Source organism: Aquitalea sp. FG25 (genome assembly GCF_057809375.1).
Genome location: NZ_JBMDJV010000006.1, coordinates 57,321 through 114,991, shown reverse-complemented (window position 1 = coordinate 114,991; position 57,671 = coordinate 57,321). Strand labels below are relative to the sequence as shown.

The 57,671-nt window shown below is 58.5% G+C and carries 50 protein-coding genes (2 of these 50 cut by a window edge); 22 read left to right on the top strand and 28 right to left on the bottom strand.

Features of this window, described 5'->3' with window-relative positions; translation table 11 throughout:
* The 5 genes from ACODR9_RS07535 to ACODR9_RS07515 all read left to right on the top strand — a co-directional run.
* Nucleotides 1-4: the end of a deoxynucleoside kinase gene (locus ACODR9_RS07535; RefSeq protein ID WP_488808554.1), read on the top strand. It extends 638 nt beyond the left edge of the window; 4 of the gene's 642 nt are visible here — the last part of the coding sequence; the start codon falls outside the window, past its left edge; its stop codon occupies nucleotides 2-4.
* A gap of 48 nt (nucleotides 5-52) precedes the next feature.
* Complete coding sequence (gene panB, locus ACODR9_RS07530; RefSeq protein ID WP_488808553.1) at nucleotides 53-844, top strand: 3-methyl-2-oxobutanoate hydroxymethyltransferase; 792 nt, start codon at nucleotides 53-55, stop codon at nucleotides 842-844.
* A gap of 17 nt (nucleotides 845-861) precedes the next feature.
* Complete coding sequence (panC, locus tag ACODR9_RS07525) at nucleotides 862-1,695, top strand: pantoate--beta-alanine ligase (protein ID WP_488808552.1); 834 nt, start codon at nucleotides 862-864, stop codon at nucleotides 1,693-1,695.
* Between the two features lie 24 nt (nucleotides 1,696-1,719).
* Nucleotides 1,720-2,100, top strand: a complete 381-nt coding sequence (panD, locus tag ACODR9_RS07520; protein ID WP_488808550.1) for an aspartate 1-decarboxylase — start codon at nucleotides 1,720-1,722, stop codon at nucleotides 2,098-2,100.
* 160 nt (nucleotides 2,101-2,260) lie between these two features.
* The gene (locus ACODR9_RS07515) at nucleotides 2,261-2,674 is read left to right on the top strand and encodes a GFA family protein (protein WP_488808549.1); all 414 of its coding nucleotides are present in this window, start codon (nucleotides 2,261-2,263) and stop codon (nucleotides 2,672-2,674) included.
* A gap of 8 nt (nucleotides 2,675-2,682) precedes the next feature.
* Here the strand turns inward: ACODR9_RS07515 and rraA are convergent, their stop codons facing one another.
* The 8 genes from rraA to ACODR9_RS07475 all read right to left on the bottom strand — a co-directional run bounded on the left by rraA (nucleotide 2,683) and on the right by ACODR9_RS07475 (nucleotide 11,396).
* On the bottom strand, nucleotides 2,683-3,162 hold the full coding sequence (gene rraA / locus ACODR9_RS07510) for a ribonuclease E activity regulator RraA (RefSeq protein WP_488808548.1): 480 nt from the start codon (nucleotides 3,160-3,162) through the stop codon (nucleotides 2,683-2,685).
* Nucleotides 3,163-3,253: 91 nt separating this feature from the next.
* On the bottom strand, nucleotides 3,254-4,732 hold the full coding sequence (locus tag ACODR9_RS07505; protein WP_488808547.1) for a DegQ family serine endoprotease: 1,479 nt from the start codon (nucleotides 4,730-4,732) through the stop codon (nucleotides 3,254-3,256).
* A gap of 99 nt (nucleotides 4,733-4,831) precedes the next feature.
* A complete protein-coding gene (gene nth / locus ACODR9_RS07500) occupies nucleotides 4,832-5,464 on the bottom strand; it encodes an endonuclease III (protein WP_488808546.1) in 633 nt (210 codons plus the stop codon).
* A 110-nt stretch (nucleotides 5,465-5,574) separates the two neighbouring features.
* Nucleotides 5,575-6,342, bottom strand: a complete 768-nt coding sequence (locus ACODR9_RS07495) for an RnfABCDGE type electron transport complex subunit D (RefSeq protein ID WP_488808545.1) — start codon at nucleotides 6,340-6,342, stop codon at nucleotides 5,575-5,577.
* Nucleotides 6,339-8,333: a 4Fe-4S dicluster domain-containing protein gene (locus tag ACODR9_RS07490; protein ID WP_488808543.1), complete on the bottom strand. Its 1,995-nt coding sequence runs from the start codon at nucleotides 8,331-8,333 to the stop codon at nucleotides 6,339-6,341. Before ACODR9_RS07490 ends, ACODR9_RS07495 begins: the two co-directional genes overlap by 4 nt.
* The gene (gene rsxB, locus ACODR9_RS07485) at nucleotides 8,330-8,908 is read right to left on the bottom strand and encodes an electron transport complex subunit RsxB (protein WP_488808542.1); all 579 of its coding nucleotides are present in this window, start codon (nucleotides 8,906-8,908) and stop codon (nucleotides 8,330-8,332) included. Before rsxB ends, ACODR9_RS07490 begins: the two co-directional genes overlap by 4 nt.
* Nucleotides 8,905-9,456 (bottom strand): hypothetical protein, encoded by a 552-nt coding sequence (locus ACODR9_RS07480; protein ID WP_488808541.1) that lies wholly within the window; start codon nucleotides 9,454-9,456, stop codon nucleotides 8,905-8,907. Before ACODR9_RS07480 ends, rsxB begins: the two co-directional genes overlap by 4 nt.
* A gap of 95 nt (nucleotides 9,457-9,551) precedes the next feature.
* Entirely contained in the window at nucleotides 9,552-11,396 is a 1,845-nt protein-coding gene (locus ACODR9_RS07475; RefSeq protein WP_488808539.1) for a DUF294 nucleotidyltransferase-like domain-containing protein, read from the bottom strand.
* A gap of 424 nt (nucleotides 11,397-11,820) precedes the next feature.
* On the opposite strand from ACODR9_RS07475, the gene ACODR9_RS07470 reads away from it, so the two are divergent.
* Complete coding sequence (locus tag ACODR9_RS07470) at nucleotides 11,821-12,738, top strand: bestrophin family protein (RefSeq protein ID WP_488808538.1); 918 nt, start codon at nucleotides 11,821-11,823, stop codon at nucleotides 12,736-12,738.
* Between the two features lie 110 nt (nucleotides 12,739-12,848).
* On the opposite strand, the gene acs is transcribed toward ACODR9_RS07470, so the two are convergent.
* The 3 genes from acs to ACODR9_RS07455 form a co-directional block, all read right to left on the bottom strand.
* Nucleotides 12,849-14,813, bottom strand: coding sequence for an acetate--CoA ligase (gene acs, locus ACODR9_RS07465; RefSeq protein ID WP_488808536.1), 1,965 nt, complete (start codon nucleotides 14,811-14,813; stop codon nucleotides 12,849-12,851).
* 68 nt (nucleotides 14,814-14,881) lie between these two features.
* Complete coding sequence (locus ACODR9_RS07460; RefSeq protein ID WP_488808534.1) at nucleotides 14,882-16,561, bottom strand: cation acetate symporter; 1,680 nt, start codon at nucleotides 16,559-16,561, stop codon at nucleotides 14,882-14,884.
* A complete protein-coding gene (locus ACODR9_RS07455; protein WP_159878567.1) occupies nucleotides 16,558-16,869 on the bottom strand; it encodes a DUF485 domain-containing protein in 312 nt (103 codons plus the stop codon). The genes ACODR9_RS07460 and ACODR9_RS07455 overlap by 4 nt, the downstream gene beginning before the upstream one ends.
* 315 nt (nucleotides 16,870-17,184) lie before the next feature.
* On the opposite strand from ACODR9_RS07455, the gene ACODR9_RS07450 reads away from it, so the two are divergent.
* From ACODR9_RS07450 to ACODR9_RS07415, 8 genes are all read left to right on the top strand, one after another.
* Nucleotides 17,185-18,081, top strand: coding sequence for a LysR family transcriptional regulator (locus ACODR9_RS07450; RefSeq protein ID WP_488808532.1), 897 nt, complete (start codon nucleotides 17,185-17,187; stop codon nucleotides 18,079-18,081).
* A 27-nt stretch (nucleotides 18,082-18,108) separates the two neighbouring features.
* Nucleotides 18,109-18,573 carry a hypothetical protein gene (locus ACODR9_RS07445; RefSeq protein ID WP_488808531.1) on the top strand — a complete coding sequence of 155 codons (465 nt, stop codon included), beginning with the start codon at nucleotides 18,109-18,111 and terminating at the stop codon, nucleotides 18,571-18,573.
* 46 nt (nucleotides 18,574-18,619) lie between these two features.
* Nucleotides 18,620-20,080, top strand: coding sequence for a protein adenylyltransferase SelO (locus ACODR9_RS07440; protein ID WP_488808529.1), 1,461 nt, complete (start codon nucleotides 18,620-18,622; stop codon nucleotides 20,078-20,080).
* Between the two features lie 438 nt (nucleotides 20,081-20,518).
* The gene (gene manD, locus ACODR9_RS07435) at nucleotides 20,519-21,733 is read left to right on the top strand and encodes a D-mannonate dehydratase ManD (protein WP_488808528.1); all 1,215 of its coding nucleotides are present in this window, start codon (nucleotides 20,519-20,521) and stop codon (nucleotides 21,731-21,733) included.
* A 16-nt stretch (nucleotides 21,734-21,749) separates the two neighbouring features.
* Nucleotides 21,750-22,769 (top strand): Zn-dependent oxidoreductase, encoded by a 1,020-nt coding sequence (locus ACODR9_RS07430; protein WP_488808527.1) that lies wholly within the window; start codon nucleotides 21,750-21,752, stop codon nucleotides 22,767-22,769.
* Between the two features lie 47 nt (nucleotides 22,770-22,816).
* Entirely contained in the window at nucleotides 22,817-24,193 is a 1,377-nt protein-coding gene (locus ACODR9_RS07425) for an MFS transporter (protein WP_488808526.1), read from the top strand.
* Nucleotides 24,194-24,259: 66 nt separating this feature from the next.
* Nucleotides 24,260-25,747 carry a mannitol dehydrogenase family protein gene (locus ACODR9_RS07420; RefSeq protein WP_488808525.1) on the top strand — a complete coding sequence of 496 codons (1,488 nt, stop codon included), beginning with the start codon at nucleotides 24,260-24,262 and terminating at the stop codon, nucleotides 25,745-25,747.
* 120 nt (nucleotides 25,748-25,867) lie between these two features.
* Nucleotides 25,868-26,551 (top strand): GntR family transcriptional regulator, encoded by a 684-nt coding sequence (locus ACODR9_RS07415; RefSeq protein ID WP_488808524.1) that lies wholly within the window; start codon nucleotides 25,868-25,870, stop codon nucleotides 26,549-26,551.
* A gap of 91 nt (nucleotides 26,552-26,642) precedes the next feature.
* On the opposite strand, the gene ACODR9_RS07410 is transcribed toward ACODR9_RS07415, so the two are convergent.
* From ACODR9_RS07410 to ppk2, 6 genes are all read right to left on the bottom strand, one after another.
* On the bottom strand, nucleotides 26,643-28,307 hold the full coding sequence (locus tag ACODR9_RS07410) for an L-lactate permease (protein ID WP_488808523.1): 1,665 nt from the start codon (nucleotides 28,305-28,307) through the stop codon (nucleotides 26,643-26,645).
* Nucleotides 28,308-28,499: 192 nt separating this feature from the next.
* Nucleotides 28,500-30,086: a methyl-accepting chemotaxis protein gene (locus ACODR9_RS07405; RefSeq protein ID WP_488808522.1), complete on the bottom strand. Its 1,587-nt coding sequence runs from the start codon at nucleotides 30,084-30,086 to the stop codon at nucleotides 28,500-28,502.
* Nucleotides 30,087-30,349: 263 nt separating this feature from the next.
* The gene (locus ACODR9_RS07400; RefSeq protein WP_488808520.1) at nucleotides 30,350-31,087 is read right to left on the bottom strand and encodes a UDP-2,3-diacylglucosamine diphosphatase; all 738 of its coding nucleotides are present in this window, start codon (nucleotides 31,085-31,087) and stop codon (nucleotides 30,350-30,352) included.
* Nucleotides 31,088-31,192: 105 nt separating this feature from the next.
* Nucleotides 31,193-31,684, bottom strand: a complete 492-nt coding sequence (locus ACODR9_RS07395) for a peptidylprolyl isomerase (protein ID WP_488808518.1) — start codon at nucleotides 31,682-31,684, stop codon at nucleotides 31,193-31,195.
* Between the two features lie 85 nt (nucleotides 31,685-31,769).
* A complete protein-coding gene (locus tag ACODR9_RS07390; RefSeq protein ID WP_488808517.1) occupies nucleotides 31,770-32,327 on the bottom strand; it encodes a peptidylprolyl isomerase in 558 nt (185 codons plus the stop codon).
* Nucleotides 32,328-32,430: 103 nt separating this feature from the next.
* Nucleotides 32,431-33,288 (bottom strand): polyphosphate kinase 2, encoded by an 858-nt coding sequence (gene ppk2, locus ACODR9_RS07385; RefSeq protein WP_488808627.1) that lies wholly within the window; start codon nucleotides 33,286-33,288, stop codon nucleotides 32,431-32,433.
* A gap of 409 nt (nucleotides 33,289-33,697) precedes the next feature.
* Between ppk2 and ACODR9_RS07380 the strand changes: the two genes are divergently transcribed.
* Nucleotides 33,698-35,365 (top strand): SulP family inorganic anion transporter, encoded by a 1,668-nt coding sequence (locus tag ACODR9_RS07380; protein ID WP_488808515.1) that lies wholly within the window; start codon nucleotides 33,698-33,700, stop codon nucleotides 35,363-35,365.
* On the opposite strand, the gene ACODR9_RS07375 is transcribed toward ACODR9_RS07380, so the two are convergent.
* On the bottom strand, nucleotides 35,362-36,705 hold the full coding sequence (locus ACODR9_RS07375) for an HD-GYP domain-containing protein (RefSeq protein ID WP_488808513.1): 1,344 nt from the start codon (nucleotides 36,703-36,705) through the stop codon (nucleotides 35,362-35,364). The two genes, ACODR9_RS07380 and ACODR9_RS07375, sit on opposite strands and share 4 nt — an antisense overlap.
* Nucleotides 36,706-36,815: 110 nt before the next feature.
* Complete coding sequence (locus ACODR9_RS07370; protein WP_488808511.1) at nucleotides 36,816-39,110, bottom strand: YgiQ family radical SAM protein; 2,295 nt, start codon at nucleotides 39,108-39,110, stop codon at nucleotides 36,816-36,818.
* Between the two features lie 298 nt (nucleotides 39,111-39,408).
* On the opposite strand from ACODR9_RS07370, the gene kdoO reads away from it, so the two are divergent.
* The 6 genes from kdoO to ACODR9_RS07340 all read left to right on the top strand — a co-directional run bounded on the left by kdoO (nucleotide 39,409) and on the right by ACODR9_RS07340 (nucleotide 47,326).
* A complete protein-coding gene (kdoO, locus tag ACODR9_RS07365; protein ID WP_488808509.1) occupies nucleotides 39,409-40,263 on the top strand; it encodes a Kdo hydroxylase KdoO in 855 nt (284 codons plus the stop codon).
* Nucleotides 40,264-40,404: 141 nt separating this feature from the next.
* Nucleotides 40,405-42,090 (top strand): glutamine--tRNA ligase/YqeY domain fusion protein, encoded by a 1,686-nt coding sequence (locus tag ACODR9_RS07360; protein WP_488808508.1) that lies wholly within the window; start codon nucleotides 40,405-40,407, stop codon nucleotides 42,088-42,090.
* Between the two features lie 236 nt (nucleotides 42,091-42,326).
* Entirely contained in the window at nucleotides 42,327-43,544 is a 1,218-nt protein-coding gene (locus ACODR9_RS07355) for a 6-phosphofructokinase (protein WP_488808507.1), read from the top strand.
* Nucleotides 43,545-43,698: 154 nt separating this feature from the next.
* Nucleotides 43,699-45,072, top strand: a complete 1,374-nt coding sequence (cysS, locus tag ACODR9_RS07350; protein ID WP_488808506.1) for a cysteine--tRNA ligase — start codon at nucleotides 43,699-43,701, stop codon at nucleotides 45,070-45,072.
* A 277-nt stretch (nucleotides 45,073-45,349) separates the two neighbouring features.
* Nucleotides 45,350-45,565, top strand: a complete 216-nt coding sequence (gene rpmE, locus ACODR9_RS07345; RefSeq protein ID WP_045847109.1) for a 50S ribosomal protein L31 — start codon at nucleotides 45,350-45,352, stop codon at nucleotides 45,563-45,565.
* 105 nt (nucleotides 45,566-45,670) lie between these two features.
* A complete protein-coding gene (locus ACODR9_RS07340) occupies nucleotides 45,671-47,326 on the top strand; it encodes an ArnT family glycosyltransferase (protein WP_488808505.1) in 1,656 nt (551 codons plus the stop codon).
* A gap of 88 nt (nucleotides 47,327-47,414) precedes the next feature.
* On the opposite strand, the gene ACODR9_RS07335 is transcribed toward ACODR9_RS07340, so the two are convergent.
* From ACODR9_RS07335 to ACODR9_RS07295, 9 genes are all read right to left on the bottom strand, one after another.
* Complete coding sequence (locus ACODR9_RS07335) at nucleotides 47,415-47,819, bottom strand: hemerythrin domain-containing protein (protein WP_488808504.1); 405 nt, start codon at nucleotides 47,817-47,819, stop codon at nucleotides 47,415-47,417.
* A 171-nt stretch (nucleotides 47,820-47,990) separates the two neighbouring features.
* Nucleotides 47,991-49,952 (bottom strand): acetoacetate--CoA ligase, encoded by a 1,962-nt coding sequence (locus ACODR9_RS07330; protein ID WP_488808503.1) that lies wholly within the window; start codon nucleotides 49,950-49,952, stop codon nucleotides 47,991-47,993.
* A gap of 51 nt (nucleotides 49,953-50,003) precedes the next feature.
* Complete coding sequence (locus ACODR9_RS07325) at nucleotides 50,004-50,897, bottom strand: hydroxymethylglutaryl-CoA lyase (RefSeq protein WP_488808502.1); 894 nt, start codon at nucleotides 50,895-50,897, stop codon at nucleotides 50,004-50,006.
* Between the two features lie 18 nt (nucleotides 50,898-50,915).
* The gene (locus ACODR9_RS07320; RefSeq protein WP_488808501.1) at nucleotides 50,916-52,883 is read right to left on the bottom strand and encodes an acetyl/propionyl/methylcrotonyl-CoA carboxylase subunit alpha; all 1,968 of its coding nucleotides are present in this window, start codon (nucleotides 52,881-52,883) and stop codon (nucleotides 50,916-50,918) included.
* Entirely contained in the window at nucleotides 52,876-53,004 is a 129-nt protein-coding gene (locus ACODR9_RS07315; protein WP_488808500.1) for a hypothetical protein, read from the bottom strand. Before ACODR9_RS07315 ends, ACODR9_RS07320 begins: the two co-directional genes overlap by 8 nt.
* A gap of 22 nt (nucleotides 53,005-53,026) precedes the next feature.
* A complete protein-coding gene (locus tag ACODR9_RS07310; RefSeq protein WP_488808499.1) occupies nucleotides 53,027-53,812 on the bottom strand; it encodes an enoyl-CoA hydratase/isomerase family protein in 786 nt (261 codons plus the stop codon).
* A gap of 9 nt (nucleotides 53,813-53,821) precedes the next feature.
* On the bottom strand, nucleotides 53,822-55,420 hold the full coding sequence (locus ACODR9_RS07305) for a carboxyl transferase domain-containing protein (protein WP_488808498.1): 1,599 nt from the start codon (nucleotides 55,418-55,420) through the stop codon (nucleotides 53,822-53,824).
* A 151-nt stretch (nucleotides 55,421-55,571) separates the two neighbouring features.
* Nucleotides 55,572-56,741 (bottom strand): isovaleryl-CoA dehydrogenase, encoded by a 1,170-nt coding sequence (locus ACODR9_RS07300; protein ID WP_488808497.1) that lies wholly within the window; start codon nucleotides 56,739-56,741, stop codon nucleotides 55,572-55,574.
* A gap of 138 nt (nucleotides 56,742-56,879) precedes the next feature.
* Nucleotides 56,880-57,284 (bottom strand): MerR family transcriptional regulator, encoded by a 405-nt coding sequence (locus ACODR9_RS07295; protein ID WP_488808496.1) that lies wholly within the window; start codon nucleotides 57,282-57,284, stop codon nucleotides 56,880-56,882.
* A 195-nt stretch (nucleotides 57,285-57,479) separates the two neighbouring features.
* Between ACODR9_RS07295 and ACODR9_RS07290 the strand changes: the two genes are divergently transcribed.
* Nucleotides 57,480-57,671, top strand: the start of a protein-coding gene (locus ACODR9_RS07290) for an AMP-binding protein (protein ID WP_488808495.1). The gene runs 1,497 nt beyond the window's last position; only the first 192 of its 1,689 coding nucleotides appear in the window; its start codon is at nucleotides 57,480-57,482; the stop codon falls past the right edge of the window.

Sequence of the window (57,671 nt, the reverse complement as noted above, 5' to 3'; positions counted from 1 at the left end):
CTGAATACAAGTGACGCCTTGCATTTCCCGACCACACCGAGGAAGTACAGGTATGAAAATTACCGTCAACACCCTGCAGAAGATGGCCGCCGAAGGCCAGAAGATCGTCATGCTCACCAGCTATGACGCAAGCTTTTCCACCCTCCTTGATCAGGCCGGGGTAGAGATTCTGCTGGTGGGCGATTCTCTGGGCATGGTGATCCAGAATCGTGATTCCACCCTGCCGGTGACCATGGAAGAAATGGTCTACCACACCCGTTGCGTTGCTGCGGGTGCCGGCGATGCCATGGTTCTGAGCGACCTGCCGTTTGGCAGCTATCAGGAAAGTCCGCAACAGGCGTTTGCCAGTGCCGCCCGCCTGATGCAGGCTGGTGCCCACATGGTGAAGCTTGAAGGTGGCGGCTTTATGGCCGAAACCACGCGCTTCCTGGTGGAGCGCGGCATTCCGGTCTGCTCGCACATTGGCCTCACCCCACAGTTCGTCAACACCTTTGGCGGCTACCGCGTGCAAGGTAAAACCCAGAGCGATGCCGAGCGTCTGCTGGATGATGCCCGCAAACTGGCCGATGCCGGTGCCAGCCTGGTGCTGATGGAATGTGTACCCGCCGAACTGGCCGCCCGCGTGACCGAAGCGGTTGCCGTGCCCACCATTGGCATTGGTGCCGGTGCCGATGTCAGCGGCCAAGTGCTGGTTCTGCACGACATCCTCGGCGTGTATCCGGGCAAGAAAGCCCGTTTCGTCAAGAATTTCATGAATGAGGCCGGCAGCATCCAGGGTGCGGTCGAAGCCTACGTCAAGGCAGTCAAGGCAGGAACGTTCCCGTCTGCCGAACATACCTTCTAAGCCAAAAGGGTAAGGAAATGGAAATCATCCGCAGCGTGGCAGCCATGCGTGCATGGCGTCGCCAGGCCGGTAAGCTGGCCTTTATTCCCACCATGGGTAATCTGCACGAGGGTCACCTTGCGCTGGTTACCGCCGCGCATGAACATGCCGACAAGGTGGTGGTCAGCATTTTTGTCAACCGCTTGCAGTTTGGTCAGGGCGAGGATTTTGACGCCTATCCGCGTACTTTCGACTCCGACTGCGCCAAGCTGGAAGCCGCCGGTGTGGATGCACTGTTCTTCCCCACCGAGCAGGAGCTGTACCCGCGTGTGAAGCAGGATTTCAACGTGGAGCCGCCGCACATCCAGAACGAACTGTGCGGAGCCTTCCGCCCCGGCCACTTCCGTGGTGTAGCGACGGTGGTGAGCAAACTGTTCAATATTGTGCAGCCGGATGTGGCCTGTTTTGGCAAGAAGGACTTCCAGCAACTGCATGTGATCAAGGCCATGGTGGACGATCTGAACATTCCGGTTGCCATCGTTCCGGTGGATACCGGTCGTGCCGAAGACGGCCTGGCACTGTCTTCGCGCAATGGCTACCTGACGGCAGAAGAACGTGCCGAGGCACCGCGCCTGTACCGCAATCTGTCCGCCATGCGTGATGCGCTGCAGGCCGGGGATAGCGACTATGCGGCGTTGGAAGCCAAAACCAGTGCTGATCTGCAACAGGCGGGCTGGACGGTGGATTATGTCGAGGTACGCCAGGCTGACACGCTGGAAATTGCCCATGCCGGCGAAAAGCGCCTGGTGGTGCTGGCGGCGGCCCGTCTGGGGCGTACCCGTCTGATCGATAATGTGGAAGTGTCCCGCTAAGCCGGGTAAGGAAAGACCAGAACCATGCAACGTATCATGCTCAAGTCCAAGCTGCACCGCGTTACCACCACGCATGCTGAGCTGCACTACATCGGCTCTTGTGCCATCGACGAAAACCTGCTGGAAGCTGCCGATATCCGTGAATACGAGGAAGTGCAGATCTGGAACGTCAACAATGGCGAGCGCTTTGCCACCTATGCCATCAAGGCTGAGCGCGGTTCCGGTGTCATCTCGGTGAATGGTTCGGCTGCGCGCCGCGCCGCGCCGGGCGACTTGCTGATCATCGCCTCCTTTGCCCAGTATGAAGATGCCGAACTGGTCAATCACCAGCCCAAGCTGGTGTTTGTGGATGAGAACAACCAGATGACGGCGCTGGATAACAAGACACCAACCCAGCCGGCCTGAGTGCGGGTAGTCTCCTCAAAAAACGATGCTGCGGCATCGTTTTTTGATGGCTGGGATGAATTTGGTAATATTGCTTATCACTGTCTATAGTTCTTAAAAAATCATTCGCACCAGTCTGACCGGCTGGGCTGCATGCCGCCCCCACATTCAGGAGATCGACATGAACAGCATACTGCTTGGCGGTTGCCTGTGTGGCGCGGTACGCTACCGCGTGCATGGCCAGCCTTTTCATGTCACACACTGCCATTGCGTCAGTTGTCGCAAAGCCAGCGGTGCTGCATTTCTTACCTGGTTTACCGTACGCCTGATCGAGCTGGAATGGCTGAGTGAAAAGCCGGTGTACTATCACTCATCAACGGCGGTGCAGCGCGGCTTTTGCCCGCATTGCGGTGCCACCTTAAGCTACCAGCATGAGTCGGACCCGGACGATATCGACATCACGGCAGCCACGCTGGATGTACCGGAACAACTGGTGCCGGAATTCCATACCTGGTGGCAGGAGCATCTGGGCTGGGGGGAGCCGGCCGAGCAAGCCGCGTTGCCGGTGCATCCCCGCAGCCATGATGGCGTCTGACTGCCTGCTTACAGCAGGGCTTTGGATGACACAATCACACCGTCTTCATCGGCATACAGCCATTCACCCGGTGTAAAGGTGACACCGCCAAAGCTTACCGGCAGGTCGCGCTGGCCTTCGCCGCGCTTTACCGATTTCAACGGATGGGTATTGAGTGCGCGGATGCCCAGTGGCAGCGCGTTCAGTGCCACCGAATCCCGGATGCAGCCGTAAATCACCACTCCTTCCCAGTGATTGGCCACCGCCAGGTCGCCAATCTGGTCACCCAGCAGGGCGCAACGCAGCGAACCGCCACCATCCACCACCAGCACCTTGCCATGGCCGTCCTGAGCCAGGGTTTCGCGTACCAGGGTGTTGTCTTCAAACAGCTTAAGGGTGGCGATCTGGCCGGCAAAGCGGGCATGGTTGCCATAGCGCTGGAACATGGGGTCGACCACACGCACCTGGCCTTCGTTGGCATCACACAAATCGGTTGTCAGAAAACTCATTTTCTCTCCTTTGCTTTTGCTGGTTTATTGGAAGTCGGCAGCGCTGTCGGCAGCCATGAAAAAGCCGCCTTGCGGCGGCTTGTCGGCATGATCAATCGAGGCGGAGCGGGACAAACAGCGTGTTGTCCTGACGCCGAACCAGCAAGGCTATCTTGCCATGTGCGCTGGACAGTGCGCTCTCGAAACTCTTCACCGTGGTGATCTCGTTCTGGTTCAGGCCCATGATCACATCACCATGTTGCAGGCCGGAACGCGCCGCTGCACCTTGCGCCTTCTGCACCAGCAGGCCGCCATTCAGGCCCAGTTCGGTACGCTGGCGCGCGGTCAGTTCGGTGACGGTCAGCCCCAGTTTGCCGAACTGGTAGTTCTGCGGCGCGGCCTCATCCTGCTGTTTGGCCTGGGGGCTGACTTCCGGTGCCAGTTCGCCCAGTGTGGCCTGAATGGTTTTCTCTTCGCCCTTGCGCCATACCGACAGCTTTACTTTGGCACCTGGTTGCAGTGAGCCAACCATCATCGGCAGGTCTTTGGAGCTTTCGATATTGCGGTCATCCATTTTCAGGATGATGTCCCCGGTCTGCAGACCGGCCTTGCCGGCCGGACCTTGCGGATCTACCCGCACGACCAGCGCACCACTCGGGCGGGGCAGGCCGAAGGACTGTGCCAGCTCCTGCGAAACCTCCTGAATATTGATGCCTAGCTGACCACGGCTGACCTTGCCCTTGGCCTTGATCTGCTCGGCTACACTCATGGCCAGATCAATCGGGATGGCAAAGGAAATACCCATGAAGCCACCGGAGCGGCTGTATATCTGCGAATTGATGCCAACGACTTCGCCACGCAGGTTGAACAGCGGTCCGCCAGAATTGCCGGGGTTGATGGCCACGTCGGTCTGGATGAAGGGAACGTAGTTTTCATCAGGCAGACTGCGACCCTTGGCCGACACAATGCCTGCGGTCACGGTGTTTTCAAAGCCGAAGGGTGCGCCAATAGCGGCTACCCATTCGCCCACCTTCAACTGGGACGGGCTGCCCACCTTGACCACCGGCAGGCTGGAGGCATCCACCTTCAGCAGGGCCACGTCGGTACGTTTGTCCAGGCCGACCAGTCGTGCTTTCAGCTCGCGCTTGTCGGTCAGCATCACCTTTATCTGGCTGCCGCCGCTCACCACGTGGGCATTGGTCATGATGTAGCCGTCATCGCTGATGATGAAGCCGGAACCATAGGACACGCTTTCTTCCGGTGTCTGGTCTTGCTGGTTGGGCTGGTTGGGAATGAAGCGCTTGAAAAAGTCGAATAGCGGGTCGTCTTCCGGTACCGGGAAGGGCAATTCACTTTGCTGTGGTGCTGCCTCTGTGCGGTTGGCCTGAATGTTTACCACTGCCGGGCCGTCACGTTCGACCAGTTGGGTAAAGTCAGGCAGCAACATGGCGACACGCCCGTCCGACTGCGCAGGCACGGCCACCGGGGCCGGCTGGCTCTGCTTGTGGAACAGGCTTTCGATCTTGTCGCAACCCGAGAGCAACGACGCAGCCAGAAGGGCGCCGACAATGGGGCGAAGATACGGAGTCACAGAATTATCCTTTCGGGGAAGCTTTCAGACCGATATCGGGGCGATTCGCTGTATTTCCAGGGAACTAAGGCCAGACTGCAGCAGGCCACAATGATTCAATCATACCGGTTTTGCCGGATATTCACATAGGTCGGCAATGACGCAACGATGGCATTCCGGCTTGCGTGCCTTGCATACATAGCGGCCAAGCAGGATCAGCCAGTGGTGGGCGTCTACCTTGAATTCAGCCGGTACGTAACGCACCAGTTTGTCTTCAACCTCTCGCACGTCCTTGCCAGGTGCCAGCCGGGTGCGGTTGGATACGCGGAAAATATGGGTATCCACGGCAATGGTAGGGTGGCCGAAGGCCGTGTTGAGCACCACATTGGCGGTTTTGCGGCCAACGCCGGGCAGGGCTTCCAGTGCTGCGCGGTCATCGGGTACTTCGCCACCATGCTTTTCCAGCAATAAACGACAGGTGGCGATGACATTCTTGGCTTTGGTACGGTACAGGCCGATGGTCTTGATGTAATCGGCCAGGGTTTCCTCGCCCAGCGCCAGCATGGCCGCCGGGGTATTGGCCACCGCATATAGCGGGCGGGTGGCTTTGTTGACACTGACATCGGTTGCCTGGGCCGACAGCAAGACGGCAATCAGCAGCTCGAACGGCGTGCGGTATTCCAGTTCCGTCGTGGGCTTGGGCGTGTGCTCGCGCAGGCGGCGGAAGATTTCGTAGCGCTTGGTGGCATTCATGTTGGTCGGCCTGGGGCGGGTTTGGTACTTGGGCTGCCGGTGCACAGAGAGTGGCGGGCAGGCCTGCTATTGTAGCGCAGTCCTGGCCAAGCCCGCGCAGTCTGCGGTTTCTACGTGCGGGATGGAGGAGACAGCAGCAGCCAGTCCAGCAACGGTGCACACGCACTAAGCAAGATCAGGCTGGCTGCCAGCACGCCGCCGATGTCTATCCAGCCGCCTTGCAGGCTCAGACCACCGCAGAGCAGCCCCGCAGCCACACCATGCAGCAGTCTGCCACGCGGGGTAATGGGGCTACTGTTGCCATCCGTCATCACCCAGCCGCTCAGCAGCCACAATGCAGGCTGCAGCAACATCCAGCCGGTTCCCAGCGGCAGGCTGAGCAGCAGGATCAGCACCAGGCCTGTCGCTGCCTGCCAGGCCAGCAGATGTCGCCAAGCCAGCCATAGGCAGCCCAACAGCAAGGCTAGTGACAGCGGCAGATTGGTAACCGGCAGCGCGGTCGGCAACCACGGTGCCAGCAGAAGCAGGCTGACCGTGACCGGATGGAAGGGGCCGTTGCTTAACTGGCGCAGCAGAACGGCTGCCAGGCAGGCCGCGATCAACACCACCGGAGAGCTGGTCGCTGGCAATAGCAGGCTGAGCAGTACTGCGCTTAGCAGGCTGCTTGCTTGCTGCCAGGCTTGGGCGACGGTCTGTTTGCGCAGGTAGAGACAGGCCATTTCCCCTAGCAGGCTGCAGGACAGGGCTAGCAGCAGGCTGAACAGTGCCGGTCCGCCATGCTGGGCCAGCCAAACCAGTAGGCCCGGCAGCAAGGCCAGCAGCGCCTGACGCTGGCGGCTGGCCTGGATCGGTGCAAGACGTATCGTGGTGGACATCATGTGTTCTCCGGGCCGTTTGGCTTGTCGGTCGGGGCGGTGTTGTCTTGTCGCCCCGCCTGCTGCGCTGCTTTCTGCGCGGCAGCACACTGCATGGCGGCGGCGATCAGGGCTTGCTTGTCCGCATCCATGCTGGTGGGTGCGCTGGCAGTCTGTGCTGACTTCTGCGCGGCGGCCCGCTGCATGGCGGCGGCGATCAGGGCTTGCTTGTCCGTATCCATGCTGGTGGGGGCGCTGGCGGCCTGCGCTGACTTCTGCGCGGCAGCACGTTGCATGGCGGCGGCAATCAGGGCTTGTTTGTCGTTAATGGCGTTGGCTGTCGCAGGCGGTTGCTGGGTATCCGCACTGGCCGCCTTGGCGGCATCCTGCGCTGCCTTGCGGGCGGCGGCACGTGCCATGGCCGCATCAATGGCGGCCTGACGGCTGGCCGCCATGGCAGCGGCGCGTGCATCCGCCATGTTGTCGTCACTATGGCTGGTGGCTTGCTTTTCCTGATGCTGGCTGTTGCGCTGCGCGGCCCGTGCCATGGCGGCGGCGATGGCTGCCTGTTTATCTGCGGTAGCGGTGGTGGCCTTGGCGGCTCCTTGTGGCGTACTGGCTGCCTGCTCGCGCTTTGCTGCCTGTTCTGCCGCCCGTTCTGCCAGTCGCTGGGCTTTTTCTTGTTTGTCCCGTTGCAGACGGAGCTGACGAAAACGATGCCGCAGCCTGGCTTGGTCTGCCACCTGTTGCTGCTGCTGTGCGCTGCGATATTGCTGGGCGCTGCGGCGGAATTGCGCCAGTAACGGCAGTTGACTGGGGCAGACTGCGCTGCATAAACCACACAGGCTGCAATCTGTCAGTCCCCATGTCAGTGCTTGTGCCGTGTCCTGCTGGCTGCAGTGCCAGTAGAGTTCCTGCGGCTGCAGTTGATTGGGGCAGATGCGTGCGCAATCGCCACAACGGACGCAGTCTTGAACTGAGGCTGCCGTTGCCGGTGCGATGGCTTGCAGGCAGTTGCTATGCCAGTGCAGGCCAAGCGCATTGGCCTGGTCGGCAGGCAGGGTGTAAGCACGCAAGCTGCCGCCGTGGCCGATGTCCTGGCCGATAGCTGCGCCGGCATTGTCCATGACATGGCTGAGCGGGGTACCCAGCAATGCCTGTACATTGCCTGGCCGCGCCAGCTTGCCGCTTATGCTGACAATGCGGCTGATACAGGGCTGTCCTTGCAGAATGGCGGCACCGGCGGCGGCAACGGCATCTACTGGCAGGCACAGGCTCAGACGGGCTTCTTCCGGTTGGGCCAGCAGGGTGCGCAGGGTTGCTTCATCTGCTGCCGGGTAGGGGGCAGTTATGGTGGCGATCTGCCAGTGGCGCCCGGCCACGGCGGTGTGCATGGCTTTGAGGGCAGCATGCTGTTGTTGCTGGATGGCAATGACCGTGCGTGCGGGCTGCAATACCTGTTCCAGCATGGCAATGGCCGCCACCACAGCGTCTGCCTGTTCGCTCAGCAGTGCGCTGATGGCAGCCAGTCCGGGTTCGTCTTCGACGGCATTGATAATCAGCAAGGGTAGAGCTTGCTGTTGCGTGGCCCATTCCAGTGGCAGCAGTGGACCGTGGCTGCCGGTAACCCCCATTTCCTGCAGTTGCAGGGCAAGGTCGAGCCGGGTCAGCGGTGCCGGGGAGGCCGGGTGCAGTGGCAACGCGGTGTCGAGGCCGTCTGCTTCCAGTATCAGGCTGTTGGCCAGCGGTGTGCCGGGCAGGGCCTGCACTTGCTGGCGGATGGCAACAATACGGCCAGATGTTGGCGCATGCAGGGCGATGCCGTATTCACTATCGGCATCGGCCAGCCGCTGGTATTTCAGTACTTGCTGGCCAATGCTTACGCAGGGCTGGCTGTCTTGCAGCGCCAGCACCAGCTGCGAAGGAAGCGGCAGGGTGCGCAGCGGAGCAGGGGGATGATCTGCTGTCGGCAGGGGCAGTCTGAAGCCGCCTGACCAGGAGACAAAGCGCCTCATCGTGTGGCCTCGCTCTTTACTGCCTTGATGGCAATCACCGGGTAGCCCCAGCGCCAGTCTGTCGGCGGCGTGGCAGGGCGCATGCTGATGCAGTCCACCGGACAGGGAGCCAGGCAGAGTTCACAGCCGGTGCACTCATCCGCCAGTACGGTATGCATCTGTTTGGCCGACCCCAGAATGGCATCAACCGGACAGGCCTGGATGCACAGGGTACAGCCGATACAGGTGCTTTCATCAATCAGGGCGATGGCCTTGGGTTTGCCGGCCGGGGTATCGGCGGCAAATGGCAGATAGTCCACCTGCAGCAGTGCGGCCAGTTTGTGGATGCCTTCCTCGCCGCCCGGTGGGCAACGGTTGATGCGGTCTTCCCCCTTGGCCAGGGCATCGGCATAGGGTTGGCAGCCGGCATGGCCGCATTGGCCGCACTGGGTTTGCGGCAGGATGGCATCGATGCGTTCAGCCAGCGGGCGTCGATCGTCAACGGCGGGTTGTTGATGGGCGGCAAGATGACGCAACAGGCGCAGCAGCAGGATGCCGGCCAGTAACAGCAGGATGAACTGGATGGCAATACTCATGACAGTTGGGCTCCAAGGCGGTGCAGGGCCAGTGCCAGCAGCAACGCACATGCCAGCAAGGCAGGCTGGCCACGCAGCGCTGCTGGCAGATGGCAGCGCGCCAAGCGTTGCGGCAGGGTGGCAAACTGTGCCAGCAACAGGCTGAACAGTAGCACCGGCAATAGGGGAAGCAGGCCGGCCGCCAGCGTAGCGGAAGGGGTGGCAGAGCAGAACATGGGCAGGCCCAGCAGCAGATTATCCAGCCACAACCAGTACCAGCGCAGGCCGAGCCAGCGTGTCTGTGCCGCCGCAACGTGCAGCAGGAGTGCATTTAGCAGTAGCGGGCAGACTGTGCCGACCAGCAGTGCGGGCCACAGAGCGTGACTGCTGCCGTTTAGCTGGCCAGCCATGGCTAGCAGGATGGTAGTCAGCAGCAGGCTGATCAGACAGGCCAGTCCGGTGGCGGCTGCTCTGAGCAGCAGACGGCCAGCATCATTGGCCTGCCGCTGGCTGAGATGCTGGCAAAAGGCCAGTGCGACCAGTAGTGGCAGATAAAGCCCAAAATTCATGGCTGGAAAACCCGGAAAGCAAAACCGCAAAATTATCCGGGTTTCGTGGCCGCTTCACAACCTTGCCCGCCACGTGGTGGTGCGCAATCTGTTGCTCAGGGCAGATGCTGACCCAGCCAAGCCTGCAGTTTACGGGCTTGGCGTAGTGTTTCCTTCAGGATGCGGGCGTCCAGTGTTCCCAGTTGCTGCGGGTCAATCAGATTGTCCAGACGTGCGCCGTTTTCCTGACATGCCAGTTGGTGGCGCAGGCGCAGATCTTGCAGGAAACGGGCGCTGTCGGCAAAGCTCTGGCAATCGCTGCTGCGCAGTCCTGGTAGATCTGCGGCTGCGGTAAAGCGCTCGCAGGTGCGGCTGGCCGCCGAGCCGGCCTGTAATGCCAGAATGCGGGCTGCGTCGACAAACAGGTCCAGCGCTGGCTTGAGATCAAGCTTGTCATCCTGATTGGTTTGCAGGCGGCCACTCCAGCCCAGCGGTGGCTGATAACTGCGGGCACTGCGGCTGAGTGCCCGCAGTACGGTGGGATCGGTGGCGCGCTGACGCAGCGCGCTGGCCAGTTCCAGCCCCAAGCCATGCTGCCCCCAGGCCGGGCGCATATCCAGATACAGACCGACATGACCGGCACTATCCGGTGACTGCATCAGCTGACTGATAAAGGTATCGCTCCAGTCCTCAAACGACAGGCAATGGCTGGGGTTGCCAGCCATGACGCCATGGCTGCACAAGGGAATGCCGCAGGCGCTCAGTGCCGAGCAGATACGCTGGGCAATGGCGGGTAGCTGCTGGGAAAGTTGCTGCCGGCGTAGCGGGCTGCTGCTGCGAAATACCAGCCCGCTGTCCTGATCGGAGGTCAGTGTGTTCTCCTGGCGGCCACTGCTGCCAAATTGCAGCCAGCAGATTTCCACATCCTCCAGCCCGGCTTCACCCAGATGCAGCTGACACAATCGTGCCAGCAACTGGTCGTTGAACAGGCTGAGCAGGCGGGTGCAGGCATCCGCATCCATCCCCTGCTTGAACAGGGCGACGACCTGACGGCGGAAGGTGGCTGCCACGCCGGCCAGCGCCGCAGTGCTGTCGCAGCGGCCCAGGCGTTGCAGCATCTCTTTCATGTCCAGCCGCGACAGGCGATACAGATCGTGTTCGGAAACAATACCCACCAGCGTGCTGCCTTCGCACACCATGACGTGGCGCTCACCACTTTGCACCAGCGCCAGCATGGCTTCGCTGGCCAGTGCGCTGGGGGGGAGGATGCAGCCAGGCTGGCGCATCATGTCCTTCACCGGGGTATCGTCGCCCCGGCCTGCCAGATGTGCGCTCAGTAAATCACGCAGGGTAAACAGCCCAAGCAGGCGTTGTTCCGGGCTGGTGATCACGACCGAGCCCACGCCCTCCGTCTGCATCTGCTCCAGAAGCGGGCGCAGGGCGGTTTCTGGTCGGCAGGTGACCGGTGGCCGCTGGATGACGGCAGACAGCGGTGTATGCAGGCTGAGTCCCTGGCCACCCAGTGCCGAGGGGTGCAGCTGTCTGGCACGAGACAGCAGGTTGGCCAGACGCTGGGTACAAAACAGCTGAAAAGCAGGTGCTTGGGCACACAGCGCGACAAAGGCTGCGCGTGGCAGCTGCAACACCATGCAGTCGCTGTCGGCGCGGTAATGGTTGCTGACCGGGCGTTGTGCCAGCAGGGCGCCTAGCGGAAACATATCGCCCTGTCCCAGCATGGCAAAAGGCTGGCCGCTATAGATGTCTTCTGCCAGTACCTGGCCGTCCACCACGATGAACAGCTGGCTGGCTGGTCCGGCCTGCGGGCTGGTCAGGCTGCTACCGCGCGAAAAATGTTGTCGGCGTGCATGACTGGCCAGTAAGGCCAGCTGTTCTGCTGTCATGGCGGCAAAGGGTTCGTGCAGGAGCAGTGCCTGCCAGTCGGCCGGAAAGGGGGTGGGCATGGTTGGGCTCCGCAGTTGGCCAAAACGGCGTTCAATATAAAGATGGCATACCGGGCCGGATATTGGGGAAATCCGCTTTCTTCTGGCATTGACCTTGGCCGTACGGGGTATCGGCGGGCGCTATGCTGCCGTAGCGCCCTGGCTGGGGGCAATGACTTTATCCATGTGGTTGGAGATTTCTCGGAATAAAACCCGCATGGGCAGTAGGTTTGACGGCCCGTGCATTCAGGCAGAAAGATTAAGCTGCTTGTCTTGTGTTAGATGGCTAGGTGCCTTGGCGCAATGCCGGTATGGCCATATTGCCTAGCGTATTGGCAGATCATATTAGCCGACATTGAACGCCGGGGCGGCTAATGTTTTGCACTGCAGCAAAAACGGCAATGCCTTATCATGGCGGCTTCACCATCTTTTACTGATATTGCCCATGATCGTTCGTTCCTCCCTCAGCTGGTTCCGTCTGCTATTTGTCTGGCATGGCTCGGTTTTGCCGCGCATCCTGCCACGGCTGTTGCTGGTCTTGCTGATTGCGGTGCTGGCAGCATCGGTGCGCCATTGGTGGCTTAGCAGTTTTGGAGACTCTGCACTCAGCATTCCCACCTTTACACTGCTGGGGGTGTCGCTGGCGATCTTCCTTGGTTTTCGCAATTCGGTTAGTTATGACCGCTTCTGGGAGGCGCGCAAGCTGTGGGGCGGCTTGCTGATTGTCAATCGCTCGATCTCCCGGCAACTGCTGGCGGCGCTGCCACGCCATCCGCTCACTGCCGAGGCTGCAGATTTGCAGTGTGCCTTTGCCTATGCGCTGAAAGCACAGCTGCGCCAGGAACACGATTGCCAACACCTGCTGCGCTTACTGCCTGCTTGTCTGCAGGATGAAGTGTTGGCTGCCCGGTTTGCGCCCGCCATCATTCTGCGACGCCTGGGGGAGCTGATCCTGCAATTGCAGCGTGAAGGCTGCATCAGTGAGTTGCAGTGGCATGCGCTGGACCAAAAGCTGAACACCATGTCGGAAATCCTGGGCGGTTGCGAACGCATCGACACCACACCGATTCCTTATACATACCGTGTGCTGTTGAACCGTACGGTCACCATTTACAGCTTGCTGCTACCCATGGGGCTGGTCAGCAGCATAGGCTGGCTGACGCCGCCCATTGCGGTATTCATTGCCTACACCTATCTGGCACTGGAAGTGATAGGGGAAGAGCTGGAAGAACCGTTTGGCCGTGAAGGCAATGATCTGCCACTGGCCGCGCTGTGTCATACCATCGAATCCGCAGTGCGGGAGATGCAGGGGCTGCCGGTTGGGGTGGAAGCGCCACAGCCAGAAGGGGTGTATCTGCATTGAGTCATCCTCAATGACTGTTGTGAGATGCCTGTGCGATGCGGCCAGTTTGGCACCATAAAAAAAGCCCGGCTAAATCGCCGGGCTCAAGGTCAGTGTGCTCCTGAAACTGTTTACAGCGGATTCTGCAGCTGGCCCAGAATCTGCGGGTTTTCCAGTGTGGAAACGTCCTGGGTGATTTCCTCGCCCTTGGCAATCGAGCGCAACAGGCGGCGCATGATCTTGCCGGAGCGGGTCTTGGGCAGGTTTTCGCCAAAGCGGATGTCGTCCGGCTGGGCAATCTTGCCAATTTCGTGGGCCACCCAGTTTTTCAACTCGGCAGCAATCTTCTTGGCGTCGTCGCCTTCCGGACGCGCGCCCTTCAGCACCACAAAGGCCACCACGGCTTCACCCTTCACTTCGTGCGGCTTGCCCACCACGGCAGCTTCTGCCACCAGCGGATTGGCCACCAGCGCCGATTCGATTTCCATGGTGCCCAGACGATGGCCGGATACGTTCAGCACATCGTCGATACGGCCCATGATCCAGAAGTAGCCGTTTTCGTCACGGTTGGCCGAGTCGCCCGCCAGGTAGTACTGGCCGTTGAATTCGTCCGGGAAGTAGGTTTTCTTGAAGCGGTCCGGGTCGTTCCAGATCGTGCGCACCAGGGACGGGAAGGGCTTCTTGATCACCAGGAAACCGCCACGGCCCGGCTCTACCTGAGCACCGGATTCGTCCACGATGTCGGCAATGATGCCCGGCAGCGGCAGGGTGCAAGAACCCGGCTTGGTGGGTACTGCACCCGGAATCGGCGCAATCATCGCCGAGCCGGTTTCGGTTTGCCACCAGGTATCCACGATCGGGCAGCGGCCACCACCCACTACTTCGTAATACCACATCCAGGCTTCCGGATTGATCGGCTCGCCCACAGTGCCCAACAGGCGCAGGCTGGACAGATCGTATTGCTTGGGCAGGTCGTTGCCCAGCTTGATCAGCGAACGGATGGCGGTCGGTGCGGTGTAGAAAATGCTGACCTTGTGCTGCTCGATCATGCGCCAGAAGCGGCCAGCATCCGGATAGGTCGGGACGCCTTCGAATACCACCTGGGTGGCACCGATGCCCAGCGGGCCATAGCAGATATAGGAGTGACCGGTGATCCAGCCCACGTCGGCGGTGCACCAGTACACATCATTCGGTTTGTAGTCAAAGGCCCAGCGGAAGCTGTTGATGGCGCCCAAGAGATAACCGGCGCTGCTGTGCTGGATGCCTTTGGGTTTGCCGGTGGAGCCGGAGGTGTACAGAATGAACAGCGGGTCATCCGCCAGCATCCATTCCGGTTCGCAGGCTTCGGCCTGGCCTTCCACCAACTTGTGCCACCAGATGTCGCGGCCTTCGGTCCACTGTGCGCCACCATTGGTGCGCTGGTAAACCACAACATTTTGTACCGATTCGCAGCCTTCCAGGGCCAGCGCTTCGTCCACGGTGGCCTTCAGCGGAACGGTCTTGCCACCACGCAGGCCTTCATTGGCAGTAATCACCAGCTTGGCACCGGCATCCTGAACACGGTCACGTACGGCACCGGCGGAGAAGCCGCCGAATACGACCGAGTGGATGGCACCGATACGGGCGCAAGCCTGCATGGCAACGATGGCTTCAATCACCATCGGCATATAGATGACCACACGGTCGCCCTTGCCAATGTCCAGGCTCTTCAGACCATTGGAAAACTGGCAAACGCGGCGGTGCAGTTCGGAATAAGTGACACGGGTTACTTCGCCATCATCAGCTTCGAAGATCAGGGCAATCTTGTTGGCGTTCAGCGGCAGGTGACGGTCCAGGCAGTTGTAGGAGACGTTCAGAACGCCATCGTCAAACCATTTGAAGAAAGGTGCGTTGCTGTCATCCAGAACCCGCGAGAAGGGCTTTTTCCAGGTGATCAGTTCGCGGGCAAGGTCCCCCCAGAACGACAGGTAGCTGTCATCAGCCTGTTCGCACAGTGCGTTGTAGGCCTCCATGCCCGAAACCGTAGCCTTGTGGCGGAAGTCGTCGGACGGCGGAAAGCTACGGGTTTCCTTCAGAATGGATTCGAGAGTGGACATTACCTTCTCCTTGTATGTCTTGTAGTGCTGTAGCCGCATCCCGCAGGATGCGGCCTCAGGTGAAACGATTAGTGCTTGGAGGCACCAGTTGCGCCGATACCAGTCATGGAACGGACAAACTGAGCATCGAATTTGGCTTTTTCTTCTTCAGCCGAGCGGGATTTGTCTGTCACCGAGAACAGCCAGGTGCTGACGAAAGCCAGGGTGATGGAGAAAATGGCCGGGTTCTTGTACGGGAACAGGGCTGTCGGGTGCTTCATGATGTCAACCCATACTGTCGGTCCCAGCACAATCAGCAGGATGGCCGAAGCCAAGCCAACAAAGCCACCGATGACCGCACCGCGAGTGGTCAGACCCTTCCAGAACATCGACAGGAACAGAATCGGGAAGTTGGCAGAAGCCGCGATGGAGAAAGCCAGACCCACCATGAAGGCAATGTTTTGCTTCTCGAACACCAGGCCCAGCACAATGGCAATCACACCCAGTACAACGGTGGTGATCTTGGATACGCGGATTTCGTCAGCTTCGTTGGCCTTGCCCTTCATGATGACGGAGGCGTACAGGTCATGCGATACGGCAGAGGCACCAGACAGCGCCAGGCCTGCTACAACGGCCAGGATGGTGGCGAAAGCAACCGCAGAGATGAAGCCCAGGAACATGTCACCGCCCACTGCATTGGCCAGGTGGATGGCGGCCATATTGCTACCACCGATCAGCTGGTGTACTTCCTTGCCGTTCTTGGTCACGGTTTCCATCATGCCCGGCTGATTCAGTACCAGCATGATTGCGCCAAAGCCGATGATGAAGGTCAGGATGTAGAAGTAGCCGATAAAGCCAGTTGCGTAAAATACCGACTTGCGGGCTTCCTTGGCATCAGACACGGTAAAGAAGCGCATCAGAATGTGCGGCAGACCGGCAGTACCAAACATCAACGCCATGCCCAGTGAGATGGAATCCACTGGATCGGCCTTGCCCGGTGCCATGATGGCAGCGTGCTTGGCGTGTGCGGCCACGGCTTTCTCGAACATCATTTCCGGGCTGAAACCCACGGTGGAGAGCACCATGAAGGCCATGAAGGAGGCACCACACAGCAGCAGTACAGCCTTGATGATTTGTACCCAGGTGGTAGCCAGCATGCCGCCAAACAGTACGTAGCACACCATCAGGATGCCTACCATGATCACGGCGGAAGAGTAGCTCATACCGAACAACAGCTGAATCAGCTTGCCAGCACCCACCATCTGCGCGATCAGGTACATGGCGACCACCATCAGGGTAGAAGTGGCAGCAAAGCTGCGTACCGGAGTTTGTTGCAGGCGGTAGGAGGCCACATCGGCAAACGTGTATTTGCCCAGGTTGCGCAAACGCTCAGCCACCAGGAACAGGATGACCGGCCAGCCCACCAGAAAGCCGATGGAGTAGATCAGGCCGTCATAGCCCTTATCAAACACCATGGCGGAAATACCCAGAAAGGACGCCGCCGACATATAGTCACCGGCAATGGCCAGGCCATTCTGGAAACCGCTGATGCCGCCACCGGCCGTGTAGAAGTCCGAGGCGGAACGGGTACGGCGGGCTGCCCAGTAGGTAATGCCCATGGTAAAGGCCACAAACACCACAAACATGATAATGGCGTGCCAGTTAGTGGCCTGCTGTTTTACATCACCTTCAATGGCGCCGGAGGCAAATGCCAGGGCAGGGAAAAGCGATAATGCAGCCAGAGCGAGAGAGCCAGTGCGTTTTGTCATTGTTGTGCCTCCTCTACGATCTCGCGGTTGAGCTGGTCAAACTCGCCGTTGGCTTTACGCACGTACAGGCCGGTCAGCACAAAAGCGGAAAGAATGATCAGAATCCCTACCGGGATACCTACAGTCATGGTCATGCCGGGGCCGAGCGGTGCGCCCAGCGTAGACGGCGAAAATGCCAGAATCAGAATGAAGCCATAGTAAATGACCAGCATTACGATGCTGAGCTGCCAACCCAGGCTTGTCTTCTTGTGAACAAGCTCTTTGAACTTCGGGTTGGACTGTACTTTCTTGAGTACGTCCTCGTTCATTGCATCCTCCTTTGTCGTAACGATCGTCTGACCGCTGGAGGAAACATAAGGGACGAAAGCCCGCGCCTGCTAATCGCTTTTTTTGATTGATTAAATTTGCCAGACGGATGTTGCAATGCAAAAAATAATAATAAACAATGAGTTGCAGTGGTATTTTTACTCGATTTACCATGTTGCGGCTGCGGGTTTTTTTGAAAAAATTACGCGAAAATGTTGTGGAACAGCGCGTAATGACCGCAAAATGTTGTCCACGATAAGGTCGGTAAAACAGACGAATGTAGTCCGTTCGCTACAGGCAGGGAGAACAGGCCGTACATGGAAATCTATCAGTTGAGGACCTTTGTCACCGTAGCCCAGCAAGGGCACCTGACGCAGGCTGCAGAGTTACTGCATTTATCCCAGCCCGCCGTGACTGCGCAGATCAAGGCACTGGAAGAAGAAGTTGGCATGCCCTTGTTCGAACGCACCGCCGGTGGCGTCACCATGACACGGGCAGGGCAGGAACTGCTGCCCCAGGCACAGTCCATCCTGGCTTCGGCTCGGGAAATTATCAATCATGCCAAAGGCCTGAAAGGGCAAACCGGAGGTAAGGCACTGATTGGCCTTACCCTGACGCCAGCCACCCTGAAAATGGGCGAGTGGGTAGCGGCGCTCGTGGAAAAATACCCGCTGCTCGATTTGCGGCTGCAGCACGGCGTGACCGGTGAAGTTCTTAATCTGGTGCGTAAGAAAGAGCTGGATGCCGGCTTCTATCTGGGTAAGAACCCCTATGTCAACGTCAATACCGTACTGTTGACCAATCTCCCCTTCCGCATTGTGATCCCCAAAAACTGGGATAGCCGAATCGACTTGACCAACCATAAAGATCTGGGGCGTTTGCCGTGGATTGGCCTGTCTCAGTTCTCCAGCCTGTCCAAAATTACGGCTGAACTCTGGCGAGAACTGAATATTTCGCCGAAAAAAGTGGCGGAAAGCGACAATTTGGCCTCCATTCTGGAACTTGTAGCCTGTGGTGTAGGCATCGCGCTGGCCCGGGAGGAGGAAGCGTTGGAATGGGAAGCCGCTGGGCGATTGACGGTTGTCCCCGGTGTGCGCAAACTGGCCGAGCTGCAGTTCGTCTATCCCTCGGACCGAGTGGGTGACCCGATTCTGGAGGCACTGCTGCAGGAGTTGATCCGTGTCTGGGCACTCAGCCCGGGCGCTGCACATTGAGTGTTGTCCAACTGACAAGGACGATTCATGGCCTACGAGTGGTTTGCCAGCGCTTTCCAGCGTTACCTTAGCACCATGGAGTTGAGCCAGCGCCGCCTGCTGGATGCCCAGCAGGATGCCTGTTTGAGCTGGACAGCCGCCTGGCTGCCCGGTTACCCGCTGGCCGATGCCGATTTGCAAAGCCGTATCGATGGCAGCCTGCTTGGCGGCGTATCCCTGCTGCAGGCACAGGCTGATAATCATCGGGACATGATGCTGGCGACGGAAAAGTCCCTTAATGACATGCATCGACGCCTGCTGCAGCAACTGGAGCAGTCTGGCAACCACCCATCTTTCAGTGTGATGAAGCAGGCTTTGCAGCTGGGACAAAGTTCTGGCAGCGCGGTCAGCAAAATGAGTCGGCAAGTCGGCCATTTTGCTGCCACCAGCTTCTCCTCAGCCTCACTCAATGCTGCCCGTGACATGCGCCGGGTCTGGCGGAAAAAACCCTGATCATCTTCAGGTGTTTATCTGACTGGTCCACGACTAGAATCGGGCCATGCAACCCTTTTCCTCCCTGACCTTTGGTCAACGTTTTCTGGAACTGCCACCGGCCTTCTATCGCCGGGTGCAGCCTCAGGCGCTCAGTGAGCCGTATCTTGTTGCGGCAAATACTTTCCTGTGTGCAAGGCTGGGCATCCAGCCGGATACGCTAGCCCAGCCAGCAGCGCTCGCACTGTTGTCCGGCAATCGGCTTGCTGATGGCATGCAGCCCATTGCTGCCATGTATGCCGGGCATCAGTTTGGGGTGTATGTACCCCAACTGGGTGATGGCCGCGCGCTATTGCTGGGCGATACATCAGACGCTCAGGGCCAGCGCTGGGAATGGCAGCTTAAGGGGGCTGGGCTTACCCCGTTTTCACGCATGGGTGATGGGCGCGCCGTATTGCGCTCTACTATTCGGGAATACCTGTGTAGTGAAGCCATGCATGGCCTCGGCATACCCACCACTCGGGCGCTGGCCATGACCGGCTCGCCCGATCCGGTTTATCGCGAACAGCCGGAAACCGCAGCCGTCCTAACCCGTCTGGCAGAAAGCTTCATTCGCTTTGGCCATTTCGAAGTGTTCTACCATCGTGGTCAGCATGAGGAAATCCGTGTGCTGGCAGATTTTCTCATCCGCCATCACTTTCCAGAGTGTGCGCAACAGCATCAGCCATATGCCGCATTGTTTTCCGACATTGTCGGCAGAACGGCGCATCTTATTGCCCAGTGGCAAGCGGTTGGCTTCTGTCATGGTGTGATGAACACCGACAATATGTCTATTCTGGGGCTGACGCTGGATTACGGCCCTTTCGGCTTTATGGACGGTTTTAACGCCGCGCATGTGTGCAATCACAGTGATCATGCCGGACGCTACGCCTACAACCAGCAACCCCAGGTTGGCCTGTGGAACCTGCACTGCCTGGCCTCGGCATTTCTGCCGCTGGTGAGCGAAGAGCTCTTGCTGGAAGCGCTCTCCAGTTATCGTGAACAATACGCGCAACACTGGCTTGACCTGATGCGCAATAAACTGGGTCTTGCCGTGCCAGTAGAGGGGGATGAGGCGCTGATCGAAGCACTGCTGCTGGCCATGCATGCGCACCAGACGGATTACACGGTCTTCTTCCGCCGCTTGGCTGACTTTGCGGCTGGCGAAGACAATGCCAGCTTGCGGGATCTGTTTCTGGATCGCAGCCTGTTTGACGATTGGGCCAAACGCTACGCGGCACGGCTGCTGCTTGAATCAAGGCCCGCTGCTGCACGCCGGCTAGCCATGCAGGCCAGCAACCCCAAGTACATTCTGAGAAATTATCTGGCAGAACAAGCCATACAAGCTGCACAACAGGGTGATTTCTCCCAGATTTCCAGCCTGCATGATTGTCTGCAGCGTCCTTTCGATGAGCAGCCCGAATACCAGGTATATGCCGCCGAGCCACCGGCTTGGGCACAGGATATTAGCGTGAGCTGCTCTAGCTAAACATATGCCAGCTTTTATACCGGATGTGCATCTCGTCTGATGCGTATCCGGTCCAGTTCCATTCCCTGTGGTGCACACACCGCGCCGTTGATCTCTTTCTTCTGCCTGTCCAGTCATCCTGATGCGATGCGTGGGCAACAGTCTCGTCCCAACGCCTGTCTATTGAATGCTTTGAAATGTTCAGAGTGAATCCCCACATCTCTGTCGCATTTTCTTAGTATTTTTTTTGTTCTTAAGTTAAATACACCATCTTTAGTTCGTGTTTTCTTATTTTTCCATTTGTATTCTTGATATTTCCTATTGATTAAAAGCTAAGTATATATTTTTTATTTTAATAAATAATGTCTGACATTTTTGACGGTTTTGGATACTTGTATGGCAGATTGATTCGTATTAATTTTTATTGCACCGTAATGATTGGAACCATTGGAGGTGTCAATGAAAATTGCCAAGGCAGATGTATTTGTCAGCTGTCCCGGAAGAAATTTTGTCACGCTGAAAATTACAACCGAAAGCGGTTTGGTAGGCATCGGTGATGCAACCCTCAATGGGCGCGAATTATCAGTGGCTTCATACTTGCAAGATCACCTATGTCTTCAATTAATTGGACGAGACGCCCAGCAAATTGAAGATATCTGGCAGTATTTTTATAAAGGAGGATATTGGCGGCGTGGCCCGGTCACCATGGCAGCAATTTCAGCCATTGATATGGCGTTGTGGGACATCAAGGGAAAAGCTGCAAATATGCCCCTATATCAATTGCTGGGTGGTGCCTCCCGCCAGCAAGTCATGGTGTATTCCCATTGTACCGGTAGCACGATCGATGCGGTGCTGGATGACTACGCCAGACATCAGGCAATGGGCTTTAAGGCAATTCGTGTGCAGTGTGGTATTCCCGGCATGGACTCCACCTATGGTCTGGCCAAACGAAAAGGCGAGGCTTACGAACCTGCAAATAAAGGAAGTCGCCCAGAAGAACAATTATGGTCGACAGAGAAATATTTGAATTTCATACCTAAGCTATTTGACAAGATTCGTAGCCAGTTTGGTGAGCATGGTCACCTGCTGCATGATATTCACCACCGTCTGACACCGGCAGAAGCCGCACGTTTTGGAAAAAATGTTGAGCCATATCATTTGTTTTGGATGGAAGATCCTACGCCAGCTGAAAATCAAGCCTGTTTTCGCTTGATCAGGCAGCATACGGTAACGCCAATTGCCGTGGGCGAAGTTTTTAACAGCATCTGGGATTGTAAACAATTAATTGAAGAGCAATTGATTGATTATATCCGTACCACTGTGACACACACTGGTGGAATAAGTGGAATGCGGCGCATTGCTGATTTTGCTTCGCTATATCAGGTGCGCACGGGATCCCATGGCGCGACTGATCTATCTCCAGTGTCCATGGCAGCAGCTCTGCATTTTGACTTGTGGGTTCCAAATTTTGGTATTCAGGAATATATGGGCTATTCGGACGCCATGCTGGAAGTTTTCCAGCAGAAATGGGTGTTTGAGGACGGGTATATGCATCCAGGTCAGGCAGCAGGCTTGGGGGTGGATTTTAATGAAAAGCTGGCTGCAAAGTATCCTTATGAAGCCGCTTGTTTGCCTATAGCGAGGCTTGAGGATGGCACGGTGTGGAACTGGTAAACAAGGAGATAAGCTGATGAGAAGCGTAGTCATTACCCAGCCAGGGGTGTTGGGAATACAGCAACGTGATATTCCACAACCGACCAGCGATGAAGTGCGAGTAAAAATAAGATATGCCGGTATATGTGGTTCTGATGTGCATATTTATCGTGGGCATAATGCATTTGTCAGATATCCACGCGTAATTGGGCATGAATTCTATGGTGTCATTGATCAGGCTGGTAGCAATGTAGCGCAGAGTAGAGTCGGTCAGCATGTGGTAGTGGACCCGGTAGTCAGCTGTGGTCTGTGTTATCCCTGCTCGGTTGGACGACCAAATGTTTGCTTGAATTTGCAGGTGATTGGTGTGCATCGTGATGGTGGCTTCAGTGAATATGCTTGCGTGCCGGCGATGAATGCCTATGTTGTTCCTGAAGTCATACCCGCATACCAGGCAGCACTTGTTGAGCCGTTCAGTATTGCTGCCAATATTACGGCGCAGTTAAAACCAGTTGTAAATGATGTGGCGCTGGTTTATGGGGCTGGCCCCATGGGCCTGGCTACTGTTCAGGTTTTGAAAGCAGTATATGGCCTTACTCATATTGTTGTAACTGATCGTGTGTCTTCAAGATTAAAGCGTGCGCTTGAATGTGGTGCCGATGCAGTTGTGAATAATCAAAATGACAAGTTGCGGGAATATTTTGATGAACTCGGGCTGGCACCTACCCTGTTAATTGATGCTGCTTGTCATCCAGCTATATTGCAGCAGGCTATCGAACTGGCATCACCTGCCGGGCGTATTGGTATGATGGGATTTTCTAGTGATGAATGTATCGTTAGACAAAAGGATATTACCAGTAAAGAGCTGTCCATTTATTCATCAAGGTTGAATAGTGCACGTTTTCCTCAGGTGATTGCATGGATGGCAGAAAATAAATTGAGACCGGATCTGCTGATAACGCATCAACTTGGTTTTGATCAGGTGGAAGATGCATTGCACTTGTTTGAGAGTGACCCATCGGCATGTTGCAAAATTTTACTGGAATTCCCATCTTGAGCTGTATTTATTTTGAATGCTGACTGATATGTTTGGGAGTAGGTACAATGGATTCGGTAAAAATATTGGAAACAAAAGATGTTGGCGATAAGACTTCAGGCTTGGTTAAAGCTGCGTTGTCTGGATGGCTAGGTACAGCTTTGGAGTTTATGGATTTTCAGCTTTACTCTTTAGGGGCGGCGCTGGTGTTCCATGAAATATTTTTTTATGGACAGAGTAAGGCGATGGTGTTGATTTTGGCGATGGGTACTTATGGTGCTGGCTATTTTTCGCGTATTGTTGGTGCTTTTGTGTTTGGTCGTATGGGCGATTTGGTTGGTAGAAAGAAGGTGTTATTTATTACCATTACCATGATGGGGATTTGTACCACCTTGATTGGTGTGCTGCCTACGTATGCACAAATTGGGATGATGGCACCTGTCTTGCTGGTGGTGCTACGTATTGTTCAGGGCTTGGGCGCAGGTGCGGAAATATCAGGTGCTGGTACCATGCTGGCTGAATTTGCACCAGTGGGACGGCGAGGTATTATTTCCTCGCTGGTTGCAATGGGAACCAATTGCGGCACGCTGGCTGCAACTGCAATTTGGGCGCTGGTGTTTTATATATTTGATCGACAGCAATTGATGGATTGGGGCTGGCGTATACCTTTTCTTTCCAGTGCGATTTTCATGCTTTTTGCGATCTGGCTACGCACCAATCTGAAAGAGAGTCCGGTATTTGTGCAAGAACAGAAAGCGCAGGCCAAGGACGATGTGCCAGCCAAAAGTCTTGAGGATAATAGTAGTATTTTATCCATATTTCGCAGTTCATCTTTCTGGATTGCCACTGGCTTGCGTTTTGGTCAGGCGGGGAATTCTGGACTAATTCAGATCTTTCTGACCGGTTATCTGGTGCAAACCTTATTGTTTGATAAAAGCATTCCAACAGATGCCTTGATGATTAGTTCTGTGATTGGCTTTGCCAGTATCCCTTTGCTTGGTTGGCTTTCGGATATATTTGGCAGACGCCTGCCTTATATTGTGCTGAATGTGATGTCTATCATGCTGGCTTACCCCTTGTTGTCTTTGATTGTTGAAAAAGATCATGGGTTTGATCTCATCGTTATTTGTATCATCGTCATTCATAATATTGCTGTATTGGGTTTGTTTGCTTTGGAAAACATTACGCTGGCAGAGTTGTTTGGTGCCCGTCAGCGTTTTACCCGAATGGCTATTTCCAAGGAGGTAGGTGGTCTGGTTGCTGTGGGATTTGGCCCCGCGCTGGCGGGTATCTTTTGTCATGTCAGTGGTAGTTGGTGGCCAATTGCTGCGATGATCATGGCTTATTCTGCAATTGGCCTGCTGGCTGCACTGAAGATGCCGGAAGTGAAAGACCGGGATCTGAATCTGGTGCTGGATGCGGTGGAGCAGTCGGCACGGCGCTAAGCCGTCAGTATTGCTTATTTTCCAGCGGGCCTTCGGTGTTAGCGCCATATTTCTGTGGATACTGCCATGAGTCAGACAATTAATTCTTCCGCCGTGTATCAGCCTGGCTATGCGCGCCAGAAACTGCGACCGAGGTTGTTGCACTTGGGGTGTGGCGCATTTCATCGTGTCCATCAGGCGGTTTATACCGATGCATTGGCAGGTGGCCATGGCAGTGACTGGGGCTATTGTGAAGTCAGCCTGTCCGATTCCAGCGGCACGATTACGGCTCTCAAGCAGCAGGATTTGTTGTACTCGGTATCTGAAATGGATGAATCTGGCTGGCATTGCCGGGTAATCGGGGTGTTCTGTCAGGCGCTTTCTTTGCCTGAGGATGGGTTGGCTGCTGTGCTGGAGGCGCTGGCGCATCCGGATCTGGCGGTTGTAACACTGACCATTACCGAGAAAGGCTATTGCCACCTGCCTGCTTCCGGGAATTTACAGCTCGATCATCCTGCCATTGTGCATGACGTGGCTTACCCCATGCAGCCGCAATCGGCCGCTGGTGTGTTGCTGGCTGGGCTGCGTCTACGCCGTCAGCGTGGTCTGCCGCCCTTTGCTGTGTTGTCCTGTGACAATATGCCAGCCAATGGCGAGGTGACGCGTCAGGTGCTGTTACAGCTTGCCGGTTTGCAGGGTGATGATTTCGCCTGGTGGGTGGCTGAGCATGTTGCCTTTCCTTCCTGCATGGTGGATTGCATTGTGCCCATGGTTACCGTAGATACCCGTGCACGTATTTCTGCCTTGCTGGGTGGGATTGATGATCCGGCAGGGGTGGCGTGCGAGCCATTTCGGCAGTGGGTGATTGAGGACAACTTTCCGCAAGGCAGGCCTGCCTGGGAGCAGGTTGGCGTGCAACTGGTCGCCGATGTGCGTCCATTTGAAGAAATGAAGTTGCGCATGCTGAACGGCAGCCATTCTTTTTTGGCCTATCTGGGCTATCTGGCGGGCTACGCCTGTATCAGTGATTGTATGCAGAATGCTGAGTTGGTGTGTCTGGTTCATCATCTGATGCTGCGGGAGCAGGCGGTGACGCTGGCAAATTGTCTGCAGCCCGCGTCGGATTATGCGGCCAGTGTATTGCAGCGTTTTCGTAACCCCACCTTGCAGCATCGAACCTGGCAAATTGCCATGGATGGCAGCCAGAAATTGCCGCAACGCTTGTTGGCGCCGATTCGCTACCACCTGGCACAAGGCAGCCGGTTTGATTGCCTGGCACTGGGGTTGGCTGCATGGATGTGCTATGTGTGCGGTGTGGATGAACACGGCCAGCCGATTGATGTGCGTGATCCATTACATGCAGAAATTTCTGCATTGGTGGCAGGCAGTGCGCCGGGGATGGGCAGGGTGCGGGCGCTATTGCAACTGGAGCAGGTGTTTGGCAGTGATCTGCCGCGCAATGCGCATTTTGTTACCGTGTTGAATCACTATGTGCAGCAGCTGCAGCAGCATGGGGCCAAGGCTTGCATTGCCCGTTTGTGTGCTGAGCTGGGTGTTGCTGGTGTGGCCAGCTGAGTGGCTAACGGTCCTGACATCATGCTGATAAAGCCATGTGCCTGTGCTACCGCCATGTCGTGGTGACGCTTTTGTACTCTGCTAGTATGCGGTGCTTATCCACCCTGATGGTTGCCTTGCATGACAATACCTACGCTGCTGACCAGCTTGCTGCCGGTGAATCAGCAGATTTTCCGTCTGTTGCGACAGGATATCGTGACTGCCCGGATATCGCCGGGCGTGCTGTTATCCGAAAAGGAAATTTCAAGTCGTTTTGCTGTGTCGCGTCAGCCCGTGCGTGAAGCTTTCATCAAACTGGCGGAAGCCGGGCTGGTGCAGATTCTGCCGCAGCGTGGCACCTTGGTGGTAAAGATTTCAGTGCGAGAGGTGGCGGAAGGCAGTTTTATCCGGCAGGCGGTGGAGTGTGCGCTTGCCCGGAGGCTGGCAGAGCAGATCAGCGCTGCGCAGTTGCTGGCACTGGAGCACAATCTGCATCAGCAGCGTTTGGCCGCCCAAGAAGGGCAGGCTGATGCCTTCTTGCTGCTGGATGATCAGTTTCATCAACTGCTGGCCCGCTTTGCCGGGTGTGAACTTGCCTGGCAAACCATTGAAAGCATCAAGGCCACCATGGACCGGGTGCGTTTTCTTAGCCTGGAGGCCGTGTCACCTCCGGAGGTTCTGATTCAGCAGCATGCGCAGATCGTCATCGCCTTGCAGGCGCAGGATGCCGATGCTACCGAAGCCGCCATGGCGGTGCATCTGCAAGAGATTGGGCGTTCGGTTACGGCGATTGCCAGCCAGCATGGTAGTTGGTTCATTGACTGAATCATCGGATTTTTATTGGAAACATAATGAAAAGCCCCGCCAGGCATGCCCGGCGGGGCTTTTTGGTCTAACCGACGGCTAGCAAGCTATTTTAGTGCAATACCAGCAATGTAAACGGCGGCAGGTAGGCCATGGCGGTGACCACCAAGCCAACCAGGCAGGCCAGCGCCAGCGAGTGGAAGAACACGTAACGCAGGATCACGCCTTCCTTGCCGTAGTACTGGGTTGCTGTCGAAGCCACCACGATGGATTGGGCGTCGATCATCTTGCCCATCACACCGCCAGCCGAGTTGGCGGCGGTCATCAGCACCGGAGACAGACCCAACTGGGTGGCCGATGCCTTTTGCAGGCCACCGAACAGGACGTTGGCAGCGGTGTCGGAACCGGTGAGTGCCACGCCCAGCCAGCCCAGCAAGGTGCCAAAGAAGGGGTAGAGCACGCCAGTGTGCGAGAACGCCAGGCCCAGGGTGATGTCCACGCCGGAGTAACGGGTCAGGTAACCCAGTGCCAGCATGGCCACGATGGTGATCAGCGAGTAGCGCAGCGACCAGAAGGTCTGACCGTACACTTTTACCAATTCGCTCGGGCGGTAGCCCATGATCAGGCCAGACAGGATGCCGGCCACCAGAATGCCGGTACCGGTGGTGGACAGGATATTCAGCGAATACACCGCAGCTTCAATATGTGGCTTGGCCACCACGGGCGGCATTTTCTGAACCAGATTGTCCAGGCCAGGCCAATGGATGTTCAGGGTGAAAATGGCATCCAGTGCCTTTTTCACATTCGGCGAGCCCCAGGCAAATACCAGCACCGACAAAATCAGCCACGGCAGCCAGGCACGGATCACGTCACTGGTGGAATAACCATGCTTGGGTTGCAGTGCGGTTTTGCCAGCGGCTTCAGCTGCAGCACCGGCCATGGTGCCGGCGGTGGAGGTGTATACCTCTTGCGGGTGCCATACCTTCAGGAACAGCACCAGGGCAGCGATGGAGCAGACCGAGGCGATCACCGCCACCAGCTCAGGCCCCATGGTATTGGAGACGATCAGCTGCGGAATGGCAAAGGACAAGCCAGCTACCAGCGCGGCAGGCCAGATGCGCAGGGTGTTTTTCCAGCCACAGAAGGCAATCAGCAGCCAGAACGGCACGATGACGGCGAAGATGGTCATCTGACGACCCACCATGGAGGAAATCAGCATCACGTCGATGCCGGTTACCTTGGCCAGGGTGGTGATCGGGGTACCCAGCGCGCCATAGGCTACCGGCGCGGTATTGGCAATCAGCGACAAGCCGGATGCGGCCAGCGGGGAGAAGCCCAGGCCGATCAGCATGGCACCGGTCACGGCTACCGGGGTGCCGAAGCCGCCAGCGCCTTCGAAGAAAGCACCAAAGCAGAAGGCAATCAGCAGCAGTTGCAGGCGGCGGTCTTGTGTCACGCCGGTAATGCTCTCGCGCAGGATGGCAAACTGGCCTTTACGTTCTGTCAGCTGGTACAGGAAGATGACGTTGAGGATGATCCAGCCGATTGGCAACAAGCCGTTGGCTGCACCCATCAGGGTGGCACTGAGTGCCATGCTGCCGGGCATGCCAAAGATGCCGATGGCAACCACGAGGGATGTAATCAGGCCCATCAAGGCAGCAATATGTGCCTTGATATGGAAAATGCCGAGCGCGCCCAGCAGCACGATGACCGGCAACGCTGCGCACAGCGTAGACAGCCACGGGTTGCCCAGTGGGTCGTAAACGTGGGACCACATGATGGTTCTCTCCAATGATTGTTGGCGTTGATCGGGCGCAGCAGTTGCCGCTGTGCCCCTTATCGAGCGTTCCGCCTGTTTTTGTACTGGTGGCGGATGGCGCAACTGTAGTGATCAAGCATCAAATCGTCATTTAGGGCTTGCCCTTGCGGGTTTACCCTGTGTCGGTCTGCAAAAATGGAGAGTGCAGGTTCAGGCCGGGCTGGTTCTGGCGTCAGTATCTGTATTTGGGGTGGGAATTGGCAGGTAGTCGTTGTGTGGTTCTCGCAGACGGAAAAATGCCACTCGCTGCTGCAAGGCTTCGGCATGTTGCAGCATTTCTCGGGACTGGGTGACCAGATTGAGTGACTCTTCCGCATTTTGTACCGAGGAATAACTTAACTGGTTGAGCGACTGCGATATCTGGTTGATGCCGAGATTCTGTTCCTGGCTGCTGCTGGTAATGTGTTCCACCAGGCGTCGCGTCTGGATGATGGTGTCCTCCAGCATGCCCATGGCGCTGCCGGCATGCTCCGCCCGGGCTTTGGTCTGTTGCGACAGCTGCTGGATTTCCTGCGCAACGTCCTTGCTGCGTTGCGCCAGCTTGCGCACTTCCTGGGCGACCACGGCAAAGCCCTTACCGTGTTCTCCGGCTCTGGCAGCTTCAATGGTGGCATTCAAGGCCAGCAAATCTGTCTGATAAACAATGTCGTCGATCTGGTCGATGCACTGAATGATATGGTGCAGAGCCTGTACCGTGTTTTCCACCAGCAGACGGCCCTCACGGGTGGCCTCGACGGCGGCGACTGCTTGTTGCTCGGTTTGCAGGGCGCTATGCATGGTGGCATCCAGCGTGGATGAGAACTGCTGCAAGGTGGTGGCAATTTCTTCCAGATGTGCCGCTTGGCCGCTGGTTTGCTCCCCCACATGGCTGGCTGCATGTTCTACCTGTCCGGACAAGGTGCGCATATCGGTGGCGGTCTGACGGATGCCCTGCATGACGGTGCTCAGGCGGCTGATCATGCGGTCCAGCACGCTGTTCATGCTGTCAGGGTTGGCCTGCGGTAGCTGAGCCTGCCACTGCCCTTCGGCCAAATTGCCGATATGCTGCCGGGTTTGTGCCGGTTCGCTCCCAAGTAAGGCAATCAAGCGGCGGTAGTTCCAGCGTAACAGCAAGGCGACAATGCAGAGGGTCAGCAGCAGTGCCAGTGTCAGCAGCTGCCAGTTGCGCATATTACTGGCGGCAGCCTCGTTTTCCAGTTGTGCTTGGTGCTGTTGGGCCAGGGCGACGGCTTGGTCAATGGCGTGACGGTGCTGACCGTATACTTGCTGCATATGGGCGAAGATGGCATTCAGCTTGCTGGTTTGCTGTTTGTGCAAGGCAGGTATCAGGTGCTGGTGGAGCAGGGTAAAAAATTCACGCCCATATTCCTGTGCCTGCCCGATCAGCATTTCGCGCAGGCCAATGGGCAAATCCTGCTGTTGCCAGTATTGGTAGCGCTGATTGAATGCCTGTTCCTTGCGTTGCAGCTGGCTGATCAGTTGGGCTTGCTGTTCGGCTGGGGCGTTACGGAGCTGATGGGCCAGCAGGTTGGCTTCAATGATGTAGGAAGGCGGCGGCAGAATGTCTGCGACCAGGTCTTTTGACTGGATAATGCGCTGATACTGCGGGCCACCAATGGTGATCTGGCGTACCAGCAGGCTTGCTGCCATGGCTACACAGGCAAGCAGGCTGGCCAGGATAAGGGTGAGCCAGATAAAACGCTGGCGCACCGAAAACATGCGGTGTTGGATAAGCATGAATGACATTCCCCGATAGGTGCGCATGGCGCATGCCTGGCAGGCACGGTGCGCTACGCTATTGTTGTCGGGCAGGGTACGGTGCAGATGCTTGCCGTACAGGCGACCCATTAACAGGGATAGCACACGTCAGGGGTGTCTTATAGGTTAATACTGGTCGATAGTATGGTTATTTTGAATTTGCGAGAAATAGCCAGGAATTTGTGTGAAGCCTGCACTAGATAGCAGATCCGGCAGGCGGCCTGTCGCACCCTGGCAAGGCTTCAACCGGCTTGACCTTGCAGCGGCAGGGCGGTCAGCTTGCCGTCGGCATCCAGGCGCAAATAGCCACCGCTGCTGCCGTGCCAGTCGCGAATCACCCAGCGCTCTGCCGCGTGACCAGCCTGCCGATGGTGGTGGGTAGCCGGACGGTGGGTATGGCCGTGAATCAGCGTGGGCCAGCCATGGCTATCCAGCAATTCCAGTACCGCGCTATCGGTAACATCGGTAATGGCACTCAGGCCTTGCTGCTGTTTGGCTGCCTCGCTTTGCATGCGGGCCTGCGCTGCAATGGCGTGGCGCTCGGCCAGTGGCCTTGCCAGCATGGCCGCCTGCCAGGCCGGGTTACGGCTGATGGCGCGGAATTGCTGATACGCGGTATCTGCGGTACACAAGGCGTCACCATGGCTGAGCAGATAGCGGTGACCGTATGCATCCAGCAGGTAGGGGTCTTCCAGCAAAGCGGCGCCGCTGCGCTGGGTAAAACCGCTACCCAGCAGGAAGTCACGGTTGCCGCGCATCACATAGAGTGGGGTTTGGCGAGAGAACTGCTGCATGGCCGCGAGCATGGCTTGCAGGAAAGCCGAATCATCATCATCGCCCACCCAGTATTCGAACAGGTCACCCAGGATGAACAGGCTATCGATCTGCCCCTGCCATTGCTGCAAGGTGTCTACAAACAGCTGGCATAGCGCCGGGGTGTCTTCGCTCAGGTGCAGGTCGGAAATGAAGTGATGGCTCATGATGGTTCAATAGCAGCAACAAACGTCAAAAAGATAAAGCAAAGCCAGCCCACCCGAAAGGGAGCTGGCTTGCAGGCCGGGCGGCTGTTGGCAGCCCTTGCCGGATCAGATGATCTCGGCTTTTTCCAGCACCACGGCTTCTACCGGTACGTCCTGGTGGCCACCGCTACGACCGGTGCGTACGGTCTTGATGCGGTCAACCACGTCCTGGCCTTCCACAACCTGGCCAAACACGGCATAGCCCCAGCCCTGGGTGGATTCGGATTTGAAGTCGAGGAAGTCGTTGTCAGCCACGTTGATGAAGAACTGGGCCGACGCGGAGTGCGGGTCCATGGTGCGGGCCATGGCAACGGTGTAAGTCTTGTTGGAAACACCGTTGTTGGCTTCGTTCTTGATCGGATCGCGGGTGTCTTTTTGCTTCATGTCGGCATCAAAGCCACCGCCCTGAATCATGAAACCGTTGATGACGCGATGGAAGATGGTGCCGTCGTAGTGGCCGCTCTTTACGTATTCTTCAAAGTTGGCTGCGGTAACCGGAGCCTTGTCGCTGAACAGTTCCAGCACGATTTCGCCAAAATTGGTGGTCAGTTTGATCATGGATAGTCCTTTACTTATTGGTTTGAAGCGTGGGCTTGATGCTGTGTAATGCCAGCCTGCGGATGGCAGGCTGGTGAAGTCGGGGTCAGGGCTTGACCACCACCTTCTGGATCACGATGGGCTCGAAGGGCACGTCATCCATGCCTTTCATGCTGCCGGTATGGGTTTTGGCAATACGGTTGACCACGTCCATGCCCTTGCTGACCTTGCCGAATACGGCATAGCCGATGCCTTGCGGGCTGGGATTCTTATAGTCGAGAAATTCGTTGTTGGCCACGTTGATGAAAAACTGGGCCGTGGCGGAGTTGGGGTCGGCCGTGCGTGCCATGGCGATGGTGCCGATGGTGTTTTTCAGGCCGTTGGCGGCTTCATTGGGGATGGGGGCGTTGGTTTTCTTTTGTTCCAGCTTGCCGTCAAAACCACCGCCTTGAATCATGAAGCCGTCGATGATGCGATGAAACACCGTGCCGTTGTAGAAGCCGGCTTTGGCATAGGATACAAAGTTGGCCACGGTCTTGGGTGCTTTGGCCGAATCCAGGGTGATTTCGATTACGCCTTTGTTGGTGGTCATTTCCACCACCTGCGCAGCATGTGCCAGCAAGGGCAGGGCGCACAGGGCAAGACTAGTGAGTAGTTTTTTCATGGACGTGTCTGATGCTATCGGCAGGAACAAAGCCGGATTCTAGCACAGCAGCCGCATCGCGGATGCGGCTGCATTGATCGCCCAGATGTCTAGCGCAAACCGCTCAAACGTCGAAACGCAGGGATTTGTCTTCGTCCTCCGTGAGCATGTGTTTGGGGGCTCCCACGATCAGCGGGTCGGCTGCGTGGGCAACGCGAGGGTCCTTGTTGGGGTAGTCCAGGCTGGCCAGAAAGTGGCGGATGCAATTTAGCCGCGCCCGTTTTTTGTCGTCGGACTTCACCACCACCCAGGGCGCATCGCCGGTATTGGTGTGGAAGAACATGGCCTGCTTGGCGGAGGTGTAGTCATCCCATTTATCCAGCGACTGGATGTCGATGGGGGAAAGCTTCCAGTGCTTGAGCGGGTCGTCACGACGCGAGATGAAGCGGCGTAGCTGTTCTTCGCGGCTTACCGAAAACCAGAACTTGAACAGATGGATGCCGCTGTTGACCAGCATGCGTTCCAGTTGCGGGGTCTGGCGCATGAATTCCAGATACTCGTCCGGATTGCAGAAGCCCATTACCCGTTCCACGCCAGCGCGGTTATACCAGGAGCGGTCGAAAAACACGATTTCGCCGGAGGACGGCAGGTGTTCGATATAGCGCTGGAAGTACCATTGGCCACGCTCGCGTTCGGACGGCTTTTCCAAGGCCACCACACGCGCACCGCGCGGGTTAAGGTGTTCCATATACCGCTTGATGGTGCCGCCCTTGCCGGCGGCATCGCGGCCTTCAAACAGGATAACGATTTTCTGCCCGGTTTCTTTCACCCAGTTTTGTACTTTCAGCAGCTCAATCTGCAGCTCCATCTTGATTTTTTCGTACTCGGCACGGCGCATGCGCGTGCGGTAGGGAAAGCTGGCTGGCAGTTCGGCGGTACTGCTGTCTTCACTGGTGCCATGCGGTGCTTCCGCCACCTGCAGGGCAACCGGTTGCTGGCTGACGGTTTCGATGGCCTTGACCGATTCCTGATGTACGCGCTTGACGTTGCTCTGGCGACTGCTGGGGCTGCGGGCAGGCTTGCGGCTGGTGGCCGGGCTGGTGGTGGGTTTGCTCTCGGTGGCAGCTTCGGTATCGGTAACGGTGGTGATGGCGGGATCGATATTCTTGTCTTGCGTCATGTTTTCCCCTCATGCTGAAGTGGTCTTGAAACCATGCTACGCCTGTTGAATTGGGGTGTCGACATGCCTTTGCCATGACGGGGCCGGCCACAGAAGCGTGCCTGAATGGCGCGTGTCCCTTGCACTGCGCGAGGCCGGCGTCGATGATGACAGTACAAACTCGCAAGCACGGCACTCTTTGCTTCAGCTTGCCATCACTGAAAGTCGCATCATGTTAAGTACGGGTTTTCGTCCGCGTCTTGTTGATACCCTGAAAAGTTATAACCGCCAGCTGCTACGCGATGACATCATGGCGGGCATCACCGTGGGTATTGTCGCGCTGCCACTGGCGATGGCTTTTGCCATGGCCAGCGGTGTCACACCGCAAGCGGGTATTTTTACTGCCGTCATCGGTGGTTTTCTGGCGGCGCTGCTTGGTGGCAGCCGCTTGTCGGTCACCGGGCCTACCGGCGCTTTTATTGTCATCATCTATGGCATCGTGGCCAAGTATGGCGTGGCCAACCTGCTGATCTGCACCTTCATGTCCGGGGTGATGCTGGTGTTGATGGGCATCTTCCGGCTGGGGCAGGTGATCCGCTTTTTCCCGCTGCCGCTGATTACCGGTTTTACCAATGGCATTGCCGTGCTGATTTTCCTTACCCAGCTGAAAGACTTTTTCGGCCTGCCGGTGGAAAAGATGCCTGCTGGTTTTTTTGCGGTGATGCAGGTGTTGCGCGAACAACTGGGTAATTTTCACTGGCCGACCTTGCTGCTGTCCGGGGCCAGCTTGCTGCTTATCCTGCTATGGCCGAAGAGACTCAACCGGCTGTTGCCCGCGCCCTTTGTTGCGCTGATTCTGGCAACGCTGGCCACGGCCTTGTTCAACCTGCCGGTGGCCACGCTGGGTAGCAAGTTTGGTGGCATTCCGCAAGGCTTGCCCAGCTTTGGCGGGCTGGATCTGGACCCGACCCACCTATCAGACCTGTTGGCACCTGCCTTTACCATTGCCCTGCTGGGGGCAATTGAATCCCTGCTGTGTGCCGTGGTGGCGGACAGCATGACCTCCGACAAGCATGACTCCAATCAGGAGCTGATCGGCCAGGGTATTGCCAATATGGTGGCGCCGTTTTTTGGCGGCATTCCAGCTACCGGTGCGGTGGCGCGCACCGCCACCAATATCAGCAATGGCGGTAAAAGCCCGGTAGCCGCCATGGTGCATGCCGTGTTGCTGCTGTTGATTTTGCTGGTGGCTGCGCCCCTGGCAGCCAGCATTCCCTTGGCGGTGCTGGCGGCCATCCTGATTTCGGTATCACTGAAGATGGGCGACTGGGATATCCGCAAGGCGTTTCAGTTTCCCAAGCGTGATACCGCCGTGCTGATTGTCACCTTTGTGCTGACCGTGGTGTTCGATTTGACGGTGGCGGTGCAGATCGGCCTGTTGATGGCGGCGGTGTTCTTCATCCGCAGCATGGCCAGTCATACCTCGGTCAATCGCTTGTTGCCGGAATATGCGCAGTTGTTTGAACGGCATACCATTGCCGGCAAGCATGTGCCGGATGGTTGTGCGGCTTTCCGGGTGGAGGGAGCGCTGTTTTTTGGTGCGGCGGATAGTGTGGAAATCATCCATCAGCAAGCCGAACAGGCTCGCGTCATCATTTTGCAATTGCACCGGCTGGTGTTGCTGGATACCACCGGCCTGCTGGCTCTGGACAGTCTGAACGACAAGCTGCGGGTGCAAGGCAAGACGCTGATCTTGTGTGGCGCAACCGATGAGGTGCTGGACATGCTCAAGGGGTCGCGATTGGTTGACGACCTGGGCGAGGACAATCTGCAGCCGGACTTGGCCGCTGCCTTGCTGCGTGCCGAACAGTTGTTGACCAGCGGCGTGGTGTGGGGCTAGTCCAGCTGTCCTTCCGCACGCAATACCTGGCTTAGCGCCTCGAAACACTGCGGGTCGATGGCGCTGTGCAGGTTCTGCCGCATGATGTCCAAGGTTTTGGCAACGGGGGTGGCGGGGTGGTAGGGGCGCTCGGCATTGATGGCATCAAAGATGTCGGCGGTAGTGATGATGCGGGTTTCCAGCGTGATGGCGTCTCCGGCCAGGCCACGCGGATAGCCTTTGCCATCCAGCCGTTCGTGATGGGCTGCGGCCACCTCGGCTAGTTCGGCGAAGATGTCCATGCGTCCCAAAATGGCATGGGTATAACTGGCATGCCGTTGCACCGCCGCCCATTCTTCGGCATCCAGTTTGCCTGGCTTGTCCAGAATGCTGTTGCTGACACCCAGCTTGCCCACATCGTGTAGCAGTGCGCCACGCTTGAGCCAGCGGCGGCGGGCATCATCCATCCCGAGGGTAGCGGCAATCCGGTCGGCATAGTGGCCTACGCGCTGGCTGTGGCCTGCAGTGAAGGGGCTTTTGGAGTCGACCACCTGACCAAAGCCTTCGGCGATTTCATCCAGATAGTCTTCATCCACTTCCACCTGATGCTGGGCCGGTTCCAGTGCCAGTACTGCCTGATCGACGCTGTCTGACTCCAGTACCTGCCAGAAGGCCTCGTCACCCGCCACGCGGGCAAAGCATTCCACCAGTTGCGGGTCGAACCAGCTGCCGGCGCGGCTGCTGATTTCCATCAGCGCACCGTCGCGGCCGCTGGTAATGTGAAACACATCAATCACCTGTGCCAGCAGGGCAATGCGGGCATTGAGCGGAATGGCTTCACCCTGTAAACCCAGTGGCCGACCGGAGCCGTCCCAGTGTTCGTCCAGCGACTGAATGCCACGTGCCACCTTTTCGTTGAAGCGTAGCTGGCGGGCGATATCGGCACCCCGGTGGCAACGGGTGTGGATCAGTTCGTCGGCAATTTCCTTGCCATTGCGCATGATATTGACGATGGAGGCCAGCCTATTGGCCCAGCCGGCGTGGCGGCCGGTATGGCTGAACACAAAGCTCAGCATCTGTGGCAAGCCTTCACCTACCCGTTTGAAGTCCTGCTTGAACTGGCGATCGTCGGTCAGGTAGAGCGCGCTGATGCGGGCGGCATTGCTGCTGCATCCCAGGTCTTTCAGCAGAATGGCGTAGTACAGCTCCCATTGTGACTGGCTGTCCAGCCCGATGGCGCGGCCGATATGCATGCCTATCCAGCAGCTGCGCACGCAATGGCCTTCTGGCTGTCCCTCGGTAATGTCCAGCGCATAGCTGAGCGAGCCCAATAGTTCGGCCAGCTTGAGTGAGGCGGCCATCGTCGGTGTCCTGTTTATAAAGCCTGTCTGTACTGTAACTGGCGCTGGCGGATTTGCCCAAGAAAAACGGCATCGTCATGGTGACGATGCCGCTGGCTGGTAGGCTTGATTTAGCGTTTGGTCTTGTGGCGGTTATTGCTGCTGCCCGCCATGCCGGTGCCAGCCGGTTTGCTACCGGGCTTGGCACCTGGACGGCCAGTGGCTGGCGGACGGCCACCCAATGGCTTGGACTGCGGTGCGCTGGCCTTGCCATGGCTGCTGCGCGGCTGGCCGGGTTTACCGCTGCCCTGGCGTGCTGCCGGTGCTCCCATGCGATGGCGGATGGCGGCGGCCTTGTCGCCCGGCGGGGTGGGCGGAATCAGGCAATGCTTGCTGTGGCCGATCAGGTCGCGGCGGCCCATGTCAATCAGGGCGTCGTGGATGATCTGCCAGTTGTCCGGGTGGTGATAGCGCAAAAAGGCCTTGTGCAGCTTGCGGCGGTAGCCATCGCGCACCACGTCCACCTTTTCTGAACTGCGGCTCAGCTTTTTCAGCGGATTGCGCCGGGTATGCCACATGGTGGTGGCCATGGCCATTGGCGTCGGGGTAAAGGTTTGCACCTGATCCAGACGGAAGTTGTTCTTCTTCAGCCACAGCGCCAGATTCATCATGTCCTCATCGCTGGTGCCGGGGTGGGCGGCAATGAAGTAGGGGATCAGGTACTGCTCCTTGCCGGCCTGGCGGCTGAAGCGCTCGAACAGCTCCTTGAACTTGTCGTAAGCGCCCATGCCCGGCTTCATCATCTTGGACAGCGGGCCGTCTTCGGTGTGTTCCGGGGCAATTTTCAGATAGCCGCCCACATGGTGCTGCACCAGTTCCTTGATGTATTCGGGCGAGCGCACCGCCAGGTCGTAACGCAGGCCGGACTGGATGTTGATCTTCTTCACGCCGGGCAGGGCACGTGCCTTGCGATACAGCTGGATCAGATGGCTGTGGTCGGTATTCAGGTTTTCGCAGATGTCGGGGAATACACAGGACAGCTTGCGACAGGAACGCTCGATGTTCGGGTCCTTGCACGACAGGCGGTACATATTGGCTGTCGGGCCGCCCAGGTCGGAGATGTGGCCGGTGAAACCCTGGGTTTTGTCGCGGATTTCCTCGATCTCGTGCAGGATGGATTCTTCCGAACGGCTCTGGATGATGCGGCCTTCGTGCTCGGTGATGGAGCAGAAGGTACAGCCGCCAAAACAACCGCGCATGATGTTGATCGAGTACTTGATCATCTCCCAGGCCGGAATGTGCGCATTGCCATAGCTCGGGTGGGGATTGCGGGCGTAGGGCAGGCCGTAGACGAAGTCCATTTCCTCGGTAGTCAGCGGAATGGGCGGCGGGTTCAGCCACACATCGCGGCTGCCGTGCAATTGCACCAGCGCTCGGGCGTTGCCGGGGTTGGATTCCAGATGCAGGGTACGGCTGGCGTGCGCATACAGCACCGGGTCGTGCGCCACGGCTTCGTAGGCCGGAATGCGGATGACGGTTTTGGCGCGTTCGGCGCGGCGCTTGGCCAGGCGCTCTTCGCGTGATTCGATGCGGATGATCTGCGGGGCGGTCGGGTCGCTGTTCTTGGTGGCTTCTGCGGCCTGCTCCGGGATTTCCTGATACGGATTCAGGTGTACGTCCACCTTGCCTGGGGTATCCACCACGCTGGAGTCCATCTCCTGCCATTCTTCGTCCGGCCGCCAGCCTTGCGGCACCACGAAGGCAGTGCCACGAATATCGCGCATTTCCGACAGCTTTTCGCCCTTGGCCGCGCGGTGGGCAATTTCCACCAGGGCGCGCTCGGCATTGCCATACAGCAGGATGTCGGCCTTGGAAGTAATCAGCACCGACTGGCGCACCTTGTCACTCCAGTAATCGAAGTGGGCGATGCGACGCAGGCTGGCCTCGATGGAGCCAATCATCACGCCGATGCCAGGATAGGCCTCACGACAGCGTTGGGCGTAAACAGTAACGGCACGGTCCGGGCGCTTGTTGGGCTCGGCATTGGGGGTATAGGCATCATCCGAGCGTGGGCGACGATCCGCCGTGTAGCGGTTGATCATCGAGTCCATATTGCCGGCGGTGACGCCAAAAAACAGGTTCGGCTTGCCCAGCGCACGGAAGGGTTCGGCTGACTGCCAGTCCGGCTGCGCGATGAGGCCGACGCGAAAGCCCTGCGCCTCCAGTAAGCGGCCCACCAATGCCATGCCAAAGCTGGGATGGTCGATATAGCAGTCGCCGGTAATCAGGATGATGTCACAGGAATCCCAGCCCAACTGGTCCATTTCGGCACGGCTCATCGGCAGGAAAGGGGCGGTGCCAAAGCGGCTGGCCCAGTACTTGCGGTAAGAGGTGATCGGTTTTGCGGAGGCTGGCTGTGTCGTCATGCTGAATGAAGGCGGCTGGTGGCGCAGGTGAATAAGCAACCGGGCATTATGCCGCACTTTTTGATTTTTATCAGCATAAATTGTTGTTTTTAATGGCGAATTGCCATGTTGGGAGTAGGGGTGAGGGCTGGTGTTTCCCGTTGAAATTCAGTTGTTTGCCGTTTTTGCTGCCAGCAAAGCCCTGCCGGGGTGTGACCTTGAGCCTTGTTTGGCGTACCCTTGCGACTGATCTCCGTTTGTCATGACGATGTGTTGTTTTGCTTCACATCTTCGACACACAGCACAGGAAACGTTGCACATGAGCAGTCAGATTGTCCATTTGGACGCCAAGCCATTTCAATCCCAAGTGGCCGCGCTGGAAAGCGGCAAGGTTCTGTTTCTGCCGCAGCTGGACTTTGCCATCCAGCCCGCCGAACTGGCCTTGCTGAACCCGGCCATTGCCGACCCGAAACGCAAAAACATCAGCCTGGAGCCGCAGGCCGACGGCAAGCTGCACGGCGTGGCCGACCCGGCGAATGAGGCTGCGGTACGGGCGCTGATTGCCCGCTATCGCGAAGCTGCCTTTGCCCTGGTCGACCAGTTGCTGCCGGAATACCGGGGCAAGCTGCGTGCCGCGCCCACCAGCCTGCGCCTGATGCGGGTGGAAGATCGCCAGACCTCCTGGCGCAAGGACGACAGCCGCCTGCACGTGGACGCCTTTCCGTCCCGCCCCACTTATGGCGAGCGCATTTTGCGCGTGTTCTTCAATGCCAACCCCAATGGTGAGCCGCGTGTCTGGCGGGTGGGTGAGCCGTTTGCCGACATGGCCCGGCACATGCTGCCGCGCATTCCCCGGCAATGGCCGGGTTCAGCGGCGCTGATGGCCGCGTTGAAGATTACCAAGCGCAAGCGTAGTGCCTACGATCACCTGATGCTGCACCTGCATGACGCAATGAAGGCGGATATGGACTACCAGCGCACTTGCCCGCAGGAAACCATGCCATTTCCACCGGGCTGCGGCTGGGTGTGTTTCTCCGATCATGCGTCGCATGCGGTGATGTCCGGCCAGTTCATGCTGGAGCAAACTTTCTGGCTGCCAGCGCAGGACATGGCCGATCCGGCACGTTCGCCACTGGCCGAATTGCAGGCCATCACCGGTCGACAGCTACTGTAAACAAGCCGCCGGACAGGCAGGGAAACGGCCTGTCCGCCTGCTTTTGCCCGGCAGATTCCGCCATGCCGGGACTGCTACTCCCCATCAGGGGCAAATCGGTTACAATCACCGATTGCTTTCAATCAGTCTGCAGCCAGAACCATGAGCACGGAAAACAACGCGCCAGTAGTCAGCAACTTCATTCGCACCATCATTGACGAGGACCTGGCTTCCGGTAAGCACAGCACCATCGTCACCCGCTTCCCGCCGGAGCCCAATGGCTACCTGCACGTGGGCCACGCCAAATCCATCTGCCTGAACTTCGGCCTGGCCGAAGATTACCAGGGCAAGTGCAATCTGCGCATGGACGACACCAACCCGGAAAAAGAATCCGATGAGTTTGTGCAAACCATCAAAGACAGCGTGGAATGGCTGGGCTTTCAGTGGGATGGCAATGTCCGTTTCGCCTCGGATTACTTCGACGCGCTGTATGACTACGCCGTCGAGCTGATCAAGTCGGGCAAGGCCTTTGTCTGCGATCTGAACGCCGAAGAAATGCGCGCCTATCGCGGCAGCCTGACCGAACCGGGCAAGAACAGCCCCTTCCGCGATCGTAGCGTGGAAGAGAACCTCGACCTGTTCACCCGCATGCGCAACGGCGAATTCCCGGACGGCAGCAAAACCCTGCGCCTGAAGATCGACATGGCTTCCGGCAACGTGAACCTGCGCGATCCGGTGATCTACCGTATCCGTCGTGCCCATCACCACCGCACCGGCGACAAGTGGTGCATCTACCCGATGTACGACTACACCCACTGCATCTCCGATGCGCTGGAAGGCATCACCCACAGCCTGTGCACGCTGGAATTTGAAGACCATCGCCCGCTGTACGACTGGGTGCTGGACAACATCACCATCCCTTGCCACCCGCGCCAGTACGAGTTTTCCCGACTGGAACTGCTGTACGCGCTGACTTCCAAGCGCAAGTTGCAGGCTTTGGTGAACGATGGCTTGGTCAACGGCTGGAACGACCCGCGTATGCCCACCATCGAAGGCATGCGTCGTCGCGGTTTCAGCCCGGCTGGCATTCGCCTGTTTGCCCAGCGCATTGGCGTGTCCAAGGGTGAAAACATCATCGACATGAGCGTGCTGGAAGGCGCGGTGCGCGAGATGCTGGAAAACGAATCGCCGCGTGTAATGGCCGTGCTGGACCCGATCAAGGTGACGCTCACCAACTTCGATGCCGCCGTCACCGCGAGCCGCAGCGCACCTTTCCATCCGCATCACCCGGAATTCGGCCAGCGAGAAGTGCCGATCGCCCGTGAAATCTGGATTGAACGTGACGACTTTGCCGAAGTGCCGCCGCCCAAGTGGCAGCGCCTGACCGCTGGCGGCGAAGTGCGCCTGCGTTACAGCTATGTCATCAAGTGCGAAGAAGTGATCAAGGATGCCGATGGCAAGGTGGTGGAACTCAAGTGCTCCATCGACCACGACACCCTGGGCAAGAACCCGGAAGGCCGCAAGGTAAAGGGCGTGATTCACTGGGTATCGGCCGAACATGCCATTGAAGCGGATGTACGCCTGTATGACCGCCTGTTCACCGAGCCGCGTCCGGATGCCGTGCGTGGCGACGATGGCGAATACGTCGACTTCCGCCAGTTCCTCAACCCGGAATCGCTGAAAACCGTCACCGCCTATGTGGAAGACGCTGTGCTGAAGGCAGCCCCGGAATCGCGCTTCCAGTTTGAGCGCCTGGGCTACTTTGTCACCGACCGTTACGACCATCAGCAAGGTGCGCGCGCGGTGTTTAACCGGACTGTGGGTCTGCGCGACAACTGGAGCAAGTAAGTTTTGCCCAAACAAGTAAGTCAGTACTGACTTGCTTGGCGCGGTAGAACGCTGAAGCGGGCCAGACGGCCCGCTTTTTTCATGTCTGCTGCGCGGGCTACACCGTTAAGCGGGCACTGACAAGCTTCGCCAGCGCAGCATTTGATGCGCGTCGACTTTGGCGCGATGTAATTTGCCTGCTACACACGCCCTGCTTAGCATGAAAATCATTCAGTCTTGCTTTGCGGAGAAGTGTGATGAACCAGCCTCGCTTGCTGTATCTGCAATCCGGCGGCCCCACCGCCGTACTCAATGCCTCGGCGCAAGGGGTGATAGAAACCGCCCGCAAGCTGGGCATCTCGGTGTATGCCGCCCGCGACGGACTGGCTGGCCTGCTGGAAGACCGACTGGTGAATACCGATGGCGTGTCCGATCACGACATCGCCCGGCTGGGCTTTTTGCCTGGCGGGCATTTTGGGGTCAGCCGCCGCATGATAGGCCGTTTCGACGAATGCCCTGAAGACTGGCTGCGCATGAAAGAAGTGCTGGCGCGCCATGGCATTCATTATTTGCTGATCAACGGTGGCAATGGCTCGCTGGGCTGTGCCGCCCGGCTGGCGGATTTTCAGCGCCATACCGGCCACGCGCTGCATGTCATCGGTGTACCCAAAACCATCGACAATGATCTGCTTGGCACCGACAACAGCCCTGGTTATGGCTCGGCGGCCAAGTTTCTGGCCAGCACCATGCTGGAGGTGGGCATGGACATGCTGAGCATGGGGCGGGGCCGGGTGTTCATCATGGAGGCCATGGGCCGCCATACCGGCTGGCTGGCCGCTGCGCCAGCCGCCGCGCGCATTCATGGTGGCCAGGCTCCGCACATTGTGCTGCTGCCGGAAGTGCCGTTTGAGCAGGATAAATTTCTGGCAGCGGTGGATGCCAGTCTGGCTGCGCATGGTCAGTGTGCCATCTCGGTGGCGGAAGGGTTGACTGATGCCGCTGGGCGCTTTGTTACCGAGGCCAATGCCTCGGCCATTTATGGTCACGAGCAGCTGGGCGGAGTCGGCAGCTGGCTGGCGGCGCTGCTTAAGCGCGAACGCGGCCTGTCTGCCCATGTGGCGCAGGTGGATTATCTGCAGCGCGCGGCCGGGCATCTGGTGTCGGCCACCGATGCCGCCCAGGCTTACCAGATGGGTCAGCAGGGCGTGGAGTGGCTGCTGGCTGGCAAGAGCGGCGTGATGGCGGGTATCCGCCGCCTGTCCGATCACCCTTACCGCTGGGACGTGGCGGAATTTCCGCTGGCCCAGGTAGGCGATCTGGAAAAAGCCTTTCCGCCGCACTTCATCTCTGCCGATGGTTACGGCGTCACCCAGGCCTTTCTGGACTACCTGCTACCGCTGATGGAGGGGGAGCGCATGCCGCCTTTCCGTCAGGGCCTGCCGGATTACCGGCGGATTGAATGGCCGCCGGTGTGACCCCATCTGCCTACTTTCGTCAGGCAATCAGCCGGGCCATATGCCCGGCTTTTCATTTTTCGCGCAGCAGGACTGACCGTGTGCAGGCGCTTCGCGGGGGCTTGACGACTCTGCTACAATTTCCCCTTTTACCCAAGCACAGGTTATCGAGATCATGCTGAACGTGTACAACACCCTGACTCGCCAGAAAGAAGAGTTCCATCCCATCGAACCGGGCAAGGTGCGTATGTATGTGTGTGGCATGACGGTGTACGACCTCTGTCATATCGGCCATGCCCGCATGCTGGCGGCCTTTGACGTGATCTACCGCTGGCTCAAGGCCTCCGGCTACGATGTCAACTACGTGCGCAACATCACCGACATCGAAGACAAGATCATCAAGCGTGCGCTGGAGCGCGGCATCACCCCGGACCAACTGGTGGCGGAAACCATCGCCGACATGCACCAGGATGCCGCTGCGCTGAATCTGCTGCCGCCGACGCATGAGCCGCGTGCCACCCATCATGTGGGCGGCATGATTGCGCTGATCGAACAGCTGATTGCCAATGGCAAGGCCTACCCGGCCCCCAACGGTGATGTGTATTACGCGGTGCGCGAGTTTGCAGGCTACGGCAAGCTGTCCGGCCGCACGCTGGACAAGCTGCGTGCCGGTGAGCGGGTGGAAATCGACCCCAACAAGCGCGACCCGCTGGACTTCGTGCTGTGGAAGGCCGCCAAACCGGGCGAGCCGTCCTGGGACAGCCCGTGGGGTGCTGGCCGTCCGGGCTGGCATATCGAATGCTCGGTGATGAGCTGCCACCATCTGGGTGAGCACTTCGACATCCATGGCGGTGGTGAGGACTTGCAATTCCCGCACCACGAAAACGAAATCGCCCAGTCGGAAGGTGCGCACGGCCACCAGTATGTCAATTACTGGCTGCACAACGGCTTTATTAATGTTGATGGCGAGAAAATGTCCAAATCGCTGGGCAATTTCTTCACCATCCGCGATGTGCTGCAGCATTTTGACGGCGAAGTGGTGCGCTTCTTCATCGTGCGCAGTCACTACCGCAGCCCGGTCAACTACACCGACAGCATCCTCAACGATGCCAAGCAGGGCCTGACCCGTCTGTACACCGCCTTGCGCGGTCTGGATCTGCCGGCAAGCACGGGTATCGACTGGAACAACCCCTACGCTGCGCGCTTCAAGGCGGCGATGGATGACGACTTCAGCTCCTCCGAAGCCGTTGCCGTGCTGTTTGAGCTGGCCGGTGAAGTCAACAAGACGCGCGATGTGCAGCTGGCCCGCCTGATGAAGGACCTGGGCGGCGTACTGGGCCTGCTGCAACGTGAGCCGGAGGAATTCCTCAAGGCCGGTGCCGGGGAGGGCGAATTGACTGCCGAGCAGATCGAAGCCCTGATCCAGGCGCGTCGTGATGCGCGTGCCAACAAGAACTGGGCTGAGTCTGACCGTATCCGTGACGAGCTGATCGCCAAGGGTGTGGTGCTGGAAGACAATGCCCAGGGAACCAGCTGGCGTCGTGCCTGAGCCTGCATCGCTGGCCGGGAGAGTCCAGGGCGGCAGTCTGATAAGAGCTGCTAACAAAACCTCGTAGAGAACCCGGGCCAAGGCGCGCCGCCGCAGACAGTACATGGAGTACGGCAAGGCGGCGCAACGCTGGAGCGGGGGTTTTGTTAGCGGCTCCACAGGCTGTCGCCGTTTTCGTTTCGGGCGACTTGTCAAGTGCTGATAAAGCGCGGATAATGCACCCCTTCACCAAGTAGTACAGGCAAAACCCCTGTACCCGTAACCAAGGAAGCTCATCATGCGCGCTGATATTCACCCGAATTACAAAGAAGTTGCGGTTACCTGCTCCTGCGGTAACACCTTCACCACCCAGTCCACCATGGGCAAGGACGCCTTCCACATTGAAGTGTGCTCCAGCTGCCACCCGTTCTACACTGGTAAGCAGAAGATTGTTGATACCGCTGGCCGTATCGACAAGTTCAACCAGAAGTTCGGTGGCTTCTTCAAGCGCTAAGCTTGTAAGCTTTGGAAAAAAGGCAGCCCAGGCTGCCTTTTTTCATTTCCGCTGTGTGTGCTTGCACATTAAAATAACGCTTTCTCCAGACTGGCGCGCGCCTCGATGCTGACGTACTCCCCGCAAAACGCCACCGTTCCTGTTCCCACCGAAAAACCCTGGGTACTGCTTTTGCTGTGCTTTGTCTGGCTGTGGCCAGGCATCATCGGCCATGATCCGTGGAAGCCGGACGAACCCTATGTAATGGCCGTGGTGGATGGCATGCTGCGCAGCGGCAACTGGCTGCTGCCCACCATCCAGGGCGTACCCTATCTGGAATCCCCGCCACTGTATTACTGGGTGGCTACTGTTCTTGCCAAACTGTTTTCCCCCTGGCTGTTACCAGCGCATGATGCCGCCCGGCTGGCTACGCCGCTGTTCATGGCCCTGGGGCTTACCCTGGCCGGCATGACCGGGCGTGATCTGATTGGCCGCCGTCATGGCCGCAGTGTGGTGATGATTCTGATTGGCTGCCTGGGCCTGATTGTCACCGGCCACCAGATGACGCCAATGGTGGCCAGCTTCACCGGCTTTGCCGCTGCCTTTTATGCCCTATCGCTTACCCTGCGCTCGCCGGGACTGGCCGGGGCCATCCTGGGAGCGGGCAGTGCTGTGCTGTTTCTCAGTGCCAGCCTGCTGGAGGTGATGCTGGTGTGGGCGGTGGTCATCTTCTTGCCCGCTTTCACTGCCTGGCGTAACAAGCGCTATGCCATCACCGTGTTCATGGCCTTGCTGGTGGCGGTGCCGGTGGCGCTGATCTGGCCGCTGGAGTTGTCCCGCAGCTATCCGGCCTTGTTCCGCCTGTGGTGGGAACATCATGCGCTGGGGCCGCTGGAGGGCTTTGGCAAGGTTAGCCTGTTTCACGGTTTTGGCTATTACACCTTCAATACCATCTGGTTTGCCTGGCCTGCCTGGCCGCTGGCTGCCTGGACGCTGTACCGCAACCGCAAGTACGAGTTGCCCATGCTGCAACTGCCGCTGATGTTCTTTGCCGTGGTGCTGATCATGCTGACGCTGTCCGAGCGCAAGAGCATGGATTACGCCATGCCGCTGTTGCTGCCGCTGTCCCTGCTGGCGGCGGTGGAGCTGGATAATCTGCGCCGTGGTGCGGCGGCCTTTCTCAACTGGTTCGGCCTGATGGCTTTTGGCGTGTTCGGCCTGCTGATCTGGGCGGGTTGGGCGGCGATGAACTATGGCTGGCCGGAACGGTTGGCCGGGCGCGCACAGTATTTCAGTCCCTACTATGTGCCACATGTTTCCGTGCTGGCTGCGGTGTTTGCTGTGCTGGCCACCATGACCTGGATCTGGGCAGTAACGCGCAGCCATCTGCGTGGCCGGCAAGCCATTACCAACTGGGCGGCGGGTCTTACCTTGTGTTGGGGACTGGCGCTGAGCTTGTGGCTGCCATGGCTGGATGCAGCCAAGAGCTACCGCCCGGTGGTGGAAAGCATGCGTCGTGCCTTGCCTGCCGTGCTGGCCGATAACACACAGTGCATTGCTACCGAGCGGCAAAACATGGTGGCGCGTATCAGCTGGCACTACTATGCCGGGATTGATCTGGTGGCCTATCCGGCCGGGGAGAGCAGCCCTTGCGACTACCTGCTGCTGATGCGTTCGCGCAGCGAGGGCCTGGCCGAACCGGGTTGGGCCTTGTTGTGGCAGGGGGCAAGACCGCGTGAGAAATACGAGCTGTTCGGCCTGTTCCGGCGTTCCGCTCACTAAGCCTGCCGTTAACTGGCATGGCGTAATCAAACAGCAGGCCGGAGATTATCCGGCCTGTTTCATTGACGGGGCATGTTGGCGCTTGGGCTTAAGACTGTAATGCCGCCATGACCTCGGGCAGGCTCTCGGCCAGGGCAAACAGCTCGCGCTCCTCGAAGCGGACATGGGCAGTCATGGCATCGGCAAAAGCCTGCAGGATGGCCGGGCTGGCCAGCGCGCTATGCTGCATCAGCTGATGCAGGTGGGCATGCTCGTCCAGCGTGCGTTGCACCAGCGTTGTTTTGCCTGCCTGGGCCAGTGCTGGCAGCAGTGCGCGTTCTTCCTCGGCAAAGTGGGCTTGCAGGGTTTGCTGATAGTGCAGCCTGATGTGATCGGCAGCCTGTTGCCATTGCGCCTGCTCATCACTACGCGCTGCCTTGCCAGCCTGCATGGCCAGCGACAGGGCGTGGTGGTGGTCGCGGGATAGGGGAGTAAGGGCGGGGCTGCGTTTCATGCGGTAACCTGTTGCTGATATTGACGATAGCTTGCAAGCATCGCGGGCAAGCTGCCTTGATGGCTCTCAATTTTGCCCGGCTTGCCGTGGGCTGTGTTTTTTATTATCCAGCATGGGCGACAAGGGCTTCCCGCAGGAAGCCCTTGTTCTGCTCAAGCCTGTGGCATTCGCTTAGCTTTGCAGTTGCGGCAGATCGGCAAACAGCCGGAGCGCTTCCGGATTGGCCAGCGCACTCAGATTGTTTACGGGCTCACCGTGAATCACGTTTTTGACTGCCAGCTCGACAATCTTGCCGCTGATGGTGCGCGGGATATCTGCCACGGCAATGATGCGCGCCGGCACATGGCGTGGGCTGGCACCACGCTTGATCTGCTCACGCAGGCGGGCCGCCAGCGCTTCATCCAGCTGGCAACCTGCGCGCAGCCGCACAAACAGTACTACCCGTTCGTCGTCCTGCCAACGCTGACCTACTGCCAGGCTTTCCACCACCTCCGGGAAGCTTTCCACCTGACGGTAGATTTCTGCCGTGCCAATGCGCACCCCGCCCGGATTGAGTACGGCATCTGAGCGGCCATAAATCACCATGCCGTCGTGTTCGGTAAGTTCGGCATAGTCGCCATGACACCAGATGTTTTCAAAGCGCCCGAAGTAGGCCTGACGGTATTTGCTGCCCTGCGGGTCCTGCCAGAATCCTACCGGCATGGAGGGGAAGGGCCGGGTGCACACCAGTTCGCCCTTTTCCTGCCGTACTGGTCGGCCATGGCTGTTATAGATATCCACGGCCATGCCCAAGCCACGGCATTGCAGCTCGCCACGGTACACCGGCAGCGTGGCGCACCCCAGGGCAAAGCAGGACACAATGTCGGTGCCGCCGGAAATGGAGGCCAGATTGATGTCCTGCTTGATGTTGGCGTACACCCAGTCATAGCTTTCCGCCATCAGTGGCGAGCCGGTGGAGAAGACGGCGCGCAGCGCATCCAGCCGGTACTCGCGTGCAGGGGCCAAATCTATCTTGCGCAGTCCGTCGATATATTTGGCCGAGGTGCCGAAATGGCTGAATTGCCATTGCTGTGCATATTCCCACAGGATGTGTCCCTGATTGGCAAACGGCGAGCCGTCGTACAGCATCAGTGTGGCACCGCTGGCCAGGCCGGATACCAGCCAGTTCCACATCATCCAGCCGCAGGTGGTGAAGAAGAACAGGTGATCGCCCTGATGCACATCGCCATGCAGCTGATGTTCTTTCAGGTGCTGCAGCAAGGTACCGCCAGTACCGTGCACGATGCACTTGGGTTTGCCGGTGGTACCGCTGGAATACAGGATGAACAGCGGGTGGTTGAAGCCTACCCGGACATAGTGCAGCGGCTGCACCGCAAACGGGGCGATGAAATCGTCCAGCGTGATGGTGCGCGGCAGGCTTTCGGCAAAGACGGCGGTTTCCCCCAGATAGGGGATGGCGATGAACTGCTGCACCGAAGGCAGGCCTGCTGTCAGCGCCAGCATCTTGTCGCGGATGTCGATCTGCTTGCCGCCATACCAGTAGCCATCCGGGCAGAACAGCAGCTTGGGTTCGGTCTGGCCAAAGCGGTCGATGGCACCATCGATGCCGAAGTCGGGTGAGCAGCTGGTCCAGATGGCACCCAGGCTGGTGGCAGCCAGCATGGCGGCGACGGTTTCCGGCATATTGGGCAGGAAGCCGGCCACGCGGTCGCCCGCCACAATGCCCGCTGCCCGCATGGCTTGCTGCAGGCGGGATACCAACTGGCGCAGTGCCTGCCAACTGAATTCGCGCTTGACCTTGTCCTCGCCCCAGAATACCAGCGCGCTGCCTTCGCCATCCCGGCGCAACAGGTTTTCAGCATAGTTGAGGCGGGCGCCAGGGAAAAAGCGCGCGGCCAGCATATCGTCACCATGCTCCAGCACGGTGTCGCCCTTATCGCCGATGACGCCGCAGTAATCCCACACCAGTCCCCAGAAGCGGGCCGGGTCGTGCACACTGGCTTGCCACAGGCTGTGGTAGTCAGGCAGCGAACGGTCATATGCGGCCTCTGCCAGTTTGCCAAAGGCATGCAGGTGTGAGCCTGCCACACGCTGGGCGGAGGGTTGCCAGATCGGGGGGGTGAGCTGCTCCATGATTCTCCTCTTTATCTTGTCCTGCGCGATGCTTGCGCTGTCGGGGCGGACTCAGTGCGGTGCAGCCATGGCCTGCGCCACTTTGGTGCCGGGTTGCCGGCCTAGCAGCGCGGCGGCAAACCAGGCGGTTTCCACCAGGGCGGGCAGGTTGATACCGCAGTCCACCCCCAGGCCTTGCATCAGGTACACCACATCTTCCGTAGCCACATTGCCGGAGGCTCCACGAGCATACGGGCAGCCACCCAAGCCGGCAATGGATGAGTCGAAGGTGCGGATGCCTGCCTGAAAAGACGCATGAATATTGCCGATGGCCATGCCGTAGGTGTCGTGAAAATGGCCAGCCAGTTGCTCCATTGGCACCCGCTTGCTCACGGCTTCCAGCATGTCCAGCACCCGGTTGGGCGTGGCGGTGCCAATGGTATCGCCCAGCGATATTTCGTAGCAGCCCATGTCCTGCAGGCGGGTGGCCACTTCCGCCACCTTGGCCGGGGCGATGGCACCCTCATACGGACAATCCACCACGCAGGACACATAGCCGCGCACGCGGATGTTTTCACGTTGCGCCGTCGCCATGACGCTGTCAAAGCGGGCCAGGCTTTCGGCGATGCTGGCATTGATGTTTTTCTGGCTGAAACTTTCACTGGCGGCACCAAACACGGCAATCTCGCGTACGCCAGCGGCCAGTGCCTGTTCCATGCCCTTATCGTTGGGCACCAGCACCGGGTAATGCACCGGGCCGGGCAAATCCAGTGCCTGCAATACCTGCAGGCTGTCGGCCATTTGCGGCACCCACTTGGGCGAAACAAACGCGCCCGCTTCGATATGGGTAAGACCGCAGGCCGCCAGGCGGCGAATCAGCTCCAGCTTGCTGGCGGTATCTACCTGCTGTTTTTCGTTTTGCAGCCCGTCACGCGGGCCGACTTCAACGATTTTCACGGTTTGCATAGCGTGTTGTCCTCCGGGTCAGGCGGCGTCGAAGTCGAGCAACTCGTCGCCATCGCATACCTGTTCGCCCGCACCAAAGTAAAAGGCGTTTACCGTGCCATCGGCTGGGGCATGGATGGTGTGCTCCATTTTCATCGCTTCCAGAATCAGCAGCGGCTCGCCCTTGCAAACCTGCTGCCCGCTACTGGCCAGCAAGGCCACCACCCGGCCCGGCATCGGCGCTTTCAGGTGGGTGGCACCATGCACTTCTTCCGCGCTGACGGCATAGGGGTCCACCCATTCAACGCTCAGCCGTTCACCGTGCAGAAACAACACGCGTTGACCCTGCTGGCACACCACCGTGGCATGCAGTTGATGGCCATCCAGCGTCACTTGTAGCTGGCCCTGTTGCCATTGCGCCTGAGCTTGCATGGTTTGTCCGTTCACTGTCACGGCAAAGCCTTGTGGCAGATGACACAAGCTGACGCGGTGCAAGGTTTCGCCGTGCATGAATTGCTGTGTGCTTTCCAGCAGACCATTCAGACGCCAGCCCGGGCTTGCCGGGTAACTGGCCTGACAGACCAGGGTTTCAGCCAGGCCCAGCACCGCCAGTTGTTGCGTGCTGAGCGGCGTTGGTGCCGGTAGCAAGGCATCCTGATAGCGGGCAATCAGCCCGGTATCCACTGCACCGCTGGCAAAGCTGTGATGCTGCACAATGCGCCGCAGGAAGCTGATATTGGTGGTGACACCGGCCACCTGATACTGCGCCAATGCTGCATCCAGCTGTTGCAATGCTGCAGCCCGGTTTTCGCCCCAGACAATCAGCTTGGCAATCATCGGGTCGTAGAAGGGGCTGATGCTGTCGCCCTGCACCACGCCGGTATCAATGCGCACCTGGGCGCTTTCTGGCGGGGTTTGCAGGTGAATCAGCTGGCCGGTGGCGGGCAGAAAGCCCTTGTCCGGGTCTTCGGCATAAATGCGTGCCTCGATGGCGTGGCCGTGAATCTGCAGTTCGTCCTGCCGCAACGGCAGGGGCTGACCAGCAGCCACTTGCAACTGCCAAGCCACCAGGTCCTGCCGGGTGATCATCTCGGTGACCGGGTGTTCTACTTGCAGCCGGGTGTTCATCTCCATGAAGTAAAACGCACCCGGCTGGCCATCGTCCTCTACCGCCATGATGAATTCCACCGTCCCCGCGCCGACATAGCCCACCGCGCGTGCGGCGGCACAGGCGGCCTCGCCCATGGCCTGCCGGGTGCTGAGCGGCAAATCCGGTGCTGGAGCTTCTTCCAGTACTTTCTGATGACGGCGCTGCACCGAGCAGTCGCGCTCAAACAGATACACGCAGTTGCCATGGCTGTCGGCAAATACCTGGATTTCCACATGGCGCGAACGCGGCAGGTATTTTTCCACCAGCACCTTGTCGTCATCAAAGCTGGCGGCGGCTTCACGCTGGCAGGAGGCGAGGGCGGCGGAAAAGTCGTCGCTGCGCTCGACAATACGCATGCCCTTGCCACCACCACCGGCACTGGCCTTGATCAGCACCGGGTAGCCCATGGCATCGGCCTGCTGGTGCAGGAAGTCTGATTCTTGGCGCTCGCCGTGATAGCCGGGCACCAGCGGCACGGCGGCTTGTTCCATCAGCGATTTGGCGGCGGATTTGCTGCCCATGGCGGCAATGGCGCTGGCCGGTGGGCCGATAAAGGCAATGCCTGCTGCTTCGCAGGCGGCGGCAAAATCAGCGTTTTCCGACAAAAAACCATAACCGGGGTGGATGGCCTCGGCACCGCTCTGGCGGGCAATGTCCAGAATCAGCCCGGCCTTGAGATAGGATTCCGCCGCCGGAGCCGGGCCCAAGCGCCAGGCTTCATCGGCCAGTTTGACAAAGCGGGCATCGGCATCGGCATCGGAATAAACGGCAACAGTGGCAATGCCCAGCTGGCGCGCGGTCTTGATCACCCTACAGGCTATTTCGCCGCGGTTGGCAATCAGTATTTTCTTAAACATGGCAGTCTCCCGCGGCGAAATCGCCACGGCGCAGGCGCGCCGTCAGGCGATGTTGCTGCGCAGCTGCGCAGCCTTGCGGCTGCTGGTCACCCCTATTTGCAATCAGTATTTTCTTGAACATGGCGGCGTCCTTATTGTTCTTGTTACCAGGCTGGCGGGCGTTTGTCGAAGAAGGCAGCCAACCCTTCGCGGGCTTCCGCACCGCTGCGGGTGCTGGCAATACGGCTGGCGGTGTCGGCCAGTAGTGCGTCATCCCACGGTGAGCCTTCATGCAATTCGGCCAACAGGTCTTTGGCGGCACCCAGTGCGCGTGGTGCGCCTTTGGCCAGTTCGCTGGCGATGTCGGCTATGCGTTGGTCCAGTGCGTCAGCAGGAACAATTTCATGCACCAGCCCGATACGGGCGGCGGAGGCGGCGTCAATGCGTTCGGCGGACAGGAAGTAGCGCCGTGCCTGCCGCCAGCCGATGGCATCGGCCACATAGGGGCCGATGGTGGCGGGAATCAGCCCCAGCCGCACTTCGGTGAGGCCGAAGCGGGCGGCTTCGGTGGCAATGGCAATGTCACACACGGTGGCAAGGCCGGTGCCACCGGCAATGGCCGGGCCGTGAATGCGGGCGATCACCGGCTTATGGCTGCGGTAGATGGCTTTGAGCATGGCGGCCAGGCGTTGGGCATCGGCCAGGTTTTCCGCTTCGCTGTAGCCAGCGGCGCGGCGCATCCAGTCCAGATCGGCCCCGGCGGAAAAGCTTTTGCCGTGACCAGCCAGCACGATAACGCGCACGCTGTCGTCCAGTTGCAGGGCCTTGAAGGCGGCGGTCAGCTCGGCAATCAGGGTTTCGTTCAGCGCATTGTGCAGTTCCGGGCGATTCATCCAGACGGTGGCGGTGCTGCCGCTGTGGTGGATGTCGAGAGTCTGATACTGGCTCATGGCGCTTCCTTACATGCGGAACACGCCAAAGCGTGTCTTGTCGATGGGGGCGGACAGGGCGGCTTCCAGTGCCAGACTCAGCACGTCGCGGGTCTGGGCCGGGTCGATGATGCCATCATCCCACAGCCGCGCGCTGGCGTAGTAGGGATGGCCCTGGCGTTCGTATTGTTCGCGTACCGGGGTTTTCAGGGCTTCTTCCTGCTCGGCGGTGAAGGCATCGCCCAGTTGTTCTTTCTTCACCTGAGCCAGCACTCCGGCAGCCTGTTCGCCACCCATCACCGAAATGCGGCTGTTGGGCCACATCCACAGCATGCGCGGGCTGTAAGCGCGGCCACACATGCCGTAATTGCCTGCACCAAAGCTGCCGCCAATCAGCACGGTGAACTTGGGCACGCTGGCGCAGGCCACGGCGGTAACCAGCTTGGCTCCATCCTTGGCGATGCCGCCGTTTTCATACTTCTTGCCCACCATGAAGCCGGTGATGTTCTGCAGGAAGATCAGCGGAATGCCGCGCTGGCAGCACAGTTCGACAAAGTGCGCACCCTTGAGCGCAGACTCGGAAAACAGGATGCCGTTATTGGCGATGATGCCCACGCGCCAGCCATTGAGCCGGGCAAAACCGGTCACCAGTGTGGTGCCGTAGTTCTGCTTGAATTCGTCAAAGTCGGAATCGTCCACCAGCCGGGCGATGATTTCCCGCACATCAAACGGTTTTTTCTGGTCCGCTGGAATCACGCCGTAGATTTCCTCGGCAGCGTGGCGGGGGGCTTTGGGTTCGGCGCGGTCCAGCACGCCTTGTTTGTGCCAGTTGAGGTCGGCCACGATGCGGCGGGCAATGCCCAGCGCATGGGCGTCGTTCTGCGCCAGATGGTCGGCTACGCCGGAGATACGCGCATGCACATCGCCACCGCCCAGTTCTTCTGCCGTCACCACTTCGCCGGTGGCGGCTTTCACCAGCGGCGGGCCACCCAGAAAGATGGTGCCTTGTTCCTTGACGATGACGGTTTCGTCCGACATGGCCGGTACATAAGCACCGCCTGCGGTGCAGCTGCCCATCACCACGGCAATTTGTGGAATGCCCGCAGCAGACAGCTGCGCCTGGTTGTAGAAGATGCGGCCAAAGTGCTCCTTGTCCGGGAATACCTCATCCTGCAGCGGCAAAAAGGCCCCGCCGGAATCCACCAGATAAACACAGGGCAGGCGGTTTTCCTTGGCGATTTCCTGCGCACGCAGGTGTTTTTTCACCGTCATCGGGTAATAAGTGCCGCCTTTGACCGTGGCATCGTTGGCGATGATCAGGCAGTCCACTCCGGCAATACGGCCAATGCCGCTGATCAGCCCGGCACCCGGCGCATCGTCGTTGTACATGCCAAAGGCTGCCAGCTGGGATAGCTCCAGAAAGGGCGCACCAGGATCCAGCAGCAGGTTGATGCGCTCGCGCGGCAGCAACTTGCCACGGGCGCTGTGTTTGTCACGGGCTTTGTCGCCGCCGCCCAGTGCCGCCTGGGCGACTTTCTGTTTCAGGTCTTCCACCAGCGCACGCATTTTGTCGGCATTGGCCTGGAAGTCCGGTGCGCGGGGGGAGAGTTTGGATTCGATGACTGGCATGGTGAGCCTCTTGTTTTTGTGCCGATCCGTCAGGTTTTTTCAAAGCGGGGCGAGAAGGGGGGGAGGCGGCTGAAGCAAGGCGCGCCGCCGCAGACAGTACATGGGGTACGGCCAGACGGCGTGACTCAGCATCAGGCGCTTTATTCCTCTCTTATCGGGTCTCGGCCATCAGTTCGCGGCCAATCAGCCAGCGGCGGATTTCGCTGGTGCCCGCGCCAATTTCATACAGCTTGGCATCGCGCAGCAGGCGGCCGGTGGCGTATTCATTGATATAGCCGTTGCCGCCCAGGCACTGGATGGCATCCAGCGCCATCTGGGTGGCGTTTTCGGCGGCATACAGAATGGCCCCGGCAGCGTCCTTGCGGGTCTGGCGGCCGCTTTCGCCACGGTCCAGCGCCTGGCCTACGGCATAGACATAGGCGCGGCTGGCGGACAGCTTGACGTACATGTCGGCCAGCTTGCCCTGCATCAGCTGGAAGTCGCCAATGGCCTGGTCAAACTGTTTGCGGTCATTCAGATAAGGCACCACGATGTCCATGCAAGCCTGCATGATGCCCAATGGTCCGGCGGCCAGCACCGCACGTTCGTAATCCAGCCCGCTCATCAGCACCTTCACGCCATTGCCTTCGCCACCCAGCACGTTTTCGGCGGGGATTTCACAGTTGTCGAAAAACAGCGGGTAAGTGTTGGAACCGCGCATGCCCAGCTTGTCCAGCTTGCTGCCGTGCGAGAAACCGGCAAAGCCCTTTTCCACGATAAAAGCCGTGATGCCTTTGGGCCCGGCGTTGACATCGGTCTTGGCATACACCACCAGGGTGTCGGCATCGCCGCCGTTGGTAATCCACATCTTGCTGCCGTTTAGTACATAACGGTCGCCTTTTTTGTCGGCACGCAGCTTCATGCTGACTACATCGGAACCGGCATTGGGTTCGGACATGGCCAGCGCACCCACGTGTTCGCCGGAAATCAGCTTGGGCAGGTAGCGGGCTTTTTGTTCGGCGCTGCCGTTTTTCTGAATCTGATTGACGCACAGATTGGAGTGCGCGCCGTAGGACAGGGCGACCGATGCCGAGGCGCGGCTGAGTTCTTCCATCACCATCATGTGGGCCAGATAACCCATATTGGCGCCACCGTATTCTTCTGCGGCGGTGATGCCCAGCAAGCCCATATCGCCCAGTTTGCGCCACAGCTCGGCAGGGAAGAGGTTGTCACGGTCGATATCGGCGGCACGCGGGGCGATTTCGGCGTCGGCAAAATCCTTCACGCTCTGGCGCAACATGTCGTAGGTGTCGCCATGGTCAAAACGCAGGCTGCTGTACATGATTTTCTCCTCCATGCCCGTCGTGGCGGCTGCGCCTGACAGGCTATTGTGATGGTCGCGTTACTGATTTGAATATTGAATTACGTTTACGTAAGCGTCAATATGATGTGGTAAAAAAACCTGCACGAGGGCAGGTGTTCAGGCTGGCGTGTCAGCCTTGGTGGTCATCTGGTCTATCACGCCACGGCAGTGCTTTTCCAGCGCGTCGATTTCTGCCAGCACCACGTCGATGTCGCGCCGCTGTTCTTCCAGCTGCTCGCGCCGGGCCACCAGCAAATGCAGCAGCTTGAGCGACTGGCTGGCTTCGTCGCGGGCCAGGTCGTACAGATCAATGATTTCACGGATTTCCGACAAGGACAGGCCAATACGCTTGCCACGCAGGATGAGCCGCAGCCGGGCGCGGTCGCGGCGGGTGAACACACGCTGGCGGCCATCGCGTTGCGGCTCGATCAGCCCTTGTTCCTCGTAAAAGCGAATGGTGCGCAGGGTGACGTCAAAATCGCGCGCCAAGTCCGAAATGGTGAAAAGTTCCTGTTCTGTCATGGTATCTGCTTTCAGTATTTATACGGATTGTAGCGTTTTTCCCACGCCTTCTCATCATGATAGCTACATTACGTTTACGTAATCGTAAACTTGTGGGATTAATGCCAAAAAACCGGCCACACCATGCAGTGTGGTTGCCGTCGTTAAGGGAAGCGACGCGTTCTGGATAAAGAGACAACACCAAGGAGATTCAACATGCTGCAAGCCAGCTATGTACACGGTGCCAGTCAGCAGCCGCTGATTGGCAAAACCATCGGCCAGATGTTTGACCAGGCCTGCCAGCACCACGCCCAGCGGGAAGCGCTGGTGGTACGCCAGCAAGGCATACGCTGGAGCTATGCACAATTGCAGGAACAGGTGGACCGGCTGGCGTGCAGCCTGATGCGC

Coding starts and splice junctions, on each gene's coding strand:
- ACODR9_RS07455 (WP_159878567.1), bottom strand. CDS start 16,869: ATGAACGAGGACGTACTCAAGAAAGTACAGTCCAACCCGAAGTTCAAA.
- ACODR9_RS07390 (WP_488808517.1), bottom strand. CDS start 32,327: ATGAAAAAACTACTCACTAGTCTTGCCCTGTGCGCCCTGCCCTTGCTG.
- ACODR9_RS07460 (WP_488808534.1), bottom strand. CDS start 16,561: ATGACAAAACGCACTGGCTCTCTCGCTCTGGCTGCATTATCGCTTTTC.
- kdoO (WP_488808509.1), top strand. CDS start 39,409: ATGAGCAGTCAGATTGTCCATTTGGACGCCAAGCCATTTCAATCCCAA.
- acs (WP_488808536.1), bottom strand. CDS start 14,813: ATGTCCACTCTCGAATCCATTCTGAAGGAAACCCGTAGCTTTCCGCCG.
- ACODR9_RS07315 (WP_488808500.1), bottom strand. CDS start 53,004: ATGTTCAAGAAAATACTGATTGCAAATAGGGGTGACCAGCAGCCGCAA.
- ACODR9_RS07375 (WP_488808513.1), bottom strand. CDS start 36,705: ATGGCCGCCTCACTCAAGCTGGCCGAACTATTGGGCTCGCTCAGCTAT.
- ACODR9_RS07470 (WP_488808538.1), top strand. CDS start 11,821: ATGATCGTTCGTTCCTCCCTCAGCTGGTTCCGTCTGCTATTTGTCTGG.
- ACODR9_RS07420 (WP_488808525.1), top strand. CDS start 24,260: ATGAGTCAGACAATTAATTCTTCCGCCGTGTATCAGCCTGGCTATGCG.
- nth (WP_488808546.1), bottom strand. CDS start 5,464: ATGAATGCCACCAAGCGCTACGAAATCTTCCGCCGCCTGCGCGAGCAC.
- ACODR9_RS07410 (WP_488808523.1), bottom strand. CDS start 28,307: ATGTGGTCCCACGTTTACGACCCACTGGGCAACCCGTGGCTGTCTACG.
- ACODR9_RS07395 (WP_488808518.1), bottom strand. CDS start 31,684: ATGATCAAACTGACCACCAATTTTGGCGAAATCGTGCTGGAACTGTTC.
- ACODR9_RS07415 (WP_488808524.1), top strand. CDS start 25,868: ATGACAATACCTACGCTGCTGACCAGCTTGCTGCCGGTGAATCAGCAG.
- ACODR9_RS07445 (WP_488808531.1), top strand. CDS start 18,109: ATGGCCTACGAGTGGTTTGCCAGCGCTTTCCAGCGTTACCTTAGCACC.
- ACODR9_RS07330 (WP_488808503.1), bottom strand. CDS start 49,952: ATGGAGCAGCTCACCCCCCCGATCTGGCAACCCTCCGCCCAGCGTGTG.
- ACODR9_RS07495 (WP_488808545.1), bottom strand. CDS start 6,342: ATGATGTCCACCACGATACGTCTTGCACCGATCCAGGCCAGCCGCCAG.
- ACODR9_RS07370 (WP_488808511.1), bottom strand. CDS start 39,110: ATGACGACACAGCCAGCCTCCGCAAAACCGATCACCTCTTACCGCAAG.
- ACODR9_RS07355 (WP_488808507.1), top strand. CDS start 42,327: ATGAACCAGCCTCGCTTGCTGTATCTGCAATCCGGCGGCCCCACCGCC.
- ACODR9_RS07400 (WP_488808520.1), bottom strand. CDS start 31,087: ATGAGCCATCACTTCATTTCCGACCTGCACCTGAGCGAAGACACCCCG.
- panB (WP_488808553.1), top strand. CDS start 53: ATGAAAATTACCGTCAACACCCTGCAGAAGATGGCCGCCGAAGGCCAG.
- ACODR9_RS07475 (WP_488808539.1), bottom strand. CDS start 11,396: ATGCCCACCCCCTTTCCGGCCGACTGGCAGGCACTGCTCCTGCACGAA.
- ACODR9_RS07360 (WP_488808508.1), top strand. CDS start 40,405: ATGAGCACGGAAAACAACGCGCCAGTAGTCAGCAACTTCATTCGCACC.
- panD (WP_488808550.1), top strand. CDS start 1,720: ATGCAACGTATCATGCTCAAGTCCAAGCTGCACCGCGTTACCACCACG.
- ACODR9_RS07440 (WP_488808529.1), top strand. CDS start 18,620: ATGCAACCCTTTTCCTCCCTGACCTTTGGTCAACGTTTTCTGGAACTG.
- rpmE (WP_045847109.1), top strand. CDS start 45,350: ATGCGCGCTGATATTCACCCGAATTACAAAGAAGTTGCGGTTACCTGC.
- ACODR9_RS07325 (WP_488808502.1), bottom strand. CDS start 50,897: ATGCAAACCGTGAAAATCGTTGAAGTCGGCCCGCGTGACGGGCTGCAA.
- ACODR9_RS07320 (WP_488808501.1), bottom strand. CDS start 52,883: ATGTTTAAGAAAATACTGATTGCCAACCGCGGCGAAATAGCCTGTAGG.
- ACODR9_RS07490 (WP_488808543.1), bottom strand. CDS start 8,333: ATGAGGCGCTTTGTCTCCTGGTCAGGCGGCTTCAGACTGCCCCTGCCG.
- ACODR9_RS07515 (WP_488808549.1), top strand. CDS start 2,261: ATGAACAGCATACTGCTTGGCGGTTGCCTGTGTGGCGCGGTACGCTAC.
- rraA (WP_488808548.1), bottom strand. CDS start 3,162: ATGAGTTTTCTGACAACCGATTTGTGTGATGCCAACGAAGGCCAGGTG.
- ACODR9_RS07305 (WP_488808498.1), bottom strand. CDS start 55,420: ATGCCAGTCATCGAATCCAAACTCTCCCCCCGCGCACCGGACTTCCAG.
- cysS (WP_488808506.1), top strand. CDS start 43,699: ATGCTGAACGTGTACAACACCCTGACTCGCCAGAAAGAAGAGTTCCAT.
- ACODR9_RS07310 (WP_488808499.1), bottom strand. CDS start 53,812: ATGAGCCAGTATCAGACTCTCGACATCCACCACAGCGGCAGCACCGCC.
- ACODR9_RS07335 (WP_488808504.1), bottom strand. CDS start 47,819: ATGAAACGCAGCCCCGCCCTTACTCCCCTATCCCGCGACCACCACCAC.
- rsxB (WP_488808542.1), bottom strand. CDS start 8,908: ATGAGTATTGCCATCCAGTTCATCCTGCTGTTACTGGCCGGCATCCTG.
- ACODR9_RS07425 (WP_488808526.1), top strand. CDS start 22,817: ATGGATTCGGTAAAAATATTGGAAACAAAAGATGTTGGCGATAAGACT.
- ACODR9_RS07300 (WP_488808497.1), bottom strand. CDS start 56,741: ATGTACAGCAGCCTGCGTTTTGACCATGGCGACACCTACGACATGTTG.
- panC (WP_488808552.1), top strand. CDS start 862: ATGGAAATCATCCGCAGCGTGGCAGCCATGCGTGCATGGCGTCGCCAG.
- ACODR9_RS07380 (WP_488808515.1), top strand. CDS start 33,698: ATGTTAAGTACGGGTTTTCGTCCGCGTCTTGTTGATACCCTGAAAAGT.
- ACODR9_RS07480 (WP_488808541.1), bottom strand. CDS start 9,456: ATGAATTTTGGGCTTTATCTGCCACTACTGGTCGCACTGGCCTTTTGC.
- ACODR9_RS07430 (WP_488808527.1), top strand. CDS start 21,750: ATGAGAAGCGTAGTCATTACCCAGCCAGGGGTGTTGGGAATACAGCAA.
- ACODR9_RS07295 (WP_488808496.1), bottom strand. CDS start 57,284: ATGACAGAACAGGAACTTTTCACCATTTCGGACTTGGCGCGCGATTTT.
- ACODR9_RS07340 (WP_488808505.1), top strand. CDS start 45,671: ATGCTGACGTACTCCCCGCAAAACGCCACCGTTCCTGTTCCCACCGAA.
- manD (WP_488808528.1), top strand. CDS start 20,519: ATGAAAATTGCCAAGGCAGATGTATTTGTCAGCTGTCCCGGAAGAAAT.
- ACODR9_RS07450 (WP_488808532.1), top strand. CDS start 17,185: ATGGAAATCTATCAGTTGAGGACCTTTGTCACCGTAGCCCAGCAAGGG.
- ACODR9_RS07405 (WP_488808522.1), bottom strand. CDS start 30,086: ATGCTTATCCAACACCGCATGTTTTCGGTGCGCCAGCGTTTTATCTGG.